Consider the following 45,692-nt stretch of genomic DNA (forward strand, 5'->3'; position numbering starts at 1 on the left):
CCTCTTCTTGGCCGACGTGCCGACCTTGAGCCCCGCCAACCACCACGAGGCGCGCCGTCTGGTGACGCTGATCGACGCCCTCTACGAGGCCAAGACCCGGCTGGTGGTTCTGGCCGAAGCTGAGCCCGAAGCCCTCTATGCCGAGGGCGTCGGCGCCTTCGAGTTCGAACGCACGGTGTCGCGCCTGAACGAGATGCGCAGCGCCTCGTGGCTGGAACAGAGGGGCGATAACGACGAGGCGCCAGAGCCGGTTCACGCCTGAAACTAGCCCCCTCCCCGCCGTCATCCTCGGGCTTGACCCGAGGATCGAGCGTTCAGCGGGCAGGCCGTCGAAGGGATGCGGCGCCCGGCGCGGATCATCGTCCCACGTCGCGCACACGACGGCCCGATCCTCGGGTCAAGCCCGAGGATGACGGTGGTGGGTATCGGCATCGGGTGTGGCGCACGAAAAAGGGGCCGCGCCTTTCGGCACGACCCCTTCTTCAAACTAGCGACGGGCGCTCAAGCAGCGAGCGACCGCGTCGCGAACGATAGCGCTCTTAAGCGAGGGAGCTATCAATGTCCTTACAGGCCTGGATCAGGCCGTTCACCGACTCGACCGACTTGGCGAACATGGCCTTTTCGTCGTCGTTGGTGGTGAACTCGACGATCTTCTCGACGCCGTTCGCGCCGATCAGGGCCGGGACGCCGACGTAGAGGTCCGACAGGCCGTACTCGCCCGACAGCCAGACGGCGCAGGGCAGGACGCGCTTCTGGTCCAGCAGGTAGGACTTGGCCATGGCGATGGCGGATTCAGCCGGGGCGTAGAAGGCCGAACCGGTCTTCAGCAGGGCCACGATCTCGCCGCCGCCCTTGCGGGTGCGCTCGACGATGGCGTCCAGATCAGCTTGCGACAGGAAGCCGGCGGCGACGGCGTCCGGCAGCGGCAGGCCGCCCACGGTCGAGTGGCGCACCATCGGCACCATGTCGTCGCCGTGACCGCCCAGGGTCCAGGCGTGGATGTCCTGCACCGAGACGCCGGTCTTTTCCGCCAGGAAGTAGGCGAAGCGCGCCGAGTCCAGAACGCCGGCCATGCCGACGACCTTCTCCTTGGGCAGGCCCGAGAACTTCTGCAGGGCCCAGACCATGGCGTCGAGCGGGTTGGTGATGCAGATGACGAAGGCGTTGGGGGCGTGCTGCTTGATGCCCTCGCCGACGGCCTTCATGACCTTGAGGTTGATGCCGATCAGGTCGTCGCGGCTCATGCCCGGCTTGCGCGGCACGCCGGCGGTGACGATGCAGACGTCGGCGCCCGCGATGTCGGCGTAGTCGTTGGCGCCCTTCAGGGCCACGTCCTGACCGAAGACGGCCGAGGCCTCGGCGATGTCGAGGGCTTTGCCTTGCGGCGTGCCTTCGGCGATGTCGAACAGGATGACGTCGCCCAGCGCTTCGCGCGCGGCCACGTGGGCCAGGGTTCCGCCGATCATTCCGGCGCCGATAAGGGCGATCTTCGCGCGAGCCATAGAGGTCTCTCCAGTCGATGTTGCGTGTGCGAAACGGTACTCGATGCCGGGCGGTCTAGACCCGCAGCGGAGCGGGAGCAAGCGTCGGGCGTTGCGCCTTTGGTCGGCCCCTGCGAGGGTCGCGCTGATCCAGAGGGGCACGATGACCGCCACGGAAGACGACCGACAATATGAAGCCCGAGTCCTCGGGGAAGCCGAGGCCTGGCGCGAACGCCAGCTGCGCCGCCCCGGCCTGTGGGACATGACCACGCGAGCGACGCAGGACCGGATCAACCGGATCATTCCCGAGCGGGTGCACCAGATCGTCACCTCGGGCGTCGAGCTGACGACGCGGGGCATCCTGACCGGGGCCGACTGGACCACGGCCAAGCCCCTGCTGCACGGCAGTCTTCGCAAGCGCGAAGAGCTGATCCAGACCCGCGTCGACTTCTACCGCACCACGGCCAGCGTCGAGGGCGGGGTGGTGGGGGCGGGCGGCTTCCTGCTGGCGGCGGCGGACTTTCCGGCCCTGCTGGCCATCAAGATCAAACTGCTGGCCGAGATCGGCGCCCTCTATGGCCATTCTGGCAAGAGCCTGGCTGAGCGGCTGTTTCTGCTGCGCATCTTCCAGATGGCCTTTTCCAGCGCCCGGCATCGGCCCGAAGCCCTGTCCGCGCTGGAGGCGGCGGGGCGCGGCCTGCACCAGCCCGAACGCATCCAGGACTTCGACTGGCGCAAGTTCCAGCTGGAGTACCGTGACTATATCGACCTGGCCAAGCTGGCCCAGCTGATCCCCGTCATCGGCGCGCCGGTCGGGGCCGTGGTCAACTGGCGGCTGACGACGCGGCTGGCGACGACGGCGATGAACGCCTATCGGCTGCGCTGGTTCGAGGATGAGCATCTGACATGACTGAGTTTCGCGCTGATCCCGCCTTCGAGGCCGGGTCCGTCTTCGCCGCCGACTGGCCCCTGTGCCAGGTGCGGCTGCAGGACGACGCCCGCTTCCCCTGGCTGATCCTGCTGCCCCGCGTCGAGGGCGCGGTCGAGCTGGACGACCTGAGCCGCGATCAGCGGGCGGCCCTGATGGAAGAGGTGGTGCGGGCGGGCGAGGTCGTGCGCGTCCTCGCCGAAGCGGCGGGCCGGCCCGTGGACAAGCTGAACACGGCGGCCCTGGGCAATGTCACCCGCCAGCTGCATGTCCATGTCGTGGGGCGCCGCCGCGACGACGGTCTGTGGCCCGACCCCATCTGGGGCCGCCCCGGCGCCGTGCGTCGGTCCGAGGACGATTTGGCGGCGTTGTTGCGAGCGATTCGCGAGGCCTGATCAGGAAATTGCGATCCGCAGCGCTTATCCGGTCCGGTTCGTTGACACCCGGCCTTTGCGGTCACTAAAGCCTATCGCACTGCAACCGGACCTGTTTTTCCACAGGTTTTTTGAGAACCATTCGCATGTCGAACCTTCCCCAGGGTGCGGGCGACCCCACTGGCCGCTACGTCCGCCATCCCAATGGCCATGTGGCGCCGATGTCGCCCTTCACCGACGTCTGGCGGTGGCACGTGACCATGACGGCCTCCATCCTGTTCCGCGTCACCATCGGCGCGGCCACTGTCGGCGCCGTCCTGCTGCTGGCCTGGGTCGCGGCGGTCGCCGCTGGACCTGAAGCCTACGCCAAGGTTCTGGCCTGCTCGGCCTCGCCGTTCGGCCTCTTCATCTGGTTCGGCCTGTCGCTGGTGGTCTTCTCCTTCCTGCTGAACGGCGCCCGCCACCTGATCAACGACGCCGGCAAGGGCCTTGATCTGAAGTCCGCCAATCTGATGGCCAACATCGCGGTCTGGGGCCCCCTGGTCCTGACCGTCCTGTTCTGGGTCGTCCTGTTCGCCGCCGGAAAGGTTTCGCTGTGAGCGCCGCCCCCAAGTTCAAGAACCATGTGAAGGTCTCCGAGCGCCACGGCGCCGGTGAATGGAAGATCGAGAAGCTGGCCCTTCTGGCCCTGATGCCGCTGGGCCTGTGGGTCCTGTCGTCGGGCTTCACCCTGGCCGGCGCCGGTTATGAGGCCGTGGTCGCCTGGTTCGGCAACGCCCTGAACACTGGCCTGCTGGCCGTGACGGCCATCGTCTTCTTCCTGTTCGCCAGCCTGGCCTGGAAGGTGATCATCGAGGACTACGTCCCGACGCCCTCGGCCCGGACGACCCTGATCAACCTGTCGAACCTCGTCTTCCTCGTGCTGGCTGCCGCCAGCATCTTCTTCATCGTGCGTGTGGCGATGGGCTCCGCCCCGCTGCCCGCCGGAGTCTGATCCCGTCATGGCTGCTTACGAGCTTATCGATCACGAATACGACGTCGTCGTCGTCGGCGCGGGCGGTTCGGGCCTGCGCGCGGCCCTCGGCGCCGCCCAGCAGGGCCTGAAGGTCGCCTGCGTCACCAAGGTCTTCCCCACCCGCTCGCACACGGTCGCGGCGCAGGGCGGCATCTCGGCCTCGCTGGGCAATATGGGCGAGGACAGCTGGCAGTGGCACATGTACGACACCGTCAAGGGGTCGGACTGGCTGGGTGACCAGGACGCCATCGAATACCTGGTCCGTAACGCGCCCAAGGCCGTCTACGAGCTGGAACACTGGGGCGTGCCCTTCAGCCGCACCGAAGAAGGCAAGATCTACCAGCGCGCCTTCGGCGGCATGACCCGCAACTTCGGCGAAGGCCCTGTGCAGCGCACCTGCGCCGCCGCCGACCGCACCGGTCACGCCATCCTGCACACCCTGTACGGCCAGTCGGTTCGTCGCGAAGTGAAGTTCTTCGTCGAATACTTCGCCCTGGACCTGATCATGCAGGACGGCGCCTGCACCGGCGTCACCGCGCTTCAGCTCGACACCGGCCAGATGCACCAGTTCCGCGCCAAGATGGTGGTGCTGGCGACCGGCGGTTACGGCCGCGCCTACTTCTCGGCCACCTCGGCCCACACCTGCACCGGCGACGGCAACGCCATGGTGCTGCGCGCCGGCCTGCCGCTGCAGGACATGGAGTTCGTGCAGTTCCACCCGACCGGCATCTATGGCGCCGGCTGCCTGATCACCGAGGGCGCCCGCGGCGAGGGCGGCTATCTGACCAACTCGGAAGGCGAGCGCTTCATGGAGCGCTATGCGCCGACCGTGAAGGACTTGGCCCCGCGCGACATGGTTTCGCGCTCCATGACCATCGAGATCCGCGAAGGCCGCGGCGTCGGTCCGAACAAGGACCACATCTTCCTGCACCTGGACCACCTGGATCCCAAGATCCTGCACGCGCGCCTGCCGGGCATTTCGGAATCGGCCAAGATCTTCGCCGGCGTCGACGTGACCAAGGAGCCGATCCCGGTCCTGCCGACCGTCCACTACAACATGGGCGGCATCCCGACCAACTATCACGGCGAGGTGCTGACGCTGCGCGACGGCAACCCCGACAGCGTGGTTCCGGGCCTGATGGCCGTGGGCGAAGCCGCCTGCGTTTCGGTGCACGGCGCCAACCGTCTGGGCTCCAACTCCCTGACCGACCTGGTGGTGTTCGGCCGCGCCGTCGGCCTGCGCTGCGGTGAAGTCGTCGACAAGGCCTCGGCCGTGCCGGCTGCGCCCAAGGCGACCACTGACGCCCACCTGGCCCGCCTCGACCGCTTCCGCAACGCCTCGGGTTCGACCCCGACCGCCAAGCTGCGCCTCGAGATGCAGCGCGCCATGCAGTCGGACGCCGCCGTCTTCCGCACCGGCAAGACCCTGGACGAAGGCGTCCAGAAGCTGCGCTCGATCGACGCCGCCGGCGCCGACATCAAGACCACGGATCGCGGCCTGATCTGGAACACGGATCTGATGGAGACGCTGGAGTACGACAACCTGATCGCTCAGGCCCTCGTGACCATCGAAGGCGCGGCCAACCGCACGGAATCGCGCGGCGCCCACGCTCGCGAGGACTTCCCGGATCGCGACGACGTCAACTGGATGAAGCACACCCTGGCCTGGAAGCGCCCGGGCGAAGGCGTCCAGATCGATTACCGCCCGGTGCACAAGTACACGATGACCGACGACGTCTCGTACATCGAGCCCAAGGCTCGGGTTTACTAAGGGAGAGCAGACAGATGGTTCAACTCACCCTCCCGCGCGGCTCCAAGCCCACGACCGGCAAGGTCCACAAGGCCCCGGCCGGCGCCAAGAACGTCAAGACCTACAAGGTCTATCGCTACGACCCCGAAACGGATTCCGATCCGCGCTGGGACAGCTTCGAGGTCTCGTCCGACGATCACGGCCCGATGCTTCTGGACGCCCTGATCCACATCAAGAACGAGATCGACCCGACCCTGTCCTTCCGTCGCTCGTGCCGTGAAGGCATCTGCGGCTCGTGCTCGATGAACATCGACGGCCGCAACACCCTGGCCTGCACCAAGGGCATGGACGAGTGCTCGTCGCACAACATCACCATCGCCCCCCTGCCCCACCAGCCGGTAGTCAAGGACCTGGTGACGGACCTGTCGCTGTTCTACGCCCAGTACGACTCGATCCAGCCCTACCTCCAGTCCGACCAGCCGGATCCGGAGACCGAGCGTCTGCAGTCGCCCGCCGACCGCGAGAAGCTGGACGGTCTGTACGAGTGCATCCTTTGCGCCTGCTGCTCGACCTCCTGCCCCAGCTACTGGTGGAACCAGGAAGAATACCTCGGCCCGGCGGCCCTGCTGCAGTCCTACCGCTGGATCTCGGACAGCCGCGATGACGCGACCCAGAAGCGCCTCGACGACCTCGAGGACCCTTTCAAGCTGTATCGCTGCCACACGATCATGAACTGCGCCCAGGTCTGCCCCAAGGGGCTGAACCCGGCCAAGGCGATCGCCGAGACTAAAAAGCTGATGGTGGCCCCCAGCCGCAAGCGCGCGGCGGCCTGAGGCTTTCCGCCTAACGATCCGAACAGCCCCCGGCGCCGTCAGGCTCCGGGGGTTTTTCATGCGCGCCGCCCGCCGGGGCTTGCCTCCGGCGCAGGCGAGGCTAAGACGCCTGCATGGCCAAGATCACCTACATCGAGCACGACGGCACCGAGCACACGGTCGAGGTCAAGAACGGCCTATCCGTCATGGAAGGCGCGATCCGCAACAATGTGCCGGGCATCGACGCCGACTGCGGCGGCGCCTGCGCCTGCGCCACCTGCCACGTCTATGTTGACGAGGCCTTCGCCTCGGAAACGGGCCGTCCTTCGGCCATGGAGGAGTCGATGCTCGACTTCGCCGAGAACGTCGAGCCGAACAGCCGCCTGTCCTGCCAGATCCGCGTCAGCGACGACCTGGACGGCCTGATCGTGCGCCTGCCGCAAAGCCAGCACTGACATGGTCGACGCCCGGCTGCTGGACGCGGTCGGGGCCTTGATCAACGCCCATGCGCGGTCGAGGCATGTCCCGCTAATCGGGATCGCCGGATCACAAGGCTCGGGCAAGACCACTCTGGCTCGCGCCGCCGCCGAACGGTTCGGTGCGGCGCATCTGTCGCTGGACGACGTCTATCTGACCAAGGCCGAGCGCGAGGCCAAGGGCAGGGCGATCCATCCCCTGTTCACCGTGCGTGGCCCGCCTGGCACCCATGATCTGAGGCTGCTGGAGGCGACAGTGGAGGCCCTGCGCGCCGCCGGTCCCGCCAGCCGCACAGTGCTTCCCGCCTTCGACAAGCTGGCCGATGATCGCCGCCCCGAGGCCGAGGGGCCTGTGTTCACGGGCCGCCCGTCGGCGGTTCTGATCGACGGCTGGTGTCTGGGGGCCACGGCTCAGGCGGGGGCGGAACTGGTCGCGCCGATCAACGTCCTCGAGCGCGAACGGGACGGGCAGGGGGTCTGGCGCCGCGCCGTCAACGCCGAACTGGCCGGACCCTATGCCGAGGCTTTTGCCCGCTTCGACGCCGTCCTGTTCCTGAAGGCGCCATCGTTTGACGCCGTGCTGGACTGGCGTTGCGAACAGGAGGCTGGGCTTCTGGACCTGCATCCGGGCGACCTGCGGCCCGAACGTCGCGCCGAACTGGCCGTCTTCATCCAGGCCTTCGAGCGCATCACCCGCCATATGCTGGCGGGCGGGGTGCGAGCGGATGTGGCCATCGCGCTGGACAAGGATCGGCGCCCTTTCTTTTCCTGATCAGAAGACAAGAAAAAAGGGCGGGACCTTTCGATCCCGCCCTTCTGCCGTCTTGGCCTTGGTTGGCTTGGACTTAGAAGTCCATGCCGCCCATGCCGCCCATGCCGCCCATGTCGGGGGCGCCGCCGGCGCCGCCCTTCTTGGGCGCGTCAGCGATGGCGGCTTCCGTCGTGATCATGATGCCGGCGACCGAGGCGGCCGACTTCAGAGCCGAACGGACGACCTTGGCCGGGTCGATCACGCCCATCTGGACGAGGTCGCCGTACTCTTCGGTCTGGGCGTTGAAGCCGAACGAGGCGTCGGTCGAGTCCATGACCTTGCCGACCACGATCGAGCCTTCGACGCCCGAGTTTTCCGAGATCTGACGGATCGGAGCCTGCAGGGCGCGACGGACGATGGCGATGCCGGCGTTCTGATCGGCGTTGGAGCCCTTCAGGTCGACCAGCTTCTTGGAGGCTTGGAGCAGGGCCACGCCGCCGCCCGGGACGATGCCTTCATCGGCAGCGGCGCGGGTTGCGTTCAGGGCGTCGTCGACGCGGTCCTTCTTTTCCTTCACTTCGACTTCGGTCGAACCGCCGACGCGCAGGACGGCGACGCCGCCGGCCAGCTTGGCCAGACGCTCTTGCAGCTTCTCGCGGTCGTAGTCCGAGGTGGTGTCCTCGATCTGACGCTTGATCTGGCCGACGCGAGCCTCGATGCCGTCCTTCTCGCCCGAACCTTCGACGATGGTGGTGTCGTCCTTGGTGATCTGGACCTTCTTGGCCTTGCCGAGCATGTCGAGGGTGACGGTCTCAAGCTTGATGCCGAGGTCTTCCGAGATGACCTGGCCGCCCGTCAGGATGGCGATGTCTTCCAGCATGGCCTTGCGGCGGTCGCCGAAGCCCGGAGCCTTGACGGCGGCGACGCGCAGGCCGCCGCGCAGCTTGTTGACCACCAGGGTGGCCAGGGCTTCGCCTTCGATGTCCTCGGCGATGATCAGCAGGGGACGGCCCGACTGAACCACGGCTTCCAGCACCGGCAGCATGGGCTGCAGCGAGGTCAGCTTCTTCTCGTGGAGCAGGATGAGGGGCTCTTCGAGGGCGACCTCCATCTTGTCGGCGTTGGTGATGAAGTAGGGCGACAGGTAGCCGCGGTCGAACTGCATGCCTTCGACGATGTCGACGGTGGTTTCAGCCGTCTTGGCTTCTTCAACCGTGATGACGCCTTCGTTGCCGACCTTGGCCATGGCCTGGGCGATCAGGGCGCCGATTTCTTCATCGCCGTTGGCCGAGATGGTGCCGACCTGGGCGATTTCGGAGTTGTTGGCGACGGGCTTGGAGATCGACTTCACTTCGTCCAGGGCCACGGCGACGGCCTGGTCGATGCCGCGCTTCAGGTCCATCGGGTTCATGCCGGCGGCGACGGCCTTCAGGCCCTCTTGCACGATGGCCTGAGCCAGGACGGTGGCGGTGGTGGTGCCGTCGCCCGCGTTGTCGTTCGCCTTGGAGGCGACTTCGCGGATCATCTGGGCGCCCATGTTCTCGAAGGCGTCTTCCAGCTCGATTTCCTTGGCGACCGAGACGCCGTCCTTGGTCGAGCGCGGGGCGCCGAAGGACTTCTGGATCACGACGTTGCGGCCCTTCGGACCCAGGGTCACCTTGACGGCGTCAGCCAGGACGTTGACGCCCTTCAGCATCTTGTCGCGGGCGTCGGTGTTGAATTTTACGATCTTGGCGGCCATTGCGGGCTGCTCCTGTCTTTATGCGTATGTTCTGGACGATGAGGACGGACGTCGGGTGCTTTATGCCGACGCGAATATCTGAGCCCGGCGCGTTGCGCCGGACCGATTTCGCTTAGGACAGCACGCCCAGGACGTCGGATTCCTTCATGATGATCAGGTCTTCGCCGTCGATCTTCACTTCCGTGCCCGACCACTTGCCGAACAGGATGCGGTCGCCGGCCTTCAGTTCCAGAGCGACGTGCTTGCCGTCTTCGTCACGGACGCCCGGGCCCACGGCGACGACTTCGCCTTCCTGGGGCTTTTCCTTGGCCGTGTCGGGGATGATGATCCCGCCCTTGGTCTTGGATTCTTCTTCCACGCGCTTGACCAGCACGCGATCGCCGAGCGGACGAAACGCCATCGGACTTCTCCCTCTTAAACCCCCGAAGCGGGGCGTTCTGAAATGGTGGGCGGCCCCCTGGCGGTCGCCGCTTTGGCAGCCGACCGTCAAGAGTGCTAACGCATCGGGCAAGTAGGAGGGCGGCTGCGGGGCGTCAAGGCGAGGGCGGCGAAACATCGCCCGATTTTGGCCTGTTGACTCCAAGAACTTTAAATTACAAAGTTCATTGTCTTCGTGAAACCCAAGGGGCCGCCCGGGCTCCGGTCACGAGAGGAGGAGAGAGAAATGCAAGCGGTTCAAAAGGCGGCCCTGGCCGCCGCCCTGTCGTCCCTGGTGCTGGCGGGGGCCGGTTCGGCCCTGGCCGGGGATGTCGTCATCACCGTCACCGGCGTTCAGGCGCGCGGCGGCGACCTGCTGGTCGGGCTGCAGACCTCGGCCCAGTTCCTGAAGCACGAGGGCGACCACGGCGAGATCATCAAGTCGCCGGTCGCCGGAACCCGGGTCGTGACCCTGAAGGACGTGCCGCCGGGCGACTATTCCGTCTCGGTCCTGCACGACATGAACGGCGATCAGCAGATGGCCCTGGCGAACGGCATGCCCGCCGAGGGCTGGGCCATGTTCCGCGGCGAGACCCTGAGGGCGGCCCCGACCTTTGACCGGGTCAAGTTCACCGTGCCGGCGAGCGGCGACGCGCGGGTCAGCGTGGCCATGCAGTATCCGGCGGGACGCTAACGCCGCGCCGTCGAGGCTCTCGACCTGCGGGTCGGGAGCCCGGTTGGCGATGCTCCAAGATGACTTGAATATGAACGGGACCCCTTGGGGTCGTTCAGCGGGGCCTCTCTAGAAAGGGGACAACGGATCAACCGGCTTTCGAAAGGAGCCCCGACATGAAGACCATTTCCAAGATCGGCGTCGGCGCGATCGCTCTGACGATGCTGGCCACGACCCCCGCCGCCGCCCAGTCCTATCGCGACCGAGATCGCGACAACACCGGCCGTGACGCCGTGCTGGGCGCCGTCGTCGGCGGCGTCGCCGGGGCCATCATCGGCCAGGGCGACGGTCGCTACATCGCCGGCGGCGCCCTGGCGGGCGCCGGTCTGGGCGCGGTGGCCTCGGACAGCGACCGCGACGGCTGCAACTATTATCGCGGCGGCCGCTGCTACCGGAACCAGGGCCACTGGGAGCGCGATCACGGCATCAACAGCCGCGACGGCTACTACAACGGCCGCTATGAGCGGAACGACGGCCGCTACTACCGCGACGGCCGCTACTGGCGGAACCACGGCGAGTGGCGCAGCCACCAGAACCGCCGCGACCGCGACTACCGCTACGACCGCCGCTGGTAGGTTCTGGCGCTGAAACTAAGGAAGGCCCGGCGGCGACGTCGGGCCTTTTTCGTGCCCGGCGTCAGCGGACGCCGATGCTCAAGGTGTAGTTGGCGTGCTCGTCCCGGCGGGCGGCGTTGCGCATCAGATAGACCCGCACGACGTAGTCGCCGCTGGACGGCAGGCGGTCCGTGAACTGATTGCCAGAGGTCGATCCGATGAACAGGGCCTCGTCCGCACCCTGTCGGGCGACGTTGAAATAGGCCGAGGTGTTGGTGGGCTGCAGCCGGACGTTCAATGTCTGGCCCGCGCGCGCGCTCAGGACGTAGTCGACCGTGTCATAGCCGTGGATGTTGCCGTGCAGGGCGGCGGACGAGGCGCCGCGCGCGAACTGCACCCGCTCGGTGCGTGAATGGTCCTGGGCGACGGCGGGCAGGGTCAGTGCGCCGACAAGGGCGGCGATAAAGAAGGGCTTGAACATCGGGCTTCCTGATTGAGTCCGGGGAACGACGACGCCGACGCCGGGGTTCCCGTCGCCTAAGCCGCGGCCCGCGCCTTGCCGATCAGGCCCAGGTGGGTGATCCCGAAGCTGTCCGGCGACTTGAGGCCGTAGCCGAGAGCGCGGTCGAAGCCCACGTGGGCCAGCCAGATCAGGGCGAGGGCGACGGGCAGTCCCCCGCCGGTCAGCCCGCCTGTCGCCGCCAGCAACAGCGGGCCGATCAGGCTGTGGGCCAGATTATAGGCCCAGGCGCCGACCCGCGGCCCCGCCAGGTAGCCGAGAAAGGACAGGTCGGGGGTCAGGAAGAGGACGGCGAACAGCAGCCAGCCCTCGCCGAACCGGGCATAGACCAGCACCGAGACGGCCAGCAGGGCCAGACCTTCCAGCCTCTGCCAGAGCGGCGCGACGACGGTCACTTCAGCAGCCGGGTCAGCAAGGCCGCGGTCGAGGGGTCGAGCTCGGGCGAGGGGGCCCCCGCCGCCACGTCCTTGAGCACCGCCTTGGCCAGAACCTTGCCCAGTTCGACGCCCCACTGGTCGAAACTGTTGATGTCCCAGATCACCCCCTCGACGAAGGTCTTGTGCTCGTAAAGCGCGATCAGGGCGCCCAGGGTCTGCGGCGTCAGGCGGTCCATGAGGACGGCGGTCGAGGGCCGGTTGCCGGGGAAGGTCTTGTGCGGGGCCAGGCGGTCGGCCTCGGCTTCGGATGCGCCCGAGGCGATCAGTTCGGCGCGGGCCTGGGTCTCGGTCTTGCCCTGCATCAGGGCCTGGCCTTGGGCCAGGGCGTTGGCCCAGAGCGGGGCCTCCGAGGTCATTCCGTCGGTCGAGGCGACGATGACGAACTCGGCCGGGACCACCTGCGGCCCCTGATGGATCTGCTGGAAGAAGGCGTGCTGGCCGTTGGTGCCCGGCTCGCCGAAGACGACGGGGCAGGTCTGGCGGCCGACAGGCGAGCCGTCGCGGCGCACCCGCTTGCCGTTCGACTCCATCTCCAGCTGCTGCAGGAAGGCCGGCAGGCGGCGCAGGCCGTGGGCGTAGGGGGCCACGGTGCGCGCGGGGCGGTGCAGGCCGTCGACATTGTAGATCTGGGCCATAGCCAGCAGAACCGGGGCGTTGGCCTCGAGCGGGGCTTCGAGGAAGTGCCGGTCCAGTGCGGCGGCGCCGTCGAGGAAGCCCTGGAAGACGTCCCAGCCCAGACCGATGACGCACGACAGGCTGACCGCCGACCACAGGGAATAGCGCCCGCCGACCCAGTCGCGAAAGGCGAAGGTGCGGCCGCAACCGAAGGCGGCGGCCTTTTCCGGCGCGGCGGTGACACCGATGAAATGCCGGTCCATGCCTTCGGCGGGCAGGGCGGCGGCCAGCCAGGCCCGGGCGACCTCGGCGTTGGCCAGGGTCTCCTGGGTGGTGAAGGTCTTGGAGACGACCACGACCAGGGTCGAGGCCGGATCGAGCCCGGACAGGGCCTCGGCCATGTCGCGTGAGTCGACATTGGCGACGAACCGCACCTCGATGGCCGGATCGAGCGGGCGCAGGGCGTCCCAGATCAGGCGCGGCCCCAGGTCCGAGCCGCCGATCCCGATATGGACCACAGCCTTGAAGGGGCGGCCGGTGGCGCCCGTCTCGATGCCGGACCGAACGGCGTGGGCGTAGTCGCGCATCTGGCCGCGCACGGCGTCGACCTCGGCCGAGACCGGCTCGCCCAGGGCGTGGAAGGCCGCCCCGACGGGCGCGCGCAGGGCGGGGTGCAGCACGGCCCGCCCCTCGGTGAAGTTGATGGCCTCGCCGCCGAACATCTCGCCACGGGCCGAAGGGACCTGCGCGGCGCGGGCCAGGGCCAAGGCGGCGTCGAAGCCCGCGCGGGTCCAGCTCTGCTTGGACAGGTCGAGATGCAGGCCGGCGGCGTCCACGGTCAGCCGCGACAGGCGGGCGGGGTCGGCGGCGAACTGATCACTGATGCGGGCGTCGGCGTCGCGGCGCGCCACGGCTTCCAGTTCGGTCCAGGCGGCGTGCGGCATCGACGGCTCCCCCCATCGCCGTCCCGTGGTCTGGTACGGCGTTTGCAAGTCTTTGTTTATGGCTCAGGCCTAGAAGAGTTCAATCAATGGCCCGGTCAACATGGGTTTCCGTGTGGAAATTCTCTCGACCCGGCCGCCAGTGAGAAGGGATGCCCATGTCCTGCGGACTGATCCTCGCCGCCGTGCTGATGCTCAGCGATCCGTCCGTGGCTGAAGCCGCGGCCCAGCCGCCTGTCGCCGCGGACGCGCCGGTTTCGGTGGCGCACGAGCCCCTGTTCGCCGATCTGGTCACGCGCTCGGGGTCGCTGAAAGCCATCGTCGACGGCTGGATCGCCTCCGGCGAGGCGGACGGTCAGGGCTTCTTCGCCGGCGCCGCCTTCACCGGCTTCAAGGCGCAGACGGTCGAACTGGCCGAACGCGACATGCAGGGCCATCTGGTGCTGAAAGACCGCGGCACGGATAATGATTTGAAATGCATCCTGCGCGGCATCTCGGAAGACATGCCCAAGAAGGTCGCCGCCCTTGAAGCCGCCCCCAACCCCGCCGAGCGCAAGGTCGCGCTGGAAGAACTGGCCTATCTGCTGAACGACAACGTCGAGGTCATCACCTCGCCGCCTCGCCCGGCGGCGTAGCCGCCCGGCGAGGGTTCTCTTTTTTGGGGCCTATCGCCCTTCGGGCTGCTTGAGGCGCATGCTCTTGGGGCCTACCGCCCCTTGGGCTGCTTGAGGCCCTGACAGATGTGAGCTTGAGGCGCCGCCTCAGCTCTCCACGGTCTCCGGATACTTGATCGCGCAGCCGTAGGGCTGGGCGAAGGCGGCTTGAACGGGACGGCCGGCCTTGGCGTCGGCCAGGGCGGCGCGGACGAAGTTGTTCGCGCCTTCCAGATCCTCGACCTTGTTGGTGGGCCGGTCGTCGATGCCGCCGACGAAGATCAGCCGGCCTTCGGGATCGATGATGCGCATGTCCGGCGTGGTCTTGGCGTCATAGCGCTTGCCCACCTCGCCGGTCGGATCCAGCAGCAGATGGGTGAAGGCGGCCTTGTGCTTGGCCTTCCAGGCCTTCGCCTCTTCGCCCTCGACGAAGCCCTGGGTTCCGGGAGCGGAGGAGATGATGGTCAGCCAGACCACGCCGTCGGCGGTCGCATCGCGCTGCAGGGCCTGCATGGCGCCGCTGTAGTGCTTCTTCACGAAGGGGCAGCCCTCGTTGGTCCATTCCAGCACCACCGTCTTGCCCTTGAAGTCGGCCAGCGAATGCTGAACGCCCTCGCCGTCGACCAGGGTGAAGGCCGGGGCCATGTCGCCCGGCCCGGCGACGGCGGCGGTTTCGGTTGCGGCGGGCGCGGCCTTGTCGGGCTCGGCGGCGGGCTGCTGCTGGCAGGCGGCGAGCAGGAGAAGCGAGGCGGAAGCGACGGTCAGAATACGGATCATCGGATGGTCTCCTTCAGTGAATGTCAGCGGGCGGCGTCTTTCAGAGCGTCGACGACGGTTCCCTCGGTCAGAAGCTGCGGCAGGATGCGCGGCCCGGTTCGGCCCGGCGCATAGAGCAGATAGAGCGGCACCCCCGAGCGGCCGTGACGTTGCAGCTCGGCGGTGATGGCGTCGTCGCGACGGGTCCAGTCGCCGACCAGATAGACCGCGTTCGCCGCCTGCATCGCCTCGGCGGTGCGGGGCGAGGACAGGGCCGCGCCCTCGTTGATCTTGCAGGTGACGCACCAGTCGGCGGTGAAGTTGACCAGAACCGGGCGGCCTTCGGCCAGGGCGGCTTGCACGGCCTGTTCCGACCAGGGCTGTGACGGCAGATGGGCGGAGGAGGCGGCGCCGTCGGTCGAGGCCGGCGCGGCGCGGGCGGCCAGGACGCCGAGGCCGAGCGCCGCGATCAAGGACAAGGCGGCGGCGATGGCGGCGAGGCGGCCCTTGCCGGGCGCGGCCTGCGAACGGCCCCAGAGCCACAGGGCCAGGGCCAGCATCAGGCCCGCGCCGAACAGCAAGGCGAGCGCGTCAGACGTCTGGCGGCCATAGACCCAGGCCAGCCACAGGGCGGCGCCGTACATGGGGAAGGCCAGGAGGTTCCGAAGCGTCTCCATCCACGGACCGGGTCTGGGCAGGCGCGACAGAAGACGCGGGCTGAGGCTGATCAGGACATAGGGCAGGGCCAGGCCGAGGCCGAGCATCAGGAAGACCGCGAGCGCCATCGGCCAGGGCATCAGCAGGGCGGCGCCCAGGGCGAAGGCCATGAAGGGGGCCGTGCAGGGGGCGGCCACAACCACGGCCAGAACGCCGGTGAAGAAGGCGCCGGCGGCGCCCGGCAGGCGGGCCAGCGGACCGTGCCCTGCGCCTTGCAGGCCCGCGCCGATCTGGAAGACGCCCGACAGGTTCAGGGCCACGGCCAGCATCAGCAGGGCCAGGGCGGCGACCACGCCCGGCGATTGCAGCTGGAAGCCCCAGCCGAGCGCTTGGCCGCCCGCGCGCAGGGCCAGAAGGACCCCGGCCAGGATCAGGAAGGTGGCCAGCACGCCGGCGAGGAAGGCCAGGCCGTCGCGGCGGGCCTCGGCCGGTTCGTGGGCTGAACGGCTGAGCGCCGCCGCCTTCATCGCCAGGATGGGGAAGACGCAGGGCATGAGGTTGAGGATCAGTCCGCCCAGAAGGGCGAAGAGGGCGGCCTGAAGGAAGGCGACCGGCGCCGTGGACGAGGCGGAGGCTTGCGCCGCTTCGCCGTCGCCGAGCGCGCCCTCGCCCGAGGCGCCGGGCAGGACGGCGCCCTGTTCCGCCGAAATCTCCCAGGCGCCGAGATCGGTCGACAGGACCCCCGCCAGCGGCGGCTTCAGACCGTTGGCGGCGAGGCCGCGCCCGGGGGCGAGGGTCAGGGTCAGGCCCTGTGCGCCGCGCTGGCCGGTCTGGGCGGCGGCGTGGTCGATGATCCCGCCCTCGAAAGGGAAGAAATAGGCCCATTTCGGCGTGGCGCCCGCCAGCGGCCCGCCGACGGCGCTGAGGGTCAGCCGGCCGTCGGCGAAGGCGGCGCGGGCCTCGATCCCGGCGGGACGGGGGGCCGAGGCGACCACGGCCTGAATGGCCTGGCCGTAGCGCGGGTCCAGCGGGGCCGCGCTGTCGCGCACCGGCAGGCTGAGGGCCAGATCGAGGTCCTCGGGCACGCACATCTCGTCGCTGCAGACGTAGAAGTGGGCGGCGACGCGCAAGGACAGCGTCTGGCCCGGCTGCATCGAGCCGGGAATCTGAAGCGAAACGGGCAGGAGGACCGCGTCCGAATAGCCGTAGTTCATCAGGCTCTGCAGCCGCTGGCGCTCGGGCAGGGGCCAGAGGATGTCGCCGGGGATGACGCCGTCGGGCAGGTTCCAGCTGAGCGTCGTCGGGCCGCCGGAATCCCCCTGATTGCGCCAGTAGGTATGCCAGCCCGGCTTGATCTTCTGACGCACGGCGACGATCGCCGTCGCGCCGGGCGTGGCCCAGGCGCTCATGGGGACCAGCTCGGCCTCGATCCTTTCGGTGCGCTGCGTCCCGGAAGCCATGGGGGCGGCCCCGGCCTTCAACGCCTGCTCCAGCGCCGTCTGAGCCGGGGCGGCGACGGCGGCGGCGGTGAAGGTCAGCCAGACGAGAAGGGCGGCGAGAAGACGCAAGGGGCGACACCGGGCGACGAAGAACAGGCGGCGACCTTAACCGCCGAACCGCCCGACAGCCACCGTGCCGCGCCGCAAGAAGAGGGACGCGCTGACGCAGCCTCGCGAAAGCCCTGGACGCCTAGCGCCGCGGCTGGGCCTGGATCAGCACCTCGGTGCGGCGGCGCAGGGGGTCGTTGACGCCGTTGACCACCGCGCCCTCGGCGCCGGCGGCGGCGATCTCGAAGGCGGGGGCGGGCAGGCCGGCGACGGCCAGGGCCTCGGCCACCGAACGGGCGCGGCGCTCGGACAGCGACTGGTTGGAGGCGGGGGTGCCGGTGCGGGCGTCGGCCAGACCCAGAACCTGGACCTTGGTCACATCGCAGCCCTGAAGCTGGGTGGCCGTCAGGCTGATGGCCTCGCGTGCGGCGGTGGTGAGACGGGCCTGGTCCTGATCGAAATAGACTTCGAACCGCTTGGCGCCGCAGGCGGCGGGATTGCTGACCAGATCGCTGCGCTTCTTGAAGACGCCGGGCGTGGAACAGCCCGCCAGCAACGCCAGGGTCAGTCCAGCCGCGATGATCGGGAGGATCGGTTTCATCATTCAGCCCCTCGACAAGGCGCCCAGCCCCGGGCGCGCACATTTCACGTCAGCAAAAAGGGCGGCCCGCACCAACGGACCGCCCCTTGAACCTGACCCGAAAAACCGTCGGGCGCCAGTGTCGTCTTAGTAGCGACGCTGGCCGTTTTCCCAGTAGCATTCGGTCTGGCGGTTATCGTAGCAGTAGTAATAACGGCCCTGGTTGTCGCGATAGCGCTGCTGGTTGTTGCGGTCCTGGCTGGAGCCGCGGATGGCGCCGGCCGCGCCGCCGGCGAGGGCGCCGATGGCCGCGCCGGTGGCTGCGTTGCCGCCGCCGACGTTGTTGCCGATGATGGCGCCGGCGACGGCGCCGATGCCGGCTCCGATCGCGCCTTGACGCACGGTTTCGTTGCTGCCGCCGCCGTAATACGGGTCGCTGGCGCAGGCGGTGACCAGGAGGCCGGCGCCGGCGATGGCGATGATCGCCTTGTTCATGGATCTGTCCTTCATGCCAAGGGGGCTCCCCTGAAGCCTGAAGAACGCAGGTGAAACGGGGCGGTTCCGGGGCGACGGCGACAAGCTTCACATTATTTTGTTCGCCGTCTGCGGTTTGGCGGAACCGGGCCGGGAAACGAGGCGTTCGCCGACCATGATCGACGTTTCCTCTGAAACGGGCGCGCCGGTAGATGCGCCCGAGACGCCCCGTCTTACGCCTCATGTCCCGATGAAGAGGGTGACCATACTGGTCAATCCCCTGTCCGGCGGGGTCGGACCGCAAGCCGCGGACGAAGCCGAGGCTATTCTGTCGGTCTATGATTTCGAGGCGACCGTGGTGGTTCTGGAAGGCGACCGGATCCCTGACCAGATCGCCGCGGCGCTGGAGGCCCGACCCGACGTCCTGTTCGTCCTGGCCGGAGACGGCACGGCGCGCTCGGTGGCGACGCGGGCCGGGGCCAAGGGGCCGCTGGTGGCGCCCCTGCCGGGCGGGACGATGAACATGCTGCCCAAGGCGCTATACGGCACGGGCGACTGGAAGCTGGCCCTGCGACGCGCGCTGGAGGAGGGCGCCCCCCTGGCGGTCTCCGGCGGGGTGGTGGAGGGCGAGGCCTTTTACTGCGCGGCCATTCTGGGGGCGCCGGCCCTGTGGGCGCCCGCGCGCGAGGCGATCCGGACCGGCAAGCTGAAACAGGCCTGGATGCACGGGCGTCGGGCGCTGAAGCGCGCCTTCAGCGGCCATATCCGTTTCAGCCTTGACGGCGGCGCCCGGCGTCGGGCCGAGGCCCTGGTTCTGATCAGCCCGATGATCTCCAAGGCCATGGACGAGCCGGTGGGGCTGGAGGCGGCGGCGATGACCACCTCCGACGCGGCCCAGGCTTTCGGCCTGGCGGCGCGGGCCCTGTTCGACGACTGGCGCCATGATCCCAACGTAACGACCCAGCCGGCGCGTCGGATCAGCGTTGCGGCGCGTTCGAAGATTCCGGCGGTGATCGACGGCGAACCCATGCTGCTGGGCCGCGACGCCAGCATCAGCTTCCTGCCGCGCGCCTTCATGGCCCTGGCGCCCCGACCGCCGGCGGCCGAGGACAGCGTCTGATGGGGCGGGTCCTGCAGTTCTCGGACGTGCATTTCGGTTGCGAGCATCAACACGCCGTCGCCGCCGCCCTGGAGTATGCGCACGCCACGCCCCACGACCTGGTCCTGATCACCGGGGACATCACCCAGCGCGGGCTGCCGGCCGAGTTCGCGGCGGCGGGCGACTGGGTGCGGGCCATGCCCCAGCCGGTCTTCGTCACCGTGGGCAATCACGACGTGCCCTACTGGGACGTGATGGCGCGGTTGTTCTGGCCGTGGCGAGCGTTCGAGAGGGCGACCGGCCATCCGGCCCATGATCACGAGTTCAAGCACCCCGACCTGATGGTGCGCGGCGTGACCACGGCGCGCGGCTGGCAGGCCCGGCCCAACTGGTCCAAGGGCGTCATCGACCTGGACCAGACGCGTCGGGCGGCCGAGGCCCTGCGCCACGCCCCGATCGGGGCGCTGCGGATCCTCGCCTGCCACCATCCCCTGATCGAGATGATCGGCGCGCCGATGACCGGTGAGGTCAAGCGCGGCGACAAGGCGGCGCTGATCTTCGCCGAGGCGGGGGTGGACCTGATCGCCACGGGCCATGTCCATGTGCCGTTCGCTCTCGGCATCGATCTGTCGGATCGCTGTTCCTACGCCATCGGCTGCGGGACCCTGTCGCATCGCGAGCGCGGGGCGCCGCCCAGCTTCAACCGGATCGAGTGGGACGCGAAGGAGATCGTGGTCACGGCGGTGGTCTGGACCGGCAAGCGGTTCGAGGATCATCAGACCTGGCGTCTGCCGCGCCGTCAGGACACGCGTCGGGTCGAGACCGCGCCCGATCCGGCGACGCCCGGCGAAATGGAAGCCGCCGCTCTTTGAGACAGATACGAAAAGGCCCCGACGGATCGTCGGGGCCTCTTGTTTTTTCACGTGAAACGCGACGTCAGATGCGCGGGCCGCGTCCGCGCATGCCGCCCACCACCAGCGAGACCACGAACAGAATCACGGCGATGATGGCGATGAATTTGGCGATCTCGAACGACATGCCCGAGATTCCGCCGAAGCCCAGAACAGCAGCGACCAGGGCGACGATGAAGAAAATGATGGCCCAGCGAAGCATGGACGACCCTCCGAAACAGTGTTGAAGAGAGCAAAACCATCGACCCCTCCCGTCGACCGTTCCGCCTGACTTAACAACGCCTCGGAGGCTTGGCCGTTCCGATCTTTTATCGGCGTCGCGGCCGGCTTTTTTCAGTAAAGGCCGCCGCCACCATGGTGGCCAGGGCCGGGTTGCGCAGGAAGATGAAGCCGCCGGCCAAGGCCGCGGCTACGCCCAGAATGGGCCGTTCCTGGAACAGGTGGAAGGCGCGCACGCCCAGACTCTCGGGCTCCTGTTCCTCTTCATCGTCCTCGCCCTGCGCGCGGCGCACGAAGACCAGGGCGATGATCAGGGCGACGACCGCGAACAGAGCCGAGGTGATGGCCGCCGCCGCCAGAGGCACGACGACCAGCGCCAGCAGATAATAGACCGTGGCGCCCAGGGCGACCATGGCCACGAAGCCCGCGCCGGCGGCGACAAAGGTCGCCACCGCGCGGTTGATCAGCCCCCGCCCGATCATCAGCGGCGACGACCGGCGATGAGCAGGCCCAGGACGAAGCCGACGCCGAGGGCGATGGCGGTCGACTGCACCGGACGCTCCTGCACGCGTTCGACGACATAGCGCTGGGCTTCCTCGAAGCGCTCGGCGGCTTCGTCGTAATACTCCCGGCCGCGCACGCGGGCGTCGTCATAGTAGCCGCGGGCCTTCTCGCGCAGCTCGTCGCCCTGCTCGCGCAGGCGGGCCTCGGCGGCGGCGGCCTTTTCCTTCAGGCGCTGCGTTTCCTCGCGCGCGCCGGTCTTCAGATCCTCCTTGAGGGTCTTGAGATCGTTCTTGATGTCTTCCCGAGCCTTGGTCGTGGCCATGATGCGCGCTCCGCTTCTGTGTAAGCTTGACGATTAAATAGAGAACCCCCGCCCCGAACGCCACACCGACGACCAAGGTTCCTGCAAAGCCGCAGGCCCCGGCCCTCGGTCACACCGCCTTCTGGCGCCGTTCATGGTGTCGTTCTAGAACCAACGCCATGACCCAATGGCTGTTCCCGCCCGCGCCCACGCCCTCGCTTCCGATTGTCGGCGAACCGCGACGTTTTCCCGTCCGGCGCATCCTGTGCGTCGGTCAGAACTACGCCGCCCATGCCCGCGAAATGGGGGCGGACCCGAACAAGCCCGCGCCCTTCTTCTTCGCCAAGCCCGCTGACGCCCTGGTCGTCGACGGCGCCGATCCGGCCTATCCCTCGGCCACCGCCAACCTGCACCATGAGGTCGAGCTGGTCGTCGCCGTGGGCGAAGGCGGGACGATCGCGGGCTGGGCCGTCGGCGTCGATCTGACGCGGCGCGACCTGCAGGCCGAAGCCAAGGCCAAGGGACGACCCTGGGAGGCGGGCAAGGCCTTCGACCAGTCGGCGCCCTGCGGCGCCCTGACGCTGGGCGCCCTGCCCGAGGCCGACGCGGTGATTGAACTGAAGGTCAACGGCGAGACGCGCCAGACGGGCCGTCTGTCGGACATGATCTGGGATCCGGCGGGCATCCTGGCCAAGGCCTCGGAGCTGTGGTCGTTGCAACCGGGGGACCTGATCTTCACCGGCACGCCCGAGGGCGTCGGACCTCTGGCTCCCGGCGACCGGGTCGAGGCGCGTATCGACGGTCTGGCCCCGCTTCGCTTCACGGTGAAACCATGATCCTGCACGGCTACTGGCGCTCGGGCACCAGCTATCGCACCCGTATCGCCCTTGGTCTGAAGGGGCTGGCCTATGAGACGGCGCCGGTCGATCTGCGGACGGGGGCGCAGAAGTCCGACGCCTACCTCGCCTTGAACCCGCAGGGTCTGGTTCCGGCGCTGGAGACCGGCGACGGCCAGGTCCTGACCCAGAGCCCGGCCATTCTGGAGTGGCTGGAGGAAGCCCATCCGACCCCGGCCCTGCTGCCGTCGAACGCCGCCGACCGCGCCCTGGTGCGGGCCATGGCGGCCCTGATCGGCTGCGATATCCATCCGCTGAACAATCTGCGGGTGCTGAAGGCGGTGCGCGAGCTGGGCGCCGATCAGACGGGGGTGGACGCCTGGGCCGGGCGCTGGATTCTCGACGGTTTCGCGGCGCTGGAGGCGCTCGTGGTGCGTCACGGCGAGGGCTGGTGCTTCGGCGGCGCCCCGAGCCTGGCCGACTGCTATCTGATTCCGCAGATCTATTCGGCGCGCCGGTTCAACGTGGATCTGACGCCGTTTCCGCATCTGCTGGAGATCGAGATGCGGGCCGAAGCCCATCCGGCCTTCGTTGCGGCGCACCCGGACAATCAACCGGACGCGGATTAAGCCTGTTCGTTCACCAACAGCCTTGATTTCGGTCAATCTCCTTTAAGCTTTGGCGCTGAAGATCAGCGTCGTGAGATTCGCCCTTCCGCCCTCTCCGGCCGACCGGCTCGCCATCGCGGTGGTGACAGAGCCCGAACGGTCCCGCCCGCTGCCGCCCGGCCAGCGGGAGGACGCCATGCGCCATCTGCTGCAAACGGCGGGCGACGCGGGCGTCGGTCTGGTGGCGACCCGGCCCGAAGGCGACGTCGAGCGCCTGCTGGGTCAGGCCTGGCCCTTCCCTTCCCCCTTCCGCGTCACCGTGCGCACCGTGCCCCTGGCCGACGGTCTGGACCGGGTCGAGGCCCGCGCCCGCCGCTCGCTGGAGCGCATGGGCCTGCCGCGCGGCGACGCCGTTCTGGTGCAGAACGCCTCTGATCTGGCCGGGGCCGAGGGCCGCGCCCTGTGGGCTCGCCTGCAAGCGTTGAAAGAACGCGGCGTCTTCCGCAAGATCGGCTTCGTCGCCACCGTCGAGGACGGCCCGGCCCTGATCGCCCGCCGCTTCCAGCCTGACGTGGTGCAGGTCGCCTGCAATATTCTGGATCAACGCGCCGCGCGCGGCGGGGTCATCGAGACCCTGGCCGCGCAGGGCGTCGAGGTGCATCTGGCCTCGGTCTTCGCCCAGGGCCTGCTGTTCGCCAATCGCGAGAGCCTGCCGCCTGAACTGGCGGCCCACGGCATGGCCCTGTCGCGCACGCGTCGGCGCCTGGCCGAGGCCCGGGTCGATCCGATGCAGGCGGCCCTGGCCTATGCCCTGAACCTGCCCGGCGTGGCCTCGGTGATCGCCAGCGTGGCCTCGGCCGCCGAACTGCGCGCCATCGTCGCCGCCTCGCACGCGGCCAAGCCCGACATCGACTGGGACGCCCTGGCCCTGGACGAGGCCCCCGCCGCCGTGGCCTCGCGCCTGCGCCTGCACGTCAGCAACGCCGCCTGATCCACAGGCGCGAGGGCCTGGCGCCCCGCTCTGTGCATGACCGCCGCCGATCCCGCTTGAGGCGGGCGCCCCGATCCGTCACCCTGCGCGGCGTATGAACGCGCCCCTGTCCCATCCCCCGCAAGTCGATCTGAAGCCCGACGCCGGAACCACCCCGGTCATGGCGCAATTCCTGGCGGCCAAGGCCGATCAGCCGGACGCCATCCTCTTCTTCCGCATGGGCGACTTCTACGAGCTGTTCTTTGACGATGCGGTCAAGGCGGCGGCGGCGCTCGGCATCACCCTGACCAAGCGCGGCAAGCATCAGGGCGAGGACATCCCCATGGCCGGGGTGCCGGTTCACGCCATGGACGGCTATCTGGCGCGGCTGATCCGCATGGGTTTCAAGGTGGCCATCTGCGAGCAGCTGGAGAACCCGGCCGAGGCCAAGAAGCGGGGCTCCAAGGCGGTGGTGCATCGCGGCGTGGTGCGGGTGGTGACGCCGGGCACCCTGACCGAGGACAGCCTGCTGGACGCGCGCGGCGCCAACCGTCTGGCCGCCGTGGCGATCCGCAAGGGGCGGGCGGCGGTGGCCGTCGTCGAGCTGTCCGCCGGGGCGGTGGACTCGGTGGCCTGCGACCTCGGCGATCTGGGCGCGGCGCTGGCGGCCTTCCGGCCGTCCGAAGTGCTGGTGCCCGACCGCCTGTTTTCTGACGAGGGCTTGAAGGGGGCGCTGGACGGCTCCGGCGGCGTGGTTCAGGCCATGCCCCAGGCCCTGGCCGAGCCCGTCGGCGCGCGCGACCGGGTGCAGCGGCTCTATGGCGTCTCGGCGCTCGACGGTTTCGGGGCCTTCGAGGAGGCCGAGGTTTCGGCGCTGGGCCTGATCGCCGCCTATCTGGAGACGACCCAGGCCAGCAAGATCCCGGCCCTGACCCCGCCGCGCCGCTCGGGCGAGAGCGGTTTTCTGGCCATCGACCCGGCGACGCGCCTCAGCCTCGAGATCGACCGCACTCAACGCGGCGAACGCGACGGCTCCCTGCTGCACTGCATCGACCGCAGCGTCACCTCGGGCGGGGCGCGGGCCCTGGCCGAGCGCATTTCGCGGCCCCTGCGCGATCCGGCGGCGATCAACGCCGGTCTGGACGCGGTCGAATGGCTGCTGGAGCGCCGCGATCTGCGGCGCGATCTGCGCGACGGCCTGCGGTCCTCGGCCGACGTGGCGCGGGCCACCTCGCGTCTGGCCCTCGGCCGCGGCGGACCGCGCGATCTGGCGGCCATCCGCTCGGGCCTGACGACGGCGCAAGGCTTGGCCGGGCTATTCGCCGCCTCGACCCATGATCCTCTGGCGGGGCCGCCCGCGCGGGTTCTGGCCTGCCTCGACCGGCTGACGCTGGACGGAGAGTTGTCGCACCTGCTGGCCGATCTGGTCGACGGCCTGATGGAGGAGCCGCCGCATCTGGCGCGCGACGGCGGCTTTGTGAATCCCGGCCACCGGCCCGAGCTGGACGCCGCCCGCACCCTGCGCGACGACAGCCGCCGCGTGGTCGCGGACCTTGAGGCCCGCGCCGTGGCCGAGAGCGGCGTGGCCTTCAAGGTGCGCCACAACGCCGTGCTGGGCTACTTCCTCGAAGCCTCGGCCAAGGCGGCGGAGAACCTGCTGCGAGCCGGGCCCGACAGCCCCTTCATCCACCGCCAGACCCTGGCCAATCAGGTGCGCTTCACCACGGTCGAACTGTCGGAGCTGGACGCCAAGATCAGCCAGGCCGGGCATCGCGCCCTGGCCATGGAGGGCGAGACCTTCGAGGCCTGGCGGCGCGAGGTTGCGCGGCTCGCCGGGCCGTTGCAGGGCGTGGCCGAGGCCCTGGCCGAGCTGGACGCCCATGCGGCCCTGGCGGAATGGGCCGAGGAGGTCGGCGCCGTCCGCCCGGTGGTCGACGACAGCCTGTGCTTCGACGTCGAGGCCGGGCGCCACCCGGTGGTCGAGGCGGCGGTGACGGCCCAGGGCGACCCCTATACGCCCAACAACTGCCGCCTGGCCGGCGACGGCGCCGGGGCCTCGCGCCTGTCCATCGTCACCGGCCCGAACATGGCCGGTAAGTCGACCTTCCTGCGCCAGAACGCGCTTCTGGTGGTGCTGGCCCAGGCCGGCGCCTTCGTGCCTGCGCGCGCCATGCGGGTGGGGGTGGTGGACCGGCTGTTCAGCCGCGTCGGCGCCGGCGACGACCTGGCGCGCGGCCGCTCCACCTTCATGATGGAGATGGTCGAGACCGCCGCCATCCTGACCCAGGCCACGCCGCACAGCTTTGTCGTGCTGGACGAGATCGGGCGCGGCACCGCTACCTATGACGGCCTGGCCATCGCCTGGGCCACCGCCGAGGCCCTGCACGAGACCAATCGCGCCCGCACCCTGTTCGCCACCCACTATCATGAGCTGGCGCGGCTGGAGGAAAGGCTGGACCACGTCTGCAACCTGTCGATGAAGGCGCGCGAATGGAACGGCGACCTGGTCTTCCTGCACGAGGCGGCGCCCGGCGCGGCGGACCGCTCCTACGGCGTGCAGGTGGCCAAGCTGGCGGGGGTGCCGACGGCCGTGGTCGGCCGCGCCCGCGAGGTGCTGGAACGGCTGGAGAGCGAGAAGGCGGCGGCGGCGCGTCTGGACGACCTGCCCCTGTTCGCCGCCGTGGCCGAGCCTGCGCCGGCGCCGATCAGTTCCGCGCTGGACGAGGCGGTCGCGGCCATCGACCCGGATGAGCTGACCCCGCGCGAGGCGCTGGAGGCGCTCTATCGGCTGAAGGGGCTGGCGCGCTCGTGACCTCTGCGGCGGTCCTGGATCCGCGTCTGGTTCAGGCCGCCTCGGGCCCCGACGCCCGCGTCGCTGTGACCGCCTTGTTGCGCGAGAGTTTCGCCATCGACCGCGCCCGCGTCGCCCGACGGCTGGAAGGCGGGATCGACGGGGCCGAGGCGGCGCGCCTCTACGCCGCCGCCGCCGATGTCATGCTGACCAGCCTGTGGCGGATCGCGACCGAGGTCCTGCACCCGGCGCCGCAGGATCGCCTCAGCCTGCTGGCGGTCGGCGGCTATGGGCGGGGCGTCCTGGCGCCCTTTTCCGATCTCGACCTGCTGTTCCTGCGGCCCGGCCAGATAGCCAGCGCTCGCGCCGAGGCGGTGATCGAGTTTGTCCACTATGTCCTGTGGGATCTGGGGCTGAAGGTCGGTTCGGCCTCGCGCTCGGTCGGCGAGACCCTGGACCTGGCCCGCAGCGACATGACGGTGCGCACCACCCTGCTGGAAGCCAGGGTGCTGGCGGGGGACGCCGCTCTCGGCGCCGACCTTTTGCGGCGGTTTCGCGCCGAGGTCGCCAAGGCCGATCCCCGCCCCTTCATCGCCGCCAAGATGGAGGAGCGCGACGTTCGTCTGCAGAAGACCGGCGCGGTGCGCTATCGCGTCGAACCCAATATCAAGGACGGCAAGGGCGGCTTGCGCGACCTGAACACCCTGTTCTGGATCGCCCGTTCGCTGGCGCCGGACAGCGAACGCGGGCAGGCGGCGCTGGAGGGCCTGCTCAGCGCGCGCGAGCTGCGCAGCTTCCGTGAGGCCATCGGTTTTTTGTGGAGCGTGCGCATCCATCTGCATCTGGCGGCGGGGCGGGCCGAGGAGAAGCTGACCTTCGATTTCCAGCCTGAGATCGCCCGGCGCATGGGTTGGCGCGGGCGCGGCGACGAACTGGCGGTCGAGCGCTTCATGCGCCGCTATTTCCAGGTGGCGCGCGAGGTCGGGGCCCTGACCCGCGCCGTCTCGGCCCAGCTGGAGGCGCGCCAGCAGAAGAAGGCGCAAGGCCTGGCGCGCGGTCTGTCGCGGCTGATCCCCCGACGCCGGGCCAGGCTGGCCTTCGACGGTCTGGCGATCGAGGGCGGGCGTCTGACGGTGTCCGGCCCCAAGGTCTTCGCCCATGATCCGGTGCGGCTGCTGTTGCTCTTCGTCGAGGCCGATCGGCTGGATCTGGACCTGCACCCCGACGCCTTCGCCGCCGTGATCCGCGCCCTGTCTCTGGTGACCCCGGCGCTGCGGCGCGACCCGCGCGCGGCCGAGGCCTTCCTGACGGTGCTGGCGCATGGACAGAGGCCTTACCGCGTCCTGTCGATCATGAACGAGACGGGGCTGCTGGGGCGGTTCCTGCCCGAATGGGGGCGGATCGTCGGCCAGACCCAGTTCAACATGTACCACGCCTATACGGTGGACGAGCACACGCTTCAGGCGGTCGGGATCATCAACGACATCGCGCGCGGCAAGCTGGAGGCCGATCACCCGGCCTCGACCGCCATCATCCACCGCATCGCCGACATCGAAGCCCTGATGCTGGCCATGCTGCTGCACGACGTGGGCAAGGGCGGCGACCGGGGACAGCTGGAGGATGGCGCCATCGCCGCGCGTCGGGCCTGCGAGCGGTTGGGCGTCGACCCGCGCCGGATCGAGCTGGTGGTCTGGCTGGTGCGCCATCATCTGCTGATGAGCGACTATGCGCAAAAGCGCGACGTCTCCGACCCCTCGACCGTGCGGGCCTTCGCCGAGGCCGTGGGCGATCCCGAGCGTCTGCGGATGCTGATGGTCCTGACCGTGGCCGACATCCGCGCCGTGGGGCCGGGGGTGTGGAACGGCTGGAAGGGGCAGTTGATGCGCGCCCTGTTCGAGGCGACCGAGGCCCTGTTCCGCGGCGACGCGGTGACGCGCGAAGATCCGTTGGTCGACCACCCGGCCCTGGTCGAGCGGGCGCGGCGAGAGGGCGCTGCGGTCGAGGCCCTGCCCGCCGAAGGGCCGCTGGAATCCACCGCGCGGGTGGCGGTGGCGGCGCTGGACCGGCCCGGCCTGTTCGCCGACCTGGCCGCGACCCTGGCCCTGGCCGGGGCCGACGTGGTCGGGGCGCGTCTGGCCACCGCTGAGGACGGCGCGGCCCTGGACGTCTTCGAAATCCAGGACGGGGCGGGCGAGGCCTATGGCCGGCGCGAGCCGCGTCGTCTGGCCATTCTGGTCAAGGCGCTGGAGCGGGCGGCGCAGAAGGGGGCGCGGGCCTCGGCGGTCGAGACGCCTCGGGTCAGCGCCCGTCGCGCCGTGTTCGAGGTCCGCCCGGTGGTGCGCATCGACATGGAGGCCGGGACCAGCGCCGTGGTGGTCGAGGTCTCGGGCGCCGACAGGCCCGGCCTGCTGGCCGACCTGGCGCGAACCATCTCGGCCCATGGCTACTCGACCCGGTCGGCCCATATCGCCAGCTTCGGCGAGCGGGCGGTGGACGGCTTCTACATCACCGATGCGGACGGGGCGAAGCCGACCGACGCGGGGCGGCTGGAGGGCTTGAAGGCCGGCCTGCTGGAGGTTCTGGACCGGGCGCCGCAAGGTCCGGCGGGGCGGCGCATCACGCCGGTGCGGGCCAGCGTGCGCGACGTCTCCGATCTGGAGGGCGAGATCGGACGCAAGCCCGTATCCAGCGGGTCGCGGGCGCGCTAAGGCGTTTGTCGGGCGAGCATAGAGACCAGCCGTGAACGACAAGACCGATCCCATCGAACCGGCCGCGCCGATCTCGGCGGCCAACGCCACGGTGGAGCCTGTCGTTCAACCGCCCGCCGCCTCGACGACGGTGAAGGGGGGCGGCGTCATGCGCTCCTCGGCCATCTTCAGCGCCATGACCCTGCTCAGCCGTCTGGCCGGGTTTGCGCGCGACGTGGTCATATCGGCGGCCCTGGGGGCCTCGGCGGGACCGGCGGCCGACGCCTACAACACCGCCCTGAACTTCCCCAACCTGTTCCGCCGCATCTTCGCCGAGGGGGCCTTCGCCGCCGCCTTCGTGCCGGCCTACGCCAAGACGCTGAAGACCGAGGGCGAGGCCACAGCCGATCAGGTCGCCACCGACGCCCTGGCCGCCGTGGCCGCCGTCACCGTGGTCCTGACCATCGTCGCCCAGCTGACGATGCCGTGGCTGATGACGGTCATCAACATCGGCTTCCTCGACGATCCAGCGCGGTTCAAGCTGGCGGTGATCCTGACCCAGATCACCATGCCCTACCTGCCCTGCATGGCCATCGCCTCGCTGCTCAGCGGGGTGCTGAACGCGCGCGGGCGCTTCATCGTCTCGGGCGCCTATCCCATCCTGCTCAACCTGATCATGCTGGCCGCCGTCTGGCCGGTGAAGGGGGATCAGATCGAGGCCGCCTACGCCGCCTCCTGGGGTGTGGCCGTGGCGGGCGTGGCCCAGGCGGGCCTGTGCTGGTGGGCGGCGCGGAAGGCCGGGGCCAACATTCGTCTGACCCTGCCCAGGCTGACCCCGGCGGTGAAGGCCATCATCATCACCGCCGTCCCCGCCGCCATCGGCAACTCGGCGACCCAGATCAACGTCTTCATCTCGGGCAACCTGTCCAGCTTCGTCGCCGGCGGGCGGACCTGGCTGGCCACGGCGGACCGCCTGTATCAGCTGCCGCTCGGCCTGGTCGGCGTGGCCATCGGCATTGCCCTGCTGCCCAGGCTGTCGGCGGCGGTGGCGTCGCAGGATCATGGCCAGCAGCAGGCCTCGATGGACGAGGCCCTGGCCCTGTCCATGGCCCTGACCCTGCCGGCGGCGGCGGCCCTGATGGCCATGCCCTATTTCCTGATCGACGCCCTGTTCACGCGCGGCGCCTTCCTGCAGGTCGACGCCGTCAACACGGCCCAGGCCCTGTTCCAGTTCGGCTGGGGCGTGCCCGCCTTCGTCCTGATCCGCATCCTGGCCCCCGCCTTCTTCGCGCGCGGCGACACGCGCCGGCCCATGGCCTTCGCCCTGGTCTCGGTGGCGGTCAACGCCGCCCTGGCCATCGGCCTGTTCAACCTGGGCATGGGGATTTCCGGCATTGCCGCGGCGGTCAGCGCGGCGGCCTGGACCAACGCCCTCCTGCTCGGCGCGACCCTGTGGCGGCGCGGTCATTACCGGCCCAGCCCGGCGGCGGCCTCGCGGCTGGCGCGCATTCTTCTGGCCAGCATCGGCCTGGGCGTCGTCGTCGGCCTCGCCTCCTGGGCGCGGCCTATGCTGCAGGGCCCGATCGAGGCCCTGCTGGGCGCGATCGGCTCGGATCACGGCGCCAAGGAGCTGACCCTGCTGGCCGTCGTGGCGGCGGGCGGTCTGACCTATGTGGTCCTGGCCTTCATGACCCGCGCGGTCACGGTCGCCGAGATCAAGGGCCTGATCCGCAAGGGCCGCTAGTCGAGGGGCCGGGCGGTCAGCGCGGTTGCGACGACCGCCTCCCTGCCGCCGGCCACGAGGGCCGAGCGACGAGGCGTGATCCCTCGCGGACGATGTGAACTCCTCCGTTCTCGGATGAGGACATGAGCCCCAGGGCGCGCTCGGTCTGAGCGTCCCCGCCGGTCTCAGTCGCTACGACTGTGGCGTGCAGCCACTGTCCATTGGGAGGCGTCCGGAAGCTCCCTTCGGCGTGTCCGCCACGGAAACTGAGGTCGAGACGGCGGGGCGCGACGTCGCTTCCAACCCGCGGCTGGATCAAGACCGTTGCTTTCGCCAGTGCTGGGTTCGAAGTCTGGGCGAGGGCGCGGGTTTCGGCGCCCTCGGGCCTCAGTTCCAGAGTCAGGATGGGCGGGACGCCGTCCTGCCGAATCGATGTGCGCTTGTAGAGCGGCAGGCAGATGGACCTCTCCCTGCCTGACCACTGAAATCCGGTCCTGGCGCCAAAGGCCTGAAGCGGAGCGTTGCCCATGCGCCGCCACCCGGCCGCAGCGGCGGGAACTACGCGCGGCCATTCGACGGAGCCGAGCGACAGATAGCCGCCGATCGGTGGTTCGTTGACGTCCTGCAGGATGCTCCAGTCACAAGCGCCATCGCTTGGGCTGGCGGAGAGTTGCACCAGGTAGGGCTTCTCGGCCGCGGGCGGCCGCGTCGCGCAACTCGCCAATAAGGCCGTCGTGAAGACTAGACCGATGCAAGTATGAGTATGGCTCATCAACCGATGATATTTGGTTGTGCGATGATCGGTCAACCACCATGCCCCAAGTCCCGCCACCTTATCTGGACCAAGGCGTCGGTCGGGTCCTTATGAACTGGACGGTCACCATGGCCGGGCGACGAGGCGTGATCCCTCGCGCTCGATGGAGTTCGCCTGAAGGCCTCCCTGCACGAGCACGTCCACAGCCCTGTCCGTTTGAGTCTCGCCATCGGCCATCGTGGCGACGACTGTGATCAGCGCTGGTTGACCGAGCGGAAGGGGCGGGAGGTGCCCCTCGGCTTGGCCGTCGTGGAACTGGAGATCCAGCCTCTGGGGCGGGAAGTCGCCTCGGGGCTTGTATGGGTGGATCATGATGCTCGCCCCCGCCAGGCCAGGGTGGAAGCTCTGGCCGAGTACGCGAGTGTGCGCACCATCGGGTGTCAATGAGAGGCCGAGAACCGGCGGGAGGACGCCTTCCTGCCTCACTACGGCGCGCTTGTAGAGCGGGAGGCAGACAGTCTCGCCTGCTTTGAATATCAACGACCCTGCGGTTGCGCCGAAGGCCAGCAGAGGAGCCTCTCGAGTGCGCCAGGATTTTCGGGCTACCGGCACAACATGTGGCCACCAGGCGCCGCCCAAGGGACCGCTGCCCGTTGGCCTGATGTTCAAGTCCTGCATCAAGCTCCAGTCGCAAGCGGCCTCACTGTAGCTGACGGACAACTGGACTATATAGGGCTTCTGGGCCGCGGGCGGCCGCGTCGCGCAGCCACTGATGACGGCCGTCGTGAGGATCAGCGCGGCGTAGGCGTGAGCATTCTTCATGGATCGACGCTATGTGAGTTCGTCCAGCCCGGTCAACGGCTGCGGCGGGCCGCTCTCGCCTTGCCCTTCGCGCCTTGAGGCGATAAGCGCGAAGGCATGGCTCATTCGGGACACATCTTCGTCGCCCGGCGATGGCGCGGCTGACTGTTCACCGCACGACCCCGCACGCCTGCGCGTGCGCCGAATCCAGCCTCTTCGAGTTCCGAGAATCCTCCCATGACTGACCAGACCCCGGCCCCCTACACCGGTCCGCGCCGCATCCTGTCCGGCATTCAGGCCTCCGGCGCCCTGCACCTGGGCAACTATCTGGGCGCCCTGAAGCGCTTCACCGAACTTCAGGACACGGGCGCGCCCCTGTTCGTCTTCGTCGCCGACATGCACGCCATCACCGTCTGGCAGGAGCCCGAGAAGCTGACGGCCCAGACGCGCGAGATCGCGGCGGCCTATCTGGCGGCGGGTCTGGACCCGGCCAAGGCCACCATCTTCCCGCAGTCGGCGGTGCCGGCCCATGCCGAACTGGCCTGGATCTTCAACTGCGTCGCCCGCCTCGGCTGGCTGGACCGGATGACCCAGTTCAAGGAGAAGTCGGGCAAGCACAAGGAACGCTCCAGCGTCGGCCTCTACACCTATCCGGTGCTGCAGGCGGCGGACATCCTGCTCTACAAGGCGACCGAGGTGCCGGTCGGCGAAGACCAGAAACAGCATCTGGAACTGACCCGCGACATCGCCGCCAAGTTCAACAACGACTTCGGCGTGCCGGGTTTCTTCCCGCAGCCGGAACCCCTGATCCAGGGACCGGGCACGCGGGTCATGAGCCTGCGCGACGGGTCGGCCAAGATGAGCAAGTCCGACCCGTCGGACCTGTCGCGCATCAACCTGACCGACGACGCCGACACCATCGCCGCCAAGATCAAGAAGGCCAAGTCGGACATGGATGTCCTGCCCGACACCGTCGAGGGTCTGGACGGTCGGCCCGAGGCCAAGAACCTGGTGGCCATCTACGCCGCCCTGTCGAACACGACGCGCGAGGCCGTTCTGGCCGAGTTCGGCGGTCAGGGCTTCGGCGCCTTCAAGCCGAAACTGGCCGAGCTGGCCGTCACGTCGATGGCTCCGGTCACCGCCGAGATGCGTCGCCTGATGGCCGACCCGGCCGAGATCGACCGCGCCCTGGCCGTCGGCGCCGCGCGCGCCCGCGAGGTCGCCCAGCCGGTGGTGGACGAGGTCAAGAAGATCGTTGGCTTCTGGCAGGGTTGACCGGCTGTTTTCGGACGTGACGACCTCGCGGCGGCTTTCGCCGCGGGGGCGTCGCGCCTAGATCATCGGCCATGACCCATCCTCTTGATCGCGCCGTTTTCAACGCCCTGACGACCCGCCTGTCGCGGCTCACGACGTCCGATTCCGGGGCCTTGGCCGCGCGCTTCGATCCCGAGGTCGGCGTCTTTCTGGCGGCGGCGGACGACAGCGCGGCTAGCCGCGAGGCGCTCGGCGTCCTGGCGCGACGCTACCCTGGCGCGGGACTGGTTGAGCGCGAGGACGGGCCGATGGCCGGGGTCCTGCCCGAAGGCGTGCCGGTCGCCGCCCAGGTCGCCCTGGTGCAGATGACGGCCACGGCCCTGATCCCGGTCGGGACGAGCGCGCGGCTGGATGACGTCATTGAGGAACTGAGCGAGGCGGACGCCCCCGCCATGCTGGACCTGGCGACCCTGACAAAACCTGGCCCCTTTCGCTCCAGGACGCGTGAGCTGGGCCCCTTCGTCGGGATCAAGCGAGACGGCCAACTGGTCGCCATGGCCGGGCGGCGGCTGCGCGTGGACGGCTTCACCGAGCTGAGCGGCGTCTGCACCCACCCGGATCATCGCGGCATGGGCTATGCCGCCGCCCTGTCCCGCGTGGTGGTCGGCGAGATTCTGGCGACGGGGGAAGCGGCCTTCCTGCACGCCTTCGCCGATCACGAAACGACCATCGCCTTCTATCGCGGTCTGGGATTTCAGACGCGGGCGCGCATGACCTATACTTCTCTGGGCGAGGTCTGACGGAGGCGAGCATGAGCGGTCACGGCGCGACGGTGGAATGGACGCGGGGCGATCAGGCCTTCGTCGACAAGCGATACAGCCGCGCCCATGTCTGGCGCTTCGACGGCGGGGCCGTGGTGCCGGGGTCTTCGTCGCCGGCGGGCGTGCCGATCCCGATGTCGGACCCGGCGGGGGTGGACCCGGAGGAGGCCATGATCGCCTCCCTGTCCAGCTGCCATATGCTGTGGTTCCTGGCCTTCGCCGCCAACGCCGGTCTGGTCGTCGACCGCTATCTGGACGAGGCCTCGGGCGAGCTGGACAAGAACGAGGCGGGCAAGTCCTATCTGGCCCGCGTCGCCCTCAATCCGGTGACCAGCTTCACGGGCCGCCAGCCCGATCAGGCCGAACTGGACGCCCTGCACCACGCCGCGCACGAGCATTGCGACATGGCCCATTCGGTGCGGTCCGAGATCACCGTCACGGCCCGCATCGGCTGAAAGCTCAGGCCGTCTCCTCCTCGATCAGGGAGCGGAAGGCGGCGTGGGCGGCGGTCATGCCGTCCGTCGTCGCCAGGGTGATATTGCCCGCCGGCCGCGCCAGATCGCCGGCGGCGAAGACGCCCGGCTGACTGGTCTGCTGCTGGGCGTCGACCTTGACGATGCGGCCCATGGGGCTGTCCGTCATCTCGCAGCCCAGGCGCTCGGCGAAGCCGTTGGCCTGACGCACATGGGCGCCGACGAAGATGGCCTTCAGGGGGATGAAACGGCCGTCCGTCAGCCGCGCGCCGGTCAGGGTGGGGGCCTCGCCCTCCAGCCGTTCGAGGGGCGTGGGCTCGACGGTGACGCCGCGACGGGCCAGCAGGCGGGCGTCGTCTTCACCCAGCCGCGCCGGGTCGATGAACAGAACCGCCTGGCCCCATTCGGCGACGATCATCGCATACTGGACCGCATGGTCGCCGCGCCCGAGGACGCCGATCGGCCCGCCGCCGATCTCATAGCCGTGGCACCAGGGGCAGTGCAGGGCGGTGCGGCCCCAGCGTTCCTTCACGCCCGGAAGGTCGGGCAGGACGTCCTCGACCCCGTGGGCCAGGATCAGGCGGCGGCCCCTGGTGCGCGTGCCGTCCGCGAAGGCGACCGCGAAGCCGCCGCCGATGCGTTCGACATCCACCGCCTCGGCCATGCGGAAGGCGGCGGTGGGATAGGCCGCGACCTGGGCGCGGGCGGCGGCGGCGATCTCGGTCCCCGGACGGCCGTCGTTGCTCAGGACGCCGTGGGCGCGGGCGGCGAAGCGGTTTCTCGGCCGAGCGTCGTCGATGACCAGAACCCGGCGGCGCGCCCGCACCAGCTGCAGGGCGGCGGACAGGCCGGCGTAGGAGCCGCCGATGACGACGGCGTCATGGGGCATCGGATTTTCGCTGGTGCGCATGGAGAAGGTCTCTCTTGGGGTGGGCGGCCAGCCGGCGCGAGAAGTCCGCCGCCAGATCGGCCAGGGTGATGGAGTCCAGCCGGGCGGCCAGCAGGGCGCGGGCGGCGGCGTAGGTGTCGGACAGGGCCTCGTTGACGGTGGCCTCGATCAGGCAGCCCTCGGCCTCGACCGGCGGGGTTTCGGGCAGCAGGCCGGGTTCGCCGAGCGCGGCGTGGACCTGACCCAGGGTGACGCCGTCCAGCGGTCGGGCCAGCCGCCAGCCGCCGCCATGTCCTTTTTCCGAGACGACCAGCCCCTGGTCCCGCAGGCCCGCCATGGTGCGGCGGACGACGACGGGATTGGTCGACAGGCAGGCGGCCAGCATGTCCGAGGTCATGGGTTGGCCATGACGCTGCTCATGCTCGGCCATGTGCAGCAGGGCGTGGAGGATGTTGGACAGGCGGGAGTCGCGTTTCATGTAACTTCAATTGTTACGTGATACGTCCGGCGTCAAGATCGGTAGCCGAATTTGTTTTCAGGCGTCGGGCGCCACGTCCTTGAGGAAGGCGGTGAAGCGGCGCAGGGCCTCAAGCGTCAGCTCGGGGTGGTGGCGCATCGGGCCGTTGCTGGTCGGCTCGTCGAAGGCGTGGGTGCCGTCGGCGACCCAGCTTTCGACCTCGGAGCCGCAGTCGCGGATCATGGCGTTGACCCGTTCGGCGTTCGAGACCGTGGTCAGGTGGTCGCGTTTGGCCGTCATGGCCAGGACGCGCGGGCAGTGCCGCCACGGCTTCATCCGGTTGAAGGCCCAGAAGCCGACATAGGGGTAGGCCAGCCAGACGGCCTTGACCCCCGACAGGTCGCAGTCGCCGGGATCGGCCACGCCCATGCGGCCCGGTTGCGGGTCCTCGCTCATCATCTCCATGATCGACCAGCCGCCGTGGCTCCAGCCGGCCAGGGACAGCATGGCGGGATCGACGTCGGGGCGCTGTGAAATCCCCTTGATGGCGGCCAGCAGATCGCCCGCCCGTTCATAGCCGCGCAGCACCAGGCCGGTGCAGACCGTGGTCAGGGTGAAGGCCCGGTTCCAGCCCCTCGGCCCGTAGGAATCGACGATGAAGGCGCGCCAGCCCGCCGCTTTCGCCGCCTCGGCGTAGCGCGGCAGGTGATCGCGCAGGCCGCCGCAGCCGTGGAACAGCAACACCGCCGGGCGCGGCCGGTCGTCGTCGGGCCCGACCACGGTCGTGTGCGGTTCCAGCATGGCCCAGCGGGCGTCGAGCGTATCCATCAGCCCAGCTTAGAGGTTCGCGATTTTGAAGAAAGGGGTCTTGCGGTTTCGATATATCGATATATCTCTGCGTCAGTTCGATATATCTAAGTGAAAGACGAGAGAACGATATGAGAAGATCCAAGGGGATCGAAAATTCCGGCCAAGGCTTCGGGCGCGGCCGTCATGGCGCCCACGGAATGCACTTCGGCCACGGCTTTGGACGGGGCGGCCACGGCCGTCACATGCGGCCGGAAGGCGGGCGCGGCTCGAGGGCGGAGGGCGAAGGCCGGATGCGCGGCGAGCGCCACGGGCGACGCGGCGGCGGACGCATGTTCGAGCACGGCGCCCTGCGCTGGGTGCTGCTGTCGATGATCGCCGACAAGCCGAGCCACGGCTATGAGCTGATCAAGGGCATCGAGAGCCGCATGGGCGGCACCTATGCGCCCAGCCCCGGCGTCATCTACCCCAGCCTGTCGCTGCTCGAAGACATGGGGGCGGTCAGCGTCGCCGCCGAGGGCGGCAAGAAGCGCTATGCCATCACCGACGAAGGCCGTCGCCTGCTGACGGAAAACGCCGAAGCCCTGGCCCACATCGAGATGAAGATGAAGGCCCTGCGCGGGCGACCTGATCGGCCCGCCCGCATCGCTCAGGCCATCGAGGCCCTGCGCAACGCCACGCATCTGCGCCTGACCCAGGAGCCGCCGCTGAGCGAGGCCGAAGTCGAGACCATCGCCGACCTGCTGGAGGCGGCGGCCGAGAAGGTGCGTCAGGCATGACCGAGACCCTTCTGCGCCTGCCGCGCCGGGTGCGGCACGAGCTGAAGTTCCGCCGCGCCCGCGTTGAGGCGGTCGAGCAACTGACGCCGGGGCTGAAGCGCATCGTCCTGACTGGCGAGGAACTGGAGGGCTTCTTCAGCCCGGGCTTCGACGACCATGTGAAGATCTTTCCGACGCCGCGTGGGCAGGCTGTGGTCCTGCCGACTGTGGGGCCGGACGGACCGGTTTTCGCCGAGCCCAGGCCGACAGCGCGCGACTACACCCCGCGCGCCTTTGACGCCGCGAACCGGCGGTTGACCATCGACTTCGCGGTCGGTCACGGCGGCCCGGCCACGGCCTGGGCCGAGGACGCCCGGGTCGGGGATGAACTGGGTCTGGGCGGGCCGCGTGGCTCCTTCCTGATTCCGACCAGTTTTTCGCAGCACCTGCTGGTCGGCGACGAGGCGGCCATTCCGGCCATCGCCCGGCGGCTGGAGGAACTGCCCGCCGGGGCCAGGGCCGTCGCCTGCATCGAGGTCAATGATGCGGCGGGCGAGCTGGATCTGCCCAGCGCCGCCGACGTCGAGATCGTCTGGGTGCACCGCAAGGGCGGGCCGCGCGGTCGGGCCGAGGCCCTGACGGCGGCGGCGGTCGCGGCGGCGCGGCGCATCGATCCGGCTGACGCCTATGTCTGGGTCGCCTGCGAGTCCACGGTGGCGCGGTCGATGCGTTCGGCGCTGCTGGCCGCTCGGCCGTTCAATCCGAAGTGGATGAAGGTGGCCGGTTACTGGCGTCTGGGCCGTGCGGGGTCGCATGAAGTGATCGAGGACTGAGGCCCGACCGGGCCTTGGCCAAAGAAAAGGGCGCTGCCGACGACCGGCAGCGCCCTTCTTCTTGCGCTCAAGAAGCGAGCCGCCGCGCGGCCCGCGTTGGCGCCCTTCCAACCTAGTGCCGGAAGACGCGCACGCCGGTGAAGGCCATGGCGATGCCGCGTTCGTCGGCGGCGGCGATGACCTCCTCGTCGCGGATCGAGCCGCCCGGCTGGATCACCGCCGTGGCCCCGGCGGCGACGGCTTCCAGCAGGCCGTCGGCGAAGGGGAAGAAGGCTTCCGAAGCGCAGGCCGAACCCTCGGCCAGGGAGTGGGCCAGACCCTTGGCCTCGCCGGCTTCCTTGGCGCGGATGGCGGCGATGCGGGCGCTGTCGCGGCGGTTCATCTGACCGGCCCCGATGCCCGCCGTCTGGCCGTCCTTGGCGTAGACGATGGCGTTGGACTTGACGTGCTTGGCAACGGTGAAGGCGAACAGCATGTCCTGGATCTCGGTCGGCGTCGGCTGGCGGCGCGTGACGATCTCCAGGTCCGAGGGCTTGATCAGCGAGCGGTCGCGCGACTGGACCAGGAAGCCGCCGGCGACCGAGCGGAAGACCTCGCCGGCGCCGTGCGGGTCGGGCAGGCCGTCGGTGATCAGCAGGCGCAGGTTCTTCTTGGCGGCGAAGACGGCCTTGGCTTCGTCGTCGGCGCCGGGGGCGATGACCACCTCGGTGAAGATGCCGGTGATGGCGCGGGCGTCGTCGCCGTTCAGCGGGCGGTTGACGGCGATGACTCCCCCAAAAGCGGAGACCGCATCGCATTCCAGCGCGCGGGCATAGGCTTCCGACAGGGTGTGGCCCACTGCCACGCCGCAGGGGTTGGCGTGCTTGACGATGACGCAGGCCGGGGCCTCGAACTCGGCCACCAGCTCATAGGCGGCGTCGGCGTCGGCGATGTTGTTGTAGCCCAACTCCTTGCCCTGAACCTGTTCGGCATAGGCCACGCCCGGACGCTTCTCGCCGGTGCGGTAGAAGGCGCCGGTCTGATGCGGGTTCTCGCCGTAACGCAGGGTCTGGGCCAGGGAGCCGGCGATCGACTTGCGGGCCGGGGCGGCGTCGTTCAGCTGGCCGGCGAACCACGACGAGACGGCGGCGTCGTAGGCGGCGGTGCGGGCGAAGGCGCGGGCGGCCAGCTGCTTGCGCAGGCTGAGCGAGGTCGAGCCGTCGGCCTTCAGGGCCTCGACGATCAGGCCGATGCTTTCCGCATCGACGGCGACGGCGACGTGGCCGTGGTTCTTGGAGCCAGAGCGGATCATGGCCGGGCCGCCGATGTCGATGTTCTCGATGGCCGCTTCAAAGCCGCCGCCGGATTCCACCGTCTTCTCGAACGGATAGAGGTCGATCCAGACGATATCGATGGCGCCGATGTCGTGTTCGGTCATGGCGGCGGCGTGGGCCGGGGCGTTGCGCACGCCCAGCAGGCCGCCGTGCACCACGGGGTGCAGGGTCTTGACCCGGCCGTCCATCATTTCGGGGAAGCCGGTCAGATCGGCCACGTCCTTGACCGGCAGGCCGAAGCCCGCGATCGCCGCCTTGGTGCCGCCGGTCGAGACCAGCTCGACGCCGAGACCGGCGAGCGTGCGCGCCGCCTCTTCCAGCCCCGCCTTGTCCGACAATGAAATCAGGGCGCGGACAGGTTTGATCGCGTCCGGGGCGGGCGGAAAGTCGGGAGCGGCGGGCATGGGCGGCGTCCGTTAACAGCTGGGGCGGGGAGATGGCGCGGCCTCTAGCACCATCGAGGCGCGGCGTCAGCCCTTGGGACACCAGCAGGTCTCCTCCTCTCCGTCATCCTCGGGCTTGACCCGAGGATCGAGTTGTCCGCCACTCGACGTTCCATGATCGAGCGCCGCCCTTTCATCGCCACCTACATCCTGGCCAGCCGCCCGCTCGGCGTCCTCTACATCGGCATGACGGCGAACCTCTACGAGCGCATCCGCCGGCATCGTGAGGACCGGGTCGAAGGCTTCGCCCAGCGCTACGGCTGCAAGACCCTCGTCTGGTATGAGACGCACGGCTTCGTCACCGAGGCGATCCGGCGCGAGAAGGCCCTGAAGCGTTGGAACCGCACGTGGAAGCTGGAGCTGGTCGAGAAGACCAACCCGCAGTGGCAAGACCTCTATCCCAGCCTGTTCGGACTGACGCCCGATCCTCGGGTCAAGCCCGAGGATGACGGAGTGGGAGATGTCGAGGCCTTCCTGAAGGGCCTCGACGAAATCTAGTGCGGATCGCCCGCCGCGCCCGCCGGGCTCAGCTTCCAGCGGATCTTGGTGTCGGCGTCGGTGCGGGCGGAGCCGCGGACGACGATCTGCAAGGAGCGCCGCGTCAGGCCCTCGTCGACGTGGACGGCGGGTTCGATGGCGACGTCGGGGCCGTCGCTGCGGAACCACCAGCCGCGTCCCGAATGGCCGCGCAGCAGGATGGAGCGGCGGTCGCGGGCCAGAGAAGCCTGAACGCCCGGCTCCAGCTGGAAGCGCAGGGCGTAGGGGGCGGCGATGGCGCGGGTCACTTCGGGGCGGCCTTCCGGCGGATGCAGCCGCTCCTCGGCGCGCAGTTCGTCGAGGCGCTGATCCAGATAGAGGCGGCGCTGATGCATCAGGCCGTACTGAGCCATCCAGCCGTCGTGCTCGACCTCCAGCCAGACGGCGCCGTCGCCTTCGCGGTGGTCGCGGGTGACGTGCAGGGCCGGGCCGATCAGGCGAGGGCCGAGCAGTTCGGCCTTCCAGCCGGACAGGGGCTCGCCCAGAGGCTGTTCGCCCAGCGTCAGCGTCGAGGCGCCCGGCGTCAGGCGCAGGGCCTGACGGTCCAGGGCGCGCGGGGTCCAGCCGGCCGAGGTGAACAGGCGGTCGCGACCGCAGACGACTTCCAGCGCGGCCGGTTGACCGCAGGCGGCGGCCGACCAGGCGCCGCGGGCCGGGGCCTCCACATCGACCATGACGGTCAGCAGGGGGCTGGAGATGCGCACCAGACCGCCGACGGCGCCGCTGGACGGCGGGGCGGGCGTGTCGTCATGGGCGCGGGCGGCGGCGACGCGTTCGGGCGTCGAAGGCCCGCCGCCCTGGAAGGCGGCCAGGCGGCCGTCGGGCAGGGCCAAGACGCGAAGGCTGGTCGTCAGGCGCGAGATGGCGGCGGCCACCGGTTCGGGCGTCGGCTCGGACAACTGGGCCAGGGCGTCGTCCAGGGTCAGCAGGTCGAGCAGCAGCTCAAGCCCCATTTCCGGGGCGCGGGCGGCGTGATGGCCGTCGGCGGCGACGGCGGCCTCCAGCGCGGCGGGCAGGCGCTTCAGGGCGGTGCGACGGATGCCGGCGCCGGCCTTGCCGGCCAGGGCGCAGCCGGCCACGGCGGCGGCGGTCAGGCGCTCGGCCCGGCCCATCAGGCCGCCGGGAGGACGGAGCAACTGACGCGCCTGACGCGCCAGAATGTCGGTCAGACGCAGACGCTCAGGCTCGGTCGCCACCCCGGCCAGACGCCGCCCGGCGCAGGCCAAGTGATAGGTGCGCCGCGCCAGAATGTCGGGATCCCAGGAGAAGGGCGACCAGCGGTTGAACAGGTCGTCCCAGGCCAGGGTCAGCGCCAGGGCCTCGCGCGCGCCGCGATCGCCGTGGGCCATCATCTCGGGCATCCAGACGAAGGCGTGCAGTTCGACGGCGAAGGCGCGGCTGGGGGTGGGGCGGTTCCACAGGTCGGCGGGCCCCTCGGCGTCGAGGCTGAGCCCGGCCAGGGTGAAGCGACCCGACAGCAGGGGGCGCGGCGCCTCTTCGCGCAGGGGGCGGAAGTCGCGCGGGCTGACGGCGAAACCGTCGGCGCGGGCGCCTTTCAGCGTCATGGTGTAGCCGGGCAGGCCATAGAGTTCGATCCACAGCTGGCGCGCGGCCAGTTGTCCGGCGACGGCGGCCCACAGGGCGGGATCGGCCTTGGGGCCGCCGGCGGCGCGCACCGGGGTGCGGACCGGCGCGCCCTTGAGGCCGGGGATATGGCCCTCGGTCAGGCCGCCTTCTGTTTCGCGCGGGGCGAAGGGGCCGAGGGGGCTCACGCGGCGGCGGCCTTCAGAGCCTGGATGTTGGCGGCGTAGGCGTCCGGCCCGCCCTTGAAGACGAAGGAGCCCGCGACCAGGGCGTCGGCCCCGGCGGACAGGCAGGCTCCGGCGTTGGCGGCGACCACGCCGCCGTCCACCTGCAGGTGGGCCTTGGAGCCGGCGCGGTCGAGGATGGCGCGGGCGCGTTCGATCTTCTTCAGCGAGGACTCGATGAATTTCTGACCGCCGAAGCCGGGATTGACGGACATGATCAGCACCAGGTCGACCAGGTCGACAGCCTCTTCCAGCACGCTCAGCGGCGTGGCCGGGTTGAAGACCAGACCGGCCTTGGCGCCCAGCTGGCGGATCTGGCCGAGCGTCCGGTGGACGTGAGGACCGCTTTCGGGGTGGACGCTCATGATGTCGGCGCCGGCCGCGCGATAGGCCTCCAGCCAGTTGTCGACCGGGGCCACCATCAGGTGAACGTCGAAGGGCAGGCGGGTGTGGGGGCGAAGCGCCTTCACCACGTCCGGGCCGATGGTCAGGTTGGGCACGAAGTGGCCGTCCATGACGTCGACATGGATCCAGTCGGCCCCGGCGGCTTCCAGCGCGCGGACCTCTTCGCCCAGCCTGGCGAAGTCGCTGGCGAGGATGGAGGGGCAGATCAGCGGGGCGCTTGCGGCGGCGGTCTGGGTCATGGTTCTGCGACTTACGGCCATGAGGCGCGGGGGGCAAGCCGGGCCGCTGACGCAGGCCGACCTGGCGCGCGTCAGCAGGTGGTCATTGGCGCTTCGCGAACGGTCGGCGGTGGTCGTTGGCGAAGACGCGGCGGTTGAGGACGCAAGGCTGCTGGCGGGGTGCGGCGGGGCGAGGGAGGAAGACGGCGACTTCTTCAGCCGTCCCCGAAAGGACCCGCCATGATCCGCATCCTCGCCGTCGCCGCCGTTCTGGCCTTCGCCGCTCCGGCCTATGCCCAATCCGCCGACAACCGTCTGACCCTGACCTTCGAGACGGGCGCGGAGACCGGCGCGGTTCTGGTCGCCCTCTACGACAGCGAGGCCGCCTATGAGGGCGGACAGCCGGCGCGCGTGGCCCAGGTCGATGTGGCGGCGGGCCAGCGCGAGGCCGTGTTCGACCTGCCCGCCGGGACCTACGGCGTGAAGGCCGTCCACGACGTCAACGGCAACGGCAAGATGGACGTCAATCCGTTCGGCATGCCGAGCGAGCCCTTCGCCTTCTCCAACAATGCGGTCGGCAACATGGGGCCGGCCAAGTGGGACCGCGCCCGCTTCGAGGTGTCGGGCGCCACGGCCCAGACCATCCGCATCCGCTAAGTCTTGATGCTCGGAGAGACCGCCATGACCCCGACCCGTCGCACCCTGTTCATGGGCGCCGCCGCGCTCGCGGCGGCCCGCGTCCTGACCCCCGACCGGGCCTATGCCGCGCAGGCGATGAGCGCGACCGCCGACTGGTCGCTGGCCACCGCCGACGTCGAGAGCGACGTGGCCCCGCGCGCCCTGCGTCTGGTCCATGGCCGGGCGCCCGCCGGCCTGTCGGGCAGCCTTTATCGCAACGGCCCGGCCAAGTTCCGTCGGCCGGGCGGCTCGTCCCAGCACTGGTTCGACGGCGACGGCCTGATCCGCCGCTGGCGGGTGCAGGACGGGCAGGCCAGCTTGGCCGCCCGCTTCGCCGACACGCCCAAGCGGCGTCAGGAGGCCGAGGTCGGGGCCATGCTGATGCCGGGCTTCGGCACGGTGGCCGATCCGCGCGCCCGCATCGGCTCGGCCGACGACGCCAGCCCGGCCAACACCTCGGTGCACAAGGTCGGCGGCAAGCTGTGGGCCCTGTGGGAGGCGGGCTCGCCCCTGGCCATGGACCCCGAGACCCTGGCGACCGAGGACTTCGTGACCCTGCGCCCGGACCTGAAGAACATGCCCTTCCTGGCCCATCCGCGCATCGAGCCGGACGGGCGTATCTGGAACCTGGGGGTGAGCGGACGCCAGGCCATGGTCTGGCGACTGGCGGCGAGCGGCGCCCTGGAGGCGGCCGAGCTCATCGCCCTGCCGCGCGCCAGCTATATCCACGACTTCAGCGCCACGGCCAGGCATCTGGTCATCGTACTGCAGCCCTGGGTCCATTCGCGCAACGTCATGCCCGTTTCGGCCGCCTTCGAGTGGACGCCGCAGGCCGGGACGCAGATTCTGGTGATCGACAAGGCCGACCTGACGCAGCGCCGGATCTATGAGCTGCCGCCCTTCGGCTTCTTCCACGCGGGCGACGCCTGGGAAGAGGCGGACGGAACCATTCGCCTCGACCTGTGCGCCCACAAGGGCATGGATTTCGCCGCGCGCGGCGCCCATGAGGTGCTGAACGGCGTGCCCCTGGGTCACGACCCCGCCGAACTGGCCATGGTGGTGCTGGAACCGAACGGGCGCGGTCGTCTGGAGCGGACCGGGGTGGTGGGGGAGTTCCCGCGCAGCGATCCGCGTCGCGCCGGGCTGGCCCGTCGTTTCAGCCTGCACACCACGGGCGAGCGCGCCGACCGGCCCCTGGCCTCGGCGGTGGCCGTCACCGACTGGCGCTCAGGCCGCACGCGGTCGTTCGACTTCGGCCCCGGCCATGTGACCGACGAGATGGTCTATGTGCCCAAGCCCGGCGGCGTGCACGAGGCCGAGGCCTGGCTGGTCGGCCCGACGATCAATCTGAAGGCGGGGGTCAGCGAACTGCACGTCCTGGACCTGATGCACGTCGAGGACGGCCCCGTCGCCACCTGGCGCGCCGACGTGGCCCTGCCGGCGGCCTTCCACGGGAATTGGGTGTGAGGTGGATGTCCGCTTGCGACCGAGGCTGTGTGAAAACGCCTCCCGATCGAGCGAATTAGGATAGCCTTCCGGGTCAGCAGGAGGTGGGTATGAGCCGCTTCGTTCAGGGCGCCGA

Annotated in this window: 48 protein-coding genes (1 of these 48 running past the window's edge); 28 read left to right on the forward strand and 20 right to left on the reverse strand. The window is 69.6% G+C overall.

Annotated elements, in window-relative coordinates; all coding sequences use genetic code 11:
* On the forward strand, window positions 1-262 hold the 3' end of the coding sequence (gene zapE, locus ACFYLW_RS14775; RefSeq protein WP_312064879.1) for a cell division protein ZapE. 869 nt of this gene lie to the left of the window's left edge; the window shows 262 of its 1,131 coding nt (coding positions 870-1,131); the start codon falls outside the window, past its left edge; it ends in the stop codon at window positions 260-262.
* A 277-nt stretch (window positions 263-539) separates the two neighbouring features.
* Here the strand turns inward: zapE and mdh are convergent, their stop codons facing one another.
* Window positions 540-1,502 carry a malate dehydrogenase gene (mdh, locus tag ACFYLW_RS14780; RefSeq protein ID WP_312064878.1) on the reverse strand — a complete coding sequence of 321 codons (963 nt, stop codon included), beginning with the start codon at window positions 1,500-1,502 and terminating at the stop codon, window positions 540-542.
* Window positions 1,503-1,644: 142 nt separating this feature from the next.
* Here mdh and ACFYLW_RS14785 point away from each other — a divergent pair, with 142 nt between their 5' ends.
* The 8 genes from ACFYLW_RS14785 (at window position 1,645) to ACFYLW_RS14820 (ending at window position 7,608) form a co-directional block, all read left to right on the forward strand.
* The gene (locus ACFYLW_RS14785; RefSeq protein ID WP_312064876.1) at window positions 1,645-2,391 is read left to right on the forward strand and encodes an EcsC family protein; all 747 of its coding nucleotides are present in this window, start codon (window positions 1,645-1,647) and stop codon (window positions 2,389-2,391) included.
* Window positions 2,388-2,804 carry an HIT domain-containing protein gene (locus tag ACFYLW_RS14790; RefSeq protein ID WP_312064874.1) on the forward strand — a complete coding sequence of 139 codons (417 nt, stop codon included), beginning with the start codon at window positions 2,388-2,390 and terminating at the stop codon, window positions 2,802-2,804. Before ACFYLW_RS14785 ends, ACFYLW_RS14790 begins: the two co-directional genes overlap by 4 nt.
* Window positions 2,805-3,004: 200 nt before the next feature.
* Window positions 3,005-3,382 (forward strand): succinate dehydrogenase, cytochrome b556 subunit, encoded by a 378-nt coding sequence (gene sdhC / locus ACFYLW_RS14795; protein WP_292085674.1) that lies wholly within the window; start codon window positions 3,005-3,007, stop codon window positions 3,380-3,382.
* Window positions 3,379-3,777 carry a succinate dehydrogenase gene (locus ACFYLW_RS14800; protein ID WP_312064872.1) on the forward strand — a complete coding sequence of 133 codons (399 nt, stop codon included), beginning with the start codon at window positions 3,379-3,381 and terminating at the stop codon, window positions 3,775-3,777. The genes sdhC and ACFYLW_RS14800 overlap by 4 nt, the downstream gene beginning before the upstream one ends.
* A gap of 7 nt (window positions 3,778-3,784) precedes the next feature.
* Complete coding sequence (gene sdhA / locus ACFYLW_RS14805; protein ID WP_312064870.1) at window positions 3,785-5,569, forward strand: succinate dehydrogenase flavoprotein subunit; 1,785 nt, start codon at window positions 3,785-3,787, stop codon at window positions 5,567-5,569.
* A gap of 14 nt (window positions 5,570-5,583) precedes the next feature.
* Window positions 5,584-6,381, forward strand: a complete 798-nt coding sequence (locus ACFYLW_RS14810) for a succinate dehydrogenase iron-sulfur subunit (protein ID WP_312064868.1) — start codon at window positions 5,584-5,586, stop codon at window positions 6,379-6,381.
* 113 nt (window positions 6,382-6,494) lie between these two features.
* Entirely contained in the window at window positions 6,495-6,815 is a 321-nt protein-coding gene (locus tag ACFYLW_RS14815; RefSeq protein ID WP_312064867.1) for a 2Fe-2S iron-sulfur cluster-binding protein, read from the forward strand.
* A 1-nt stretch (window position 6,816) separates the two neighbouring features.
* Window positions 6,817-7,608, forward strand: a complete 792-nt coding sequence (locus tag ACFYLW_RS14820) for a kinase (protein WP_312064866.1) — start codon at window positions 6,817-6,819, stop codon at window positions 7,606-7,608.
* Between the two features lie 73 nt (window positions 7,609-7,681).
* On the opposite strand, the gene groL is transcribed toward ACFYLW_RS14820, so the two are convergent.
* Both groL and groES read right to left on the reverse strand, forming a co-directional pair.
* Entirely contained in the window at window positions 7,682-9,328 is a 1,647-nt protein-coding gene (gene groL / locus ACFYLW_RS14825) for a chaperonin GroEL (RefSeq protein ID WP_292084948.1), read from the reverse strand.
* Window positions 9,329-9,440: 112 nt separating this feature from the next.
* A complete protein-coding gene (groES, locus tag ACFYLW_RS14830) occupies window positions 9,441-9,728 on the reverse strand; it encodes a co-chaperone GroES (RefSeq protein WP_003167913.1) in 288 nt (95 codons plus the stop codon).
* 264 nt (window positions 9,729-9,992) lie between these two features.
* Between groES and ACFYLW_RS14835 the strand changes: the two genes are divergently transcribed.
* Complete coding sequence (locus ACFYLW_RS14835) at window positions 9,993-10,439, forward strand: DUF2141 domain-containing protein (protein WP_312064862.1); 447 nt, start codon at window positions 9,993-9,995, stop codon at window positions 10,437-10,439.
* Window positions 10,440-10,594: 155 nt separating this feature from the next.
* On the forward strand, window positions 10,595-11,053 hold the full coding sequence (locus tag ACFYLW_RS14840) for a hypothetical protein (RefSeq protein WP_292084951.1): 459 nt from the start codon (window positions 10,595-10,597) through the stop codon (window positions 11,051-11,053).
* Window positions 11,054-11,114: 61 nt separating this feature from the next.
* On the opposite strand, the gene ACFYLW_RS14845 is transcribed toward ACFYLW_RS14840, so the two are convergent.
* From ACFYLW_RS14845 to pgi, 3 genes are read right to left on the reverse strand one after another with little or no spacing between them, the layout of a single operon-like run.
* Complete coding sequence (locus ACFYLW_RS14845) at window positions 11,115-11,513, reverse strand: hypothetical protein (RefSeq protein ID WP_312064861.1); 399 nt, start codon at window positions 11,511-11,513, stop codon at window positions 11,115-11,117.
* A gap of 56 nt (window positions 11,514-11,569) precedes the next feature.
* Window positions 11,570-11,947 carry a DUF4260 domain-containing protein gene (locus ACFYLW_RS14850; RefSeq protein WP_292084953.1) on the reverse strand — a complete coding sequence of 126 codons (378 nt, stop codon included), beginning with the start codon at window positions 11,945-11,947 and terminating at the stop codon, window positions 11,570-11,572.
* Complete coding sequence (pgi, locus tag ACFYLW_RS14855; RefSeq protein WP_312064860.1) at window positions 11,944-13,548, reverse strand: glucose-6-phosphate isomerase; 1,605 nt, start codon at window positions 13,546-13,548, stop codon at window positions 11,944-11,946. The genes ACFYLW_RS14850 and pgi overlap by 4 nt, the downstream gene beginning before the upstream one ends.
* A 149-nt stretch (window positions 13,549-13,697) precedes the next feature.
* Between pgi and ACFYLW_RS14860 the strand changes: the two genes are divergently transcribed.
* Window positions 13,698-14,180, forward strand: a complete 483-nt coding sequence (locus tag ACFYLW_RS14860; protein WP_312064858.1) for a hypothetical protein — start codon at window positions 13,698-13,700, stop codon at window positions 14,178-14,180.
* A 126-nt stretch (window positions 14,181-14,306) separates the two neighbouring features.
* Here the strand turns inward: ACFYLW_RS14860 and ACFYLW_RS14865 are convergent, their stop codons facing one another.
* From ACFYLW_RS14865 to ACFYLW_RS14880, 4 genes are all read right to left on the reverse strand, one after another.
* Window positions 14,307-14,975 (reverse strand): redoxin domain-containing protein, encoded by a 669-nt coding sequence (locus tag ACFYLW_RS14865; RefSeq protein WP_312064857.1) that lies wholly within the window; start codon window positions 14,973-14,975, stop codon window positions 14,307-14,309.
* Window positions 14,976-14,998: 23 nt separating this feature from the next.
* The gene (locus ACFYLW_RS14870; protein ID WP_313471864.1) at window positions 14,999-17,179 is read right to left on the reverse strand and encodes a thioredoxin family protein; all 2,181 of its coding nucleotides are present in this window, start codon (window positions 17,177-17,179) and stop codon (window positions 14,999-15,001) included.
* 121 nt (window positions 17,180-17,300) lie between these two features.
* Window positions 17,301-17,759: an OmpA family protein gene (locus ACFYLW_RS14875; RefSeq protein ID WP_292084961.1), complete on the reverse strand. Its 459-nt coding sequence runs from the start codon at window positions 17,757-17,759 to the stop codon at window positions 17,301-17,303.
* Window positions 17,760-17,885: 126 nt separating this feature from the next.
* The gene (locus tag ACFYLW_RS14880) at window positions 17,886-18,233 is read right to left on the reverse strand and encodes a YMGG-like glycine zipper-containing protein (protein WP_292084963.1); all 348 of its coding nucleotides are present in this window, start codon (window positions 18,231-18,233) and stop codon (window positions 17,886-17,888) included.
* Between the two features lie 154 nt (window positions 18,234-18,387).
* Between ACFYLW_RS14880 and ACFYLW_RS14885 the strand changes: the two genes are divergently transcribed.
* Both ACFYLW_RS14885 and ACFYLW_RS14890 read left to right on the forward strand, forming a co-directional pair.
* Window positions 18,388-19,332, forward strand: a complete 945-nt coding sequence (locus ACFYLW_RS14885; protein ID WP_312064990.1) for a diacylglycerol kinase family protein — start codon at window positions 18,388-18,390, stop codon at window positions 19,330-19,332.
* Window positions 19,332-20,183: a metallophosphoesterase gene (locus ACFYLW_RS14890; protein ID WP_312064989.1), complete on the forward strand. Its 852-nt coding sequence runs from the start codon at window positions 19,332-19,334 to the stop codon at window positions 20,181-20,183. Before ACFYLW_RS14885 ends, ACFYLW_RS14890 begins: the two co-directional genes overlap by 1 nt.
* A gap of 64 nt (window positions 20,184-20,247) precedes the next feature.
* Here ACFYLW_RS14890 and ACFYLW_RS14895 read toward each other — a convergent pair whose 3' ends face one another.
* From ACFYLW_RS14895 to ACFYLW_RS14905, 3 genes are all read right to left on the reverse strand, one after another.
* Window positions 20,248-20,424 carry a DUF1328 domain-containing protein gene (locus ACFYLW_RS14895; RefSeq protein WP_105562042.1) on the reverse strand — a complete coding sequence of 59 codons (177 nt, stop codon included), beginning with the start codon at window positions 20,422-20,424 and terminating at the stop codon, window positions 20,248-20,250.
* Window positions 20,425-20,530: 106 nt separating this feature from the next.
* On the reverse strand, window positions 20,531-20,923 hold the full coding sequence (locus tag ACFYLW_RS14900) for a phage holin family protein (RefSeq protein WP_312064987.1): 393 nt from the start codon (window positions 20,921-20,923) through the stop codon (window positions 20,531-20,533).
* Window positions 20,923-21,267, reverse strand: coding sequence for a YqjD family protein (locus tag ACFYLW_RS14905; protein WP_292084970.1), 345 nt, complete (start codon window positions 21,265-21,267; stop codon window positions 20,923-20,925). The genes ACFYLW_RS14900 and ACFYLW_RS14905 overlap by 1 nt, the downstream gene beginning before the upstream one ends.
* Window positions 21,268-21,425: 158 nt before the next feature.
* On the opposite strand from ACFYLW_RS14905, the gene ACFYLW_RS14910 reads away from it, so the two are divergent.
* The 6 genes from ACFYLW_RS14910 (at window position 21,426) to murJ (ending at window position 30,882) form a co-directional block, all read left to right on the forward strand.
* Window positions 21,426-22,082, forward strand: a complete 657-nt coding sequence (locus ACFYLW_RS14910; protein WP_312064985.1) for a fumarylacetoacetate hydrolase family protein — start codon at window positions 21,426-21,428, stop codon at window positions 22,080-22,082.
* Window positions 22,079-22,711 (forward strand): maleylacetoacetate isomerase, encoded by a 633-nt coding sequence (maiA, locus tag ACFYLW_RS14915; protein ID WP_312064984.1) that lies wholly within the window; start codon window positions 22,079-22,081, stop codon window positions 22,709-22,711. Before ACFYLW_RS14910 ends, maiA begins: the two co-directional genes overlap by 4 nt.
* 70 nt (window positions 22,712-22,781) lie before the next feature.
* Entirely contained in the window at window positions 22,782-23,681 is a 900-nt protein-coding gene (locus ACFYLW_RS14920) for an aldo/keto reductase (RefSeq protein WP_292084974.1), read from the forward strand.
* Window positions 23,682-23,775: 94 nt separating this feature from the next.
* On the forward strand, window positions 23,776-26,472 hold the full coding sequence (mutS, locus tag ACFYLW_RS14925; protein ID WP_390183203.1) for a DNA mismatch repair protein MutS: 2,697 nt from the start codon (window positions 23,776-23,778) through the stop codon (window positions 26,470-26,472).
* Window positions 26,469-29,159: a [protein-PII] uridylyltransferase gene (gene glnD / locus ACFYLW_RS14930; protein ID WP_312064982.1), complete on the forward strand. Its 2,691-nt coding sequence runs from the start codon at window positions 26,469-26,471 to the stop codon at window positions 29,157-29,159. Before mutS ends, glnD begins: the two co-directional genes overlap by 4 nt.
* A gap of 31 nt (window positions 29,160-29,190) precedes the next feature.
* Complete coding sequence (murJ, locus tag ACFYLW_RS14935) at window positions 29,191-30,882, forward strand: murein biosynthesis integral membrane protein MurJ (protein WP_312064980.1); 1,692 nt, start codon at window positions 29,191-29,193, stop codon at window positions 30,880-30,882.
* 856 nt (window positions 30,883-31,738) lie between these two features.
* Here the strand turns inward: murJ and ACFYLW_RS14940 are convergent.
* Window positions 31,739-32,437: a hypothetical protein gene (locus ACFYLW_RS14940; RefSeq protein ID WP_312064978.1), complete on the reverse strand. Its 699-nt coding sequence runs from the start codon at window positions 32,435-32,437 to the stop codon at window positions 31,739-31,741.
* Window positions 32,438-32,653: 216 nt separating this feature from the next.
* Between ACFYLW_RS14940 and trpS the strand changes: the two genes are divergently transcribed.
* The 3 genes from trpS (at window position 32,654) to ACFYLW_RS14955 (ending at window position 34,946) form a co-directional block, all read left to right on the forward strand.
* Window positions 32,654-33,691 (forward strand): tryptophan--tRNA ligase, encoded by a 1,038-nt coding sequence (trpS, locus tag ACFYLW_RS14945; RefSeq protein WP_312064976.1) that lies wholly within the window; start codon window positions 32,654-32,656, stop codon window positions 33,689-33,691.
* 71 nt (window positions 33,692-33,762) lie between these two features.
* Window positions 33,763-34,470, forward strand: a complete 708-nt coding sequence (locus ACFYLW_RS14950; RefSeq protein ID WP_312064975.1) for a GNAT family N-acetyltransferase — start codon at window positions 33,763-33,765, stop codon at window positions 34,468-34,470.
* A gap of 11 nt (window positions 34,471-34,481) precedes the next feature.
* Entirely contained in the window at window positions 34,482-34,946 is a 465-nt protein-coding gene (locus ACFYLW_RS14955; RefSeq protein WP_312064973.1) for an OsmC family protein, read from the forward strand.
* Window positions 34,947-34,950: 4 nt separating this feature from the next.
* Here ACFYLW_RS14955 and ACFYLW_RS14960 read toward each other — a convergent pair whose 3' ends face one another.
* From ACFYLW_RS14960 to ACFYLW_RS14970, 3 genes are read right to left on the reverse strand one after another with little or no spacing between them, the layout of a single operon-like run.
* Window positions 34,951-35,874, reverse strand: a complete 924-nt coding sequence (locus ACFYLW_RS14960) for an NAD(P)/FAD-dependent oxidoreductase (protein WP_312064971.1) — start codon at window positions 35,872-35,874, stop codon at window positions 34,951-34,953.
* Window positions 35,843-36,331: an Rrf2 family transcriptional regulator gene (locus ACFYLW_RS14965; protein ID WP_312064969.1), complete on the reverse strand. Its 489-nt coding sequence runs from the start codon at window positions 36,329-36,331 to the stop codon at window positions 35,843-35,845. Before ACFYLW_RS14965 ends, ACFYLW_RS14960 begins: the two co-directional genes overlap by 32 nt.
* 57 nt (window positions 36,332-36,388) lie before the next feature.
* On the reverse strand, window positions 36,389-37,138 hold the full coding sequence (locus ACFYLW_RS14970) for a dienelactone hydrolase family protein (protein WP_312064967.1): 750 nt from the start codon (window positions 37,136-37,138) through the stop codon (window positions 36,389-36,391).
* Window positions 37,139-37,317: 179 nt separating this feature from the next.
* On the opposite strand from ACFYLW_RS14970, the gene ACFYLW_RS14975 reads away from it, so the two are divergent.
* Both ACFYLW_RS14975 and ACFYLW_RS14980 read left to right on the forward strand, forming a co-directional pair.
* Complete coding sequence (locus ACFYLW_RS14975) at window positions 37,318-37,896, forward strand: PadR family transcriptional regulator (RefSeq protein ID WP_312064965.1); 579 nt, start codon at window positions 37,318-37,320, stop codon at window positions 37,894-37,896.
* Window positions 37,893-38,708 carry a siderophore-interacting protein gene (locus tag ACFYLW_RS14980; RefSeq protein WP_312064963.1) on the forward strand — a complete coding sequence of 272 codons (816 nt, stop codon included), beginning with the start codon at window positions 37,893-37,895 and terminating at the stop codon, window positions 38,706-38,708. Before ACFYLW_RS14975 ends, ACFYLW_RS14980 begins: the two co-directional genes overlap by 4 nt.
* 112 nt (window positions 38,709-38,820) lie before the next feature.
* Here the strand turns inward: ACFYLW_RS14980 and purH are convergent, their stop codons facing one another.
* Window positions 38,821-40,425, reverse strand: coding sequence for a bifunctional phosphoribosylaminoimidazolecarboxamide formyltransferase/IMP cyclohydrolase (gene purH, locus ACFYLW_RS14985; protein ID WP_312064961.1), 1,605 nt, complete (start codon window positions 40,423-40,425; stop codon window positions 38,821-38,823).
* A 153-nt stretch (window positions 40,426-40,578) separates the two neighbouring features.
* Here purH and ACFYLW_RS14990 point away from each other — a divergent pair, with 153 nt between their 5' ends.
* Entirely contained in the window at window positions 40,579-40,962 is a 384-nt protein-coding gene (locus ACFYLW_RS14990) for a GIY-YIG nuclease family protein (RefSeq protein ID WP_312064960.1), read from the forward strand.
* On the opposite strand, the gene ACFYLW_RS14995 is transcribed toward ACFYLW_RS14990, so the two are convergent.
* A complete protein-coding gene (locus tag ACFYLW_RS14995) occupies window positions 40,959-42,773 on the reverse strand; it encodes a heparinase II/III family protein (protein WP_313471869.1) in 1,815 nt (604 codons plus the stop codon). The two genes, ACFYLW_RS14990 and ACFYLW_RS14995, sit on opposite strands and share 4 nt — an antisense overlap.
* Window positions 42,770-43,453: a ribulose-phosphate 3-epimerase gene (rpe, locus tag ACFYLW_RS15000; protein ID WP_312064669.1), complete on the reverse strand. Its 684-nt coding sequence runs from the start codon at window positions 43,451-43,453 to the stop codon at window positions 42,770-42,772. Before rpe ends, ACFYLW_RS14995 begins: the two co-directional genes overlap by 4 nt.
* A 219-nt stretch (window positions 43,454-43,672) precedes the next feature.
* Here rpe and ACFYLW_RS15005 point away from each other — a divergent pair, with 219 nt between their 5' ends.
* Both ACFYLW_RS15005 and ACFYLW_RS15010 read left to right on the forward strand, forming a co-directional pair.
* Entirely contained in the window at window positions 43,673-44,089 is a 417-nt protein-coding gene (locus tag ACFYLW_RS15005) for a DUF2141 domain-containing protein (protein WP_312064671.1), read from the forward strand.
* A gap of 24 nt (window positions 44,090-44,113) precedes the next feature.
* Window positions 44,114-45,577 carry a carotenoid oxygenase family protein gene (locus ACFYLW_RS15010; protein ID WP_312064673.1) on the forward strand — a complete coding sequence of 488 codons (1,464 nt, stop codon included), beginning with the start codon at window positions 44,114-44,116 and terminating at the stop codon, window positions 45,575-45,577.
* The last annotated feature ends 115 nt before the right edge of the window (window positions 45,578-45,692 follow it).

The sequence above is a fragment of the Brevundimonas sp. NPDC007368 genome, from assembly GCF_042869015.1.
In the GTDB taxonomy this organism is placed as follows: Bacteria; Pseudomonadota; Alphaproteobacteria; order Caulobacterales; family Caulobacteraceae; genus Brevundimonas.

Coding starts and splice junctions, on each gene's coding strand:
- mdh (WP_312064878.1), bottom strand. CDS start 1,502: ATGGCTCGCGCGAAGATCGCCCTTATCGGCGCCGGAATGATCGGCGGA.
- ACFYLW_RS14785 (WP_312064876.1), top strand. CDS start 1,645: ATGACCGCCACGGAAGACGACCGACAATATGAAGCCCGAGTCCTCGGG.
- ACFYLW_RS14790 (WP_312064874.1), top strand. CDS start 2,388: ATGACTGAGTTTCGCGCTGATCCCGCCTTCGAGGCCGGGTCCGTCTTC.
- sdhC (WP_292085674.1), top strand. CDS start 3,005: ATGTCGCCCTTCACCGACGTCTGGCGGTGGCACGTGACCATGACGGCC.
- sdhA (WP_312064870.1), top strand. CDS start 3,785: ATGGCTGCTTACGAGCTTATCGATCACGAATACGACGTCGTCGTCGTC.
- ACFYLW_RS14810 (WP_312064868.1), top strand. CDS start 5,584: ATGGTTCAACTCACCCTCCCGCGCGGCTCCAAGCCCACGACCGGCAAG.
- ACFYLW_RS14815 (WP_312064867.1), top strand. CDS start 6,495: ATGGCCAAGATCACCTACATCGAGCACGACGGCACCGAGCACACGGTC.
- ACFYLW_RS14820 (WP_312064866.1), top strand. CDS start 6,817: ATGGTCGACGCCCGGCTGCTGGACGCGGTCGGGGCCTTGATCAACGCC.
- groL (WP_292084948.1), bottom strand. CDS start 9,328: ATGGCCGCCAAGATCGTAAAATTCAACACCGACGCCCGCGACAAGATG.
- groES (WP_003167913.1), bottom strand. CDS start 9,728: ATGGCGTTTCGTCCGCTCGGCGATCGCGTGCTGGTCAAGCGCGTGGAA.
- ACFYLW_RS14835 (WP_312064862.1), top strand. CDS start 9,993: ATGCAAGCGGTTCAAAAGGCGGCCCTGGCCGCCGCCCTGTCGTCCCTG.
- ACFYLW_RS14840 (WP_292084951.1), top strand. CDS start 10,595: ATGAAGACCATTTCCAAGATCGGCGTCGGCGCGATCGCTCTGACGATG.
- ACFYLW_RS14845 (WP_312064861.1), bottom strand. CDS start 11,513: ATGTTCAAGCCCTTCTTTATCGCCGCCCTTGTCGGCGCACTGACCCTG.
- pgi (WP_312064860.1), bottom strand. CDS start 13,548: ATGCCGCACGCCGCCTGGACCGAACTGGAAGCCGTGGCGCGCCGCGAC.
- ACFYLW_RS14860 (WP_312064858.1), top strand. CDS start 13,698: ATGCCCATGTCCTGCGGACTGATCCTCGCCGCCGTGCTGATGCTCAGC.
- ACFYLW_RS14865 (WP_312064857.1), bottom strand. CDS start 14,975: ATGATCCGTATTCTGACCGTCGCTTCCGCCTCGCTTCTCCTGCTCGCC.
- ACFYLW_RS14875 (WP_292084961.1), bottom strand. CDS start 17,759: ATGAAACCGATCCTCCCGATCATCGCGGCTGGACTGACCCTGGCGTTG.
- ACFYLW_RS14880 (WP_292084963.1), bottom strand. CDS start 18,233: ATGAACAAGGCGATCATCGCCATCGCCGGCGCCGGCCTCCTGGTCACC.
- ACFYLW_RS14885 (WP_312064990.1), top strand. CDS start 18,388: ATGATCGACGTTTCCTCTGAAACGGGCGCGCCGGTAGATGCGCCCGAG.
- ACFYLW_RS14890 (WP_312064989.1), top strand. CDS start 19,332: ATGGGGCGGGTCCTGCAGTTCTCGGACGTGCATTTCGGTTGCGAGCAT.
- ACFYLW_RS14895 (WP_105562042.1), bottom strand. CDS start 20,424: ATGCTTCGCTGGGCCATCATTTTCTTCATCGTCGCCCTGGTCGCTGCT.
- ACFYLW_RS14900 (WP_312064987.1), bottom strand. CDS start 20,923: ATGATCGGGCGGGGGCTGATCAACCGCGCGGTGGCGACCTTTGTCGCC.
- ACFYLW_RS14905 (WP_292084970.1), bottom strand. CDS start 21,267: ATGGCCACGACCAAGGCTCGGGAAGACATCAAGAACGATCTCAAGACC.
- ACFYLW_RS14910 (WP_312064985.1), top strand. CDS start 21,426: ATGACCCAATGGCTGTTCCCGCCCGCGCCCACGCCCTCGCTTCCGATT.
- maiA (WP_312064984.1), top strand. CDS start 22,079: ATGATCCTGCACGGCTACTGGCGCTCGGGCACCAGCTATCGCACCCGT.
- mutS (WP_390183203.1), top strand. CDS start 23,776: ATGAACGCGCCCCTGTCCCATCCCCCGCAAGTCGATCTGAAGCCCGAC.
- ACFYLW_RS14940 (WP_312064978.1), bottom strand. CDS start 32,437: ATGAAGAATGCTCACGCCTACGCCGCGCTGATCCTCACGACGGCCGTC.
- trpS (WP_312064976.1), top strand. CDS start 32,654: ATGACTGACCAGACCCCGGCCCCCTACACCGGTCCGCGCCGCATCCTG.
- ACFYLW_RS14950 (WP_312064975.1), top strand. CDS start 33,763: ATGACCCATCCTCTTGATCGCGCCGTTTTCAACGCCCTGACGACCCGC.
- ACFYLW_RS14955 (WP_312064973.1), top strand. CDS start 34,482: ATGAGCGGTCACGGCGCGACGGTGGAATGGACGCGGGGCGATCAGGCC.
- ACFYLW_RS14960 (WP_312064971.1), bottom strand. CDS start 35,874: ATGCGCACCAGCGAAAATCCGATGCCCCATGACGCCGTCGTCATCGGC.
- ACFYLW_RS14965 (WP_312064969.1), bottom strand. CDS start 36,331: ATGAAACGCGACTCCCGCCTGTCCAACATCCTCCACGCCCTGCTGCAC.
- ACFYLW_RS14970 (WP_312064967.1), bottom strand. CDS start 37,138: ATGGATACGCTCGACGCCCGCTGGGCCATGCTGGAACCGCACACGACC.
- ACFYLW_RS14975 (WP_312064965.1), top strand. CDS start 37,318: ATGCACTTCGGCCACGGCTTTGGACGGGGCGGCCACGGCCGTCACATG.
- ACFYLW_RS14980 (WP_312064963.1), top strand. CDS start 37,893: ATGACCGAGACCCTTCTGCGCCTGCCGCGCCGGGTGCGGCACGAGCTG.
- purH (WP_312064961.1), bottom strand. CDS start 40,425: ATGCCCGCCGCTCCCGACTTTCCGCCCGCCCCGGACGCGATCAAACCT.
- ACFYLW_RS14990 (WP_312064960.1), top strand. CDS start 40,579: ATGATCGAGCGCCGCCCTTTCATCGCCACCTACATCCTGGCCAGCCGC.
- rpe (WP_312064669.1), bottom strand. CDS start 43,453: ATGACCCAGACCGCCGCCGCAAGCGCCCCGCTGATCTGCCCCTCCATC.
- ACFYLW_RS15005 (WP_312064671.1), top strand. CDS start 43,673: ATGATCCGCATCCTCGCCGTCGCCGCCGTTCTGGCCTTCGCCGCTCCG.
- ACFYLW_RS15010 (WP_312064673.1), top strand. CDS start 44,114: ATGACCCCGACCCGTCGCACCCTGTTCATGGGCGCCGCCGCGCTCGCG.